We start from the raw sequence: 56055 nt of genomic DNA, 5'->3' as shown, positions 1-56055 counted from the left end.
CGCCGCGACAGCCCCTGGCGCCTGTTGGGCAGCATCGACGGGGTCTCGCAGGCACGCTTCGACCCGGCCGCGCAGCGCGTACTGTTCACCCGGCTGTCGGCCGGTGGGCTGTGGTCGGCCGATGCGTTGCTGGACCCCGGCAGCATCCGCCAGGTCAGCGAGGACCGGCCGTCGCGCTGGCGCTACCGGACCTGGACGGTGGCCCGCAATGGCAGCGTCGATTACCTGTCCAACCGTGCCGATTGCGCCACCTTGTTCTCACGCCTCACCCCCGGCGCGGTGCCTGCCGAGTACTGCCTGGATGCCGACCGCTTGAGTGCGGGCAATGGCTTCAGTGCGCAGCCCGACGGCGACGCGCTGTACCTGACGCTGGCGGTGGCCGACGGTGCCGACATCGGCGTGATGCCGCTGGCCCCGGCCCCGGCGCCGGTGTTCTCGGTCGCAGCCAAGGCGCTGTTTTTCAAGGGAAAGTAAGCGTCGTCTTTCCTTCGTACCGGCCTCGTGTCGAATTCGGAGGAATCTCGTAGGTAATTCCTGACCCGGCTCGCCCGATTTGGCAAAACGTTTGCCCAGCAACGGCAAACACACGGTGCAGTCATGCGTCAGCTCTCCCTGGCCGATCGCGGTCAATCGCTCTCCCTGAACAAGATCGTCGACGACGGTCCGCTGCCCACCTGCCTGGGCGTGGCCCGGCTCGGCAGCCTGCAGACCGCCGGCAGCACCTTCACCGTGTGGATGCAGCTGCGTGGCAGCGCCTGGGTGGAATCCAAGGAAGGCCGCTTCCGCCTGCGCCAGCGCGAATGGATCGCCTTCGAGAAGGAATCCAGGCCGATGATCCAGGCCGGCCGCGATGGCCTGTGCATCGGCCTGAGCCTGACCCCCGAAGCCCTGCGTGCGCTGGGCGAACTGGTCGACAGCAGCCTGTATGCCGGCCGCGGCAGCATGAGCCGCGGCGAAGCGCGGGTGGCGTTGCGGTTGTGGCGCGATGCCCTGGCCAGCGGCCAGCCGGCGCAGGCGCTGCGCCCGGTGCTGCTGCACCTGGCCTCGCTGCAGCACGGGATGGCCACCGGCGTGCAGCGTTGCCCGGGCCGTTCGCGGGTGCGCAAGCGCCAGGTGTTCGGCCGCATGCAGCGTGCGCGCCTGTACCTGGAAGGCAACAGCCACCGGGTGGTGCGCATCGGCGAACTGGCCGAACTGACCAACTTCTCCAGCTGGTACCTGTCCAAAACCTTCCAGAGCCTGTATGAAGAAAGCCCGCAGTCGTTGTCGGCGCGGCTGCGCCTGGAGCGTGCCGCCGACCTGCTGCGTGATACCGACATGATGATCGGCGAAGTGGCCGCTGCGAGTGGATTTGACAACTGCTGCAGCTTTGCACGGGCGTTTCGGGCCCGTTATGGGCAGTCTGCGTCAGGCTTCCGCCAGAGCGCTGGAACGCTCCCGCCAAACTCGGCAAAGCCTTCGGTGGCTTCCCGCAAATAATTAACTGCAACGCAATCGTAACTTTCCGAGGCGGTTTAACACGCTACTAACGTACCTCGGAGAGATAAATGAATTTTCGTACTCCTGCCGTGCGGCTGGGCCTCCTGCCCGCCGGCATCGCCCTGGCGCTGGCGCCGAGCTTTGTCTCGGCGCAGGAAGCTGCCTCTGGCACCACTGACCTGGATCGCATCTCGGTCACCGGCTCGCGTATCCGCGGCGCCAACATGGAAACCCAGCAGCCGATCCTGACGATGACCCGCGAAGCCCTGGAAAAGCAGGGTTTCTCGAACGTCGCTGACGTGCTGAACAACCTCACCTCGGCCGGCTCCCCGGCCATTTCGCGTTCGGATTCGCTGTCCTCCGGCGAGAACGTGGGCGGCTACTACGTCGACATCCGCAACCTGGGCGCCCAGCGCACCCTGGTGCTGATGAACGGCAAGCGCCTGGGTGCTTCCACCTCCGGCCTGCAGGATCTGAGCCAGATCCCGATGTCGGCTGTCGAGCGCATCGAGATCCTGAAGGACGGCGCGTCCTCGATCTACGGTTCGGACGCCATCGCCGGCGTGGTCAACGTGATCACCCGCAAGAATGTCGACGGCGGCGAAGCCAGCGTCCGCATTGGCCAGTTCGGCAACGGCGACGGTGACGAGCAGCAGTACTCGATGACCCTCGGTGCCAAGGGCGAGCGCGGCAGCCTGACCCTGTCGGCCGAATACTCCAAGCAGGATCCGGTGTGGGCCAAGGACCGCTGGTACAGCCGTGACGGCTCGCTGGGCCCGAACTCGACCCCGGCCGACTGGAGCTCGATCAGCCAGAACAGCACCTGGTGCGACCCGCGCCTGTTCGGCAAGTGCGACGACGACGAGGCGGTGTGGCAGACCCTGAACAAGGGCGGCAACCCGAACAACCCGAATGACTACCACCCGCTGACCGAAGGCGAGTACGCCAACGCCAACCAGCAGATGACCCTGCTGACCGGTGTCGAGCGCAAGTCGGTCTACATCAATGGTACGTACGACTTCACCGACCGCATCAGCCTGAACTCCGACCTGCTCTACAACGAGCGTCAGACCTTCCAGCAGATCGCCGGCTACCCGTACCAGTCGCAGGCCTTCGGCACCCCGCTGTCGGCCGACAGCGCATTCAACCCGATCGGCCAGGACATCGAGTTCCGCCGCCGTCTGTGGGAAGTGCCGCGCACCACCGAAAGCCAGCTGAAGACCCTGCGCTTTGCGCCGACCATCAGCGGCTTCTTCGAAGTGGCCGACAAGACCTTCGATTGGGACGTTGGCGCACTGTGGAACCGCAACGAGTCGATCAAGACCAACCGCGGTGACATGAGCCTGATCGGTTCGTCGCAGGCGCTCGGCCCGTCGTTCATCGATGCCGGTGGCGTTGCCCGCTGCGGCACCGCCGCCAAGCCGATCCTGGGCGACTGCCGTCCGTGGAACCCGCTGCTGCCCAACGGCGTGGCAGGCCAGGGCTCGCTGGACAACCCGGAGCTGCAGGACTTCCTGTTCCCGACCTTCACCACCCGCGGCCTGACCAAGACCACCAGCTTCACCGCCAACCTGTCGGGTTCGATCGTGACCCTGCCGGCCGGTGACCTGGGCTTTGCCATGGGCGTTGAGCACCGCAAGGAAGAAGGCAGCTACACGCCGGACGCCTTCGCGCAGTCCGGTCAGTCGACCGGCCTGGGCCAGAAGCCGACCCGCGGCGAGTACGATCTGAACGAGGTCTACCTCGAACTGAACGTGCCGCTGCTGGCCGACATGGCGTTCGCCAAGGAACTGACCCTGAATGTTGCCAGCCGTTATTCGGACTACAGCAACTTCGGTGGCACCACCAACAGCAAGTTCGGCCTGACCTGGCGTCCGCTGGACGAGCTGCTGGTCCGCGGCACCTACGCCGAGGGCTTCCGCGCTCCGACCATCGCCGACCTGTACGGTGGCCTGAGCTCGAGCTTCGAGCGCTACATCGACCCGTGCGGCGTTGGTGCGCCGGGCAGCGTCGCTGGCAGCGCAGCCTGCCTGGCAGGCGGTGCTCCGGCCAACTACGTGCAGCTGGGCCAGGGCAACCTGCCGTGCTCGACCCTGCCGTGCCAGTCCGGTGACCAGTTCGTCTCCGGTGCCAACCCGAACCTGAAGCCGGAAACCTCCACCAGCAAGACCGTCGGTCTGGTGTGGAGCCCGCGTTGGGTGCAGGGCCTGGATATCTCGCTGGATTGGTACCGCTACGAGATCAATGACATGATCATCGAAGACAGCGTGAACCGTATCCTGCGCGACTGCTACGTGCTGGGCAACAGCGCACGTTGCGACGGTGTCGTGCGTGCGGCCGACGGCCATGTCAGCGCGATCACCTACGGCACCGCCAACCTCGGCAAGATGGTCACCGAAGGCTACGACCTGGGCGTCAAGTACCGCCTGCCGGAACTGGCCATCGGTCAGTTCAGCATCGACTGGCAGACCAGCTACCTGTCCAAGTACGACGAAGCCAACCAGAACAGCAAGGGCGACAACATCATGGTCGGCATGGTCGGCCAGTCGGGCGACACCACGCTGTTCCGCGTGCGTTCGAACCTGGGCGTCAACTGGGCGATGGGTGACTTCGGTGTCAACTACACCGCGCGTTACTACTCGGGCCTGAGCGAATCGTGCATCTCCATCGGCTGCACCGACCCGGATCGTTACGCCAATGGCGAAGCGGCTCCGCTGCGCAAGACCGGCTCCAACACCTTCCATGACCTGCAGGTCAGCTGGCAGGCGCCGTGGGATGCCACCATCGCCCTGGGCGCGAACAATGTGTTCGACCACAAGGGTCCGCTGATGTACTCGGCACCGAACTCGAGCTTCGCCTACTACGGCGGCTTCGATATCGGTCGCTTCCTGTACATGAAGTACACCCAGCGCTTCTGATCGATCGAAGTGTTGCAGCAACACCAAGGAGGGCGGACCGCAAGGTCCGCCCTCTTTCTTTATGGCATTTCGTCGCTAGCCGGGCCACATCGGATCAAAGCCCGCGTGCGCGCGCCAGCCGGTAGTGCCGGCCGCTGGCCGGATGCTTCTGCCTTCGCCTTTGCCACGGCCATTCACGTATGCCGGGCTCTGCCCGGCTGCTGTTGCACGGTAATCCCCGCAGGGGGGGGGGGGCAGCGCAGGCATGGCAACCGGCATCGCAACGCAGAACGCCCGGTGCGATGCACCGGGCGTTCTGGCCGCCTGCGCGGAACATGACCGCTGCCATCGCGGTGGCGATGGCAGCGCGCAACGGCTTACCAGGCCATGCGTACCCCGGCGCGGCCGGAGATCGAGTGCTCGCGGTTGCCGTCGAGCGAGAACTCGTAGTCGGCCGAGAAGAACAAGGTCGCATCCTTGCCCATGCGCGTACTCATGCCCAACCCGGCCTGACCCCAGCGACGGCCCAGGTCGGTACGGAAGCTTTCCGGTGCCGTGCCACTCGGCCCGGCCACGGTGGTCAGCGAGGCGGTGTTGAAGGTGTGCCAGGCGTTCAGGCGCATCCAGGCCTCACCCGGCTGGGTACCGTCGGTGCCATACAGCTTGCGCAGACGGGCACCCAGGCGCGCGGTGGTGACATCGGTGCTGTGGTAGTCGACCTCGGCACTGTAGTCGCGCGACTTGTCCAGGGCGGTGTGGCTGTGGAAGAGCTGGGCCTGCGGCTCGATCTTCCAGTTGTTGCCCAGGTCCCACGGCTTGCCTACTTCGATCGAGGCCAGCGACCCCAGGCCGCTGGTGCCGAGGTTGGAGCCGCGCTTCACGTACGGCGAGTCCACTTCCACATCGTGGTACCAGGTGCCCAGCAGCACCGCATCGATGTAGGCACCGGTCGGGGCCAAGCGGCTCCACTGCAGGCCGACCGAGTAGGCACTCAGCTTGCTGCTGCCGGCCGGCAGGTCATCGTTGCCCTGGATCGCGTGGCTCTTCGCGCGCAGGTAGCCCAGGCGCAGGCCGGCATGGCTCTGGCCACCGTTGCCCCATTCCTTGTAGTAGGGGTCCAGCCCGACCTGCATGCCTTCGATGCTGTAGTCGTAGTTGCGCTGGCCTTCGTCCAGCGCCTGCGAACGCACGCTGGAACCGCCGGTGCGGCCGAACACGCGGACCCAGCTGCGGGCGTCGTCGTCGATCTTGTTGAGCTTGTCACCGACACGCTCGTGCATGGTTTCCAGCAGCGCGCGGTCGGCCTGGGAAACCAGCGAGTTCAGCGACAGGTAGGCGCTCAGGTCCGGGCGCCAGCCCTCGTTGCGCAGGTACCAGTTGCCGTCCTCGATGATGTTGCCGTCCTCGTCGCGGCCATGCTGCTGCAGCGCGTAGTTCCAGGCGCCGCCGACCACCGGGCTTTCCAGCTCGAACGCACCGGCTGCCGACGCGGCGCTGCCGCCGTTGACGTGCACGATCTCGATGCCGCTGCCCTGGGTCGGGGCGCCGCCGCCGGTACCGTCGACGTTGAGCAGGGTCGGGCCGCCGGCGCCGACCAGTATGTTGTCGGCGACCAGCAGGTCGGTCGGCGCGCCGTCACCGCCAAGGTAGGTGTTGAGGTACCAGCGCCCGCCATTGCTGACGTAGTCGCTGACCTGCAGGGTCTTGTACAGGCCGGCATTGTCGTTGAGGCGGGTGTCCAGGCCCAACTGGGTCGAGAACAGGGTTCCGGCATTGTCCAGCGTGCCGGTGAAGGCCGAGCTGTCGGTCATCGTCCACAGACCACCGGCCTGCAGGTTAAGGTCCAGTCCGCCGGTGCGGATCAGGCCCTTCAGCGAACTTTCGCTCAGGTCGACCACCAGCGAACCGCCCTGGTTGTCGATCAGGCTGGCCGCCGGGTCAAGGCTTTCGCCGTGGCTGCCCTTGCTCAGCAGCAGGTGCGTATCCCCGTTGCTGCTCAGCACGCCGGCACCACCCTGCAGCAGGCTGTGCTGGATTTCCAGATCACGATCGCCCTGCAGGTTCACCGCACTGGACTGCTGCGAGACCAGCTGGCTGTCGCGGACCGGCTGCAGGCTGCCGGCGCCGCTGATATTCAGCGCATGTGCACCGGCGCCGTGGGTCTCCACCTTGAGCAGACTCAGGGTGGCATCGGTGGCATCACCGCGCACGGCGACGCCGTGGGCAAAGTCGCCGCGGGTGGTGATATCCATCGCGTTGCCCAGCAGGGTCGCATCGTCCACCTGCAGACCGCTGGCACGGGCACCGCTGGTGCTGATCACCGCACCATCCAGCTGCAGGGTGCCGCCGTTGCGGGCATAGGCACCAATGGCATCATCGCCCAGGCTGTGGATATCCACCGCGGCGCTGGAGGTGATGCTGGCGCCGTCAGCCAGCAGGCCATGCGCCTGCTGACCAGCGGTATTGATCTGCGCGCCGTGCAGTTCCAGGCTGGCGTTGCCGCTGGCCAGCGCACCAATGGCGTTGCCGCCCGCGGTGCTGATCTGCAGCGCACTGCCGGTGGCCAGTTCGGCGTTGTCGGCATACAAACCATGCGCGTCGGCGCCGTGGGTCTGCACTGAGCCGCCCTGGATCAGCAGCTTGCCGCCGTTGCTGGCGTAAGCAGCGTGGGCACCTGCACCCTGGGTGCTGATATCGATGGCCGCATCGCTGCCGAGCACGGTGCCGTTACCGTCGGCGTACAGCGCATGCGCGCCATCACCGGCGGTGGCTACCGAACCACCGCCGATCAACAGCGTACCGGCATTGGTCGCTCGTGCACCGAAGGCCTGCTGGCCGCCGGTGCTGATGGTGGTGTTGCCGATCGCGCCGAGCGTACCGGCGTCGGCAAACAGGCCGTGGCTCCCATCGCCGCGGGTGGTGACCGAGCCGCCGCTGGTCAGTAGCGTGGCCTGGTCGACGACATGGGCGCCGTAGGCGTCCTGGCCGGTGGTGGTGATGTCGAAGGCGCCGCCACCGGCGTCGATCAGGCTGGTGTCCTGCGCGAACAGGCCATGTGCGTTGTCGCCGGCGGTGGTGATGCTGCCGCCGCCGTCAAGCACCAAGGTACTGTCGTTGCGCGCGTGCATGGCGATCGCATCTTCGCCCAGGGTTTCCACCTCGGTGCGGCCCAGGGCGCCGAGCAGCGAGTCGTGGTCGGCGAGCAGGGCAGTGGCGCCCTTGCCTTCGGTGCGCAGCTTGCCGCCCTTGAAGACCACGGTGGAGGCGTCGCTAGCATAGGCGCCGACCGCCTGCTCACCGAGGGTGGCGATGTCGAGCTGGCCCAGCTGTGCCTGCGAGCCCTGCACGAACAGCGCGTGGGTCTGCGCGCCGGTGGTGGAGATGCCGGTGTCCTGCGCGTCGAACTGGCTGCCCTCCATGATGTGGATGCCATAGGCAGTGTCGCCGGTGGTGGCGATCTGGATCGGCGCGCCGTCGATGATGCCCTTGCTGCCGCCATCGACCAGCAGGCCGTGTGCAGCGTCGCCGGCAGTGGTGATCGAACCGCCGCCGATCACCAGGGTGGAGCCGGCATGCGCCCAGGCACCGATCGAGCCGCTGCCTTGGGTGCTGATGTCGGTCACCCCGAGCGAGCCCAGCTGGGCGCCGTCGGCGAACAGGCCATGCGCCTGGTCGCCCACGGTCCGTACGCTGCCACCCTGGGTGACCAGCAGGCTGTCGGCGCCGGTGACGTAGGCACCGTGCGCGCGCGCGCCCTCGGTGGAGATCGCGGTCGGGTTGTCGGTGAAGGCGACGGTGCTGCCGCCGGTGGCGTACACGGCGTGGCGGTCATCGGCCTTGCTTGATACCGAGCCGCCGGCGATCTGGATCTGGCTGGCGCCTTCGGCGAACACACCGTAGGCACCGGTGCCCTCGGCGCTGATGTCGGTGGCGGCGTCGAGGATGGCGATGCTGCTGCCGCCGGTGGCATACAGCGCATGCGCGCTGCCGCCCTGGGCACTGATGCTGCCTCCGCCATTCAAGGCGATGTTGCTGGCATTGCGCGCGATGATCGCGTGCGCGTTGGCGCCGGTGGTCGATACCGAGGTGCCATGGTTGCCGCCGGGCAGTGACAGCGCCTGGATCGATGCGCCATTGTCGGCCACCAGGCCGAACGCATTGTTGCCGGTGGTCTGGATGTCGCCGCCGTTGATGGCGATCACACCGCGCCCGTCGGCGAACACCGCATGCGCACCGGTACCCACGGTCTTTACATCGGTGCCATTGGCGATGATGGTGCCGGCCACGCGGTTGGCACCGTTGGTGGCATACAGCGCATGCGCGTTGTTGGTGGTGGTGTCCACGGTGCTGTCATGCAGCTCGATGCGGCCTCCGGTGGCGTAGGCGGCATAGCCGGCGCCCCAGCCGCGGTGCACGCTGGAGTCGCGCACGACGATGGTGCCGCCGCCGCGGATCCAGGTATTGGTGTTGTCTGTGGAATCGCCATTGGCATACAGGGTATGCACGCCCTCACCGGTGGTGGAGAACGAGGAATCGTGGAAATCCATGTTGCCGGCATGTGCGCTGGCCGCATTGGAGCCGGAGCTGGTGACCTTGACCTTGCCCTCGATCAGCGCATCGGCGGTGGTGGTGCGCAGCGCGTCGTTGGTATGCGGGTGGCTGGTGGCGTGGGAGTTGGTCGCATTGATGACCGCGTCGTCGAGGATGATGTGGCTGCCATCACTGCGCACCGCATCGGCCATCACGCCGATCATGTTGCCGGCCAGATTGATGGTGGTGCCCGCGCCCAGGCGGATGGTGGAATCGGCGCTGCGGCCCCAGATCGCGTTGCGCTGCGCGCCGCTCAGGTTGATGTGCACATCATCCTTGGCCCAGATGTAGCCATCGCCGCTGACCTCCATGAACTGATAGTTCTTGTCGGGGCGGCTGGGTTCAACGTAGCCGGTATTGATCTTGATGTTCTGGCCGGGGTTGTAGATCGGCTCGATATCGCAGAACTCGGGGTTGCCTGGATTCAGGTCGCACGGATCCGGCGGCGGCGGCTCGCAGTCCGGATCGGCCGGATCGCATTCGTCTTCGAAGGTCTGCCCCATCCGCGGCAGCGCGCGCAGTGCCAGGGCCGGGGAGGTCGCGGCCGGCTGCTGGAAGCGCGCGGCCAGGGTCTGGCGCAACGCACCGGCTGCGTCCATGGCCGGCTCGGCGGCCTGCACGCCGGCCGAGGCCAGGGCGGTGGCGATGACGGTGGACAGCAGGGTGCGGCGGAGGGCGCGCCGCGCCGTTGGGGAGTGTTTGAGGGTCATATGCGAGCCGTTCAGGAGTGAAAGGATGCAAGGCCTGATACGACACCAAGCCCTGATTGGCGCGCAGTCTGTGGATTTCCGCTATCGCGGTGGATAGAGATCCTTGTAAAGATCCGGAAATACAATAAGTTGTACCCGATTGAATCTGGCGATCATCCGATCTGGCAGCGGCGCAACGCCTGCAGGGACAGGCGCTGCGGGCACAAATGGAGCGGCAGCGGCGGGCCGGGCACGGCCAGTCCAACCCTGTGCGCGTACCGCACCGGGGGTGAAATGCCGCGAAGGGCAGGTAAATGCGCGCACTGGCGTGCGCCTCACGGGCGGTCGCCATGGGCGCCACGCCGGTCAGGGCATGGGGAGGTGCGTCATCGTTGCGGCTTGCGCTCAGGCCTCGCTGGCGACCAGCCCCATCAGTGCATTGGCATGCTCGCGCCACTGCGGCAGCTTGTTGAGCACGCCGGCGCGTTGCAGGTACTCCTCGTCGACCGGGTCGCCGTTGATCAGCGCCAGCGCAACGTGCACCGCACCGGTCACCCAGAAGCTGCGCGTGTTGGACTTCTGCGGCTGCAGGTGGAAGGCCACCGCTTCGATGATCGGCATCGGCAGGCCCCACAGGCCCAGCAGGTAGGCGCCGGCCTCGGCGTGGCCGGGGCGGTCGTCGGCGGCATCGGCCGGCTCGCCACGTTCGTTGCGCACGCCCGGCAGCAGCAGGCCGATGTCGGCCAGCAGCGCGGCGGTGGCGCCCAGCTCGGCGCTGGAGTCGGGCAGCAGCTTGGCCGCCAGACGCGAGGCCAGCAATGCGCGCTGCTGCAGCGAGTTGCGCTCGGCACCGGACAGCGCCGAGGCGGAGAACACTTCGCTGGCCAGTACCAGGTCGCGCAGGGTCGACAGGCCCAGCCGGGTTACCGCGGTGCGCAGGTCGGAAATGGTCCGGCCGCTGTTGAAGAACGCCGAGTTGGACAGCTGCAGCACCTTGGCCGCAATGGCCGGGTCGGCCGACACCAGCTTGGAGACATCGGCGGTATTGGTGTCGTCGTCGTGTTCCAGGGCCTGGGTCAGGCTCAGGTACAGGTGCGGCGGCGAGGGCAGCTTCTCGATCCGGCCGATCGCGCTGCGCAGGCGCGCGCTGTCCAGCAGCTCACGCAGCTCTTCCAGGCTGGTCAGGGCTTCAAGCAGCACTTCCGGTGCCAGCGGCAGCGGCAGGAAGCGGTGCGCCACGCCGATCAGGCGCGCCGGCGGCGGGCGGTTGCCCTGCTCGGCGTCGACCAGCGCGATGCGGATGGTTTCCGGGCGCAGCGTACGGATCTGCCCCAGCAGGGTGGTGGCATTGAGATCGGGCAGGGCCGGGCAGGCGATGACCGCATCCACCGCGGTGCTCGCGACGATGCTCATGGCGGACTGCCCATCGGCAGCGGTCAGCGGTTGCCACTCTTCCCCAAGATCGGCAATGAAATCGATCAGCTCAGCCGAGAGGCTGGCCTGGTCCCCAACTAGCAGAATGCGCACGACACGGTCCCCTGTCTGACCACGGTGAAGCCCACCGTGGACGATGTGAAGACGCAATGTACCCAATTCGGCGCAAATAGTGATGTGCCGCCTTCAAAAAACGTGATGCACATCGCTCTGGCGCGGCTGCGCCAGGGCGATGTCGTTCAGTCTCAGGCGATGTTGCCGAGGTAACGCTGGTGGGCATCGACCAGAATCTGCTTGGCTTCGGCCGCGCCGCCCCAGCCGTCGAGCTTGACCCACTTGCCCTTTTCCAGATCCTTGTAGTGCTCGAAGAAGTGGCCGATGCGCTCCAGCCAGTGGCTGGACACCTGCCCGATGTCTTCGACGTGGGCGTAGCCGCTGAACACCTTGGAGATCGGCACGGCCAGGATCTTCTCGTCGCTGCCGGCCTCATCGCTCATCTTGAGCACGCCGACCGGACGGCAGCGCACCACCGAACCGGGCACCAGCGGCAGCGGCAGCACCACCAGCACGTCGGCCGGGTCGCCATCGCCGCACAGGGTGCTCGGCACGTAGCCGTAGTTGCAGGGGTAGCGCATCGGGGTGGACAGGATGCGGTCGACGAAGATCGCGCCGGTTTCCTTGTCCACTTCGTACTTCACCGGCTCCGAGTCCTTCGGGATCTCGATGATGACGTTGATTTCTTCCGGCGGATTCTTGCCCGGCGAAACGAGTTCCAGACCCATGGTGTGCTCCAGCTGAGGGGGATAAGGGGGCGCAAAGTCCGACATTTTATGCCTTTGCCGCGTGCCGTGCAGCGGCGGGGGCAGGAAAGGCTGCGCCGGGGCATCGGCGGTTGCCGGGCGGGGCGCCCGGGTCGGGGTTTGCCGACCCGCCGCCCAGGCTGCCGGCGACGGCCCGGGCCGCACTGGACCGACGGGCAGTTCCGGGATTGCCGATAGTGCATGGCCGGTGCGCGCGCGATGCTGGCCACAGCCCTTCTGGAGCATGGCGATGAACCCGATCCTGCGTGTACTGCCCACCCTGGCGTTGGCCCTGCTGCTGGCTGCCGCCGTTGCCCCGGCGCGCGCGGCGGCCTTCGTCGATCTGATCGATTTCCCCACCGATGAGGCCAACTGGGACCGTTTCTATGACCTGCAGGATCGGCTGATCGCCGATTTCGACGAGATTTGCCCCGACACTTACTGCGAAGGCGAGTACAGCAACCTGATCGCGCTGCAGTTCCGCTGTTCGGTACGCGCGGCCAGCGGCACGCTTCAGGGCTGCGTGCTGGTGGTGGGCGGCGGCAACCTGGACGTCGACCCGTCCAGCGGTGCCCTGCTGGACGACAACCGCACCTGGGCCTGCGCCGCACCGCTGGCGCTGGATACGCCGGTGGAGGTGTTCCATGCCGCGCTGGCCGGGCCACGGCCATTGCTGGCGCCGCTGCCCGGTTCGGGGCGGTCGATCCATGAAGCCCTGTCTGATTGCCTGCATTGAACCTGGCCGGTCATGAGGCCGGCTCCCGCTTGTTTCTTCCGCCAGGAGCGCACGCGCATGACTACCCTCCGTACTTCCCTCTCCTGCAGCGCTGCGCTGCTGCTTGTCCTGCTTGCCGTATCGAGCGCCATGGCGACCGCCCCCGCCCAGGTCGCGCCGGCCTATGCGGACGCCCGCGACTACCCCACGCCTGGCGAAGGCTGGGCGCGGTTCCGTGCGGTGGAAGCGCAACTGGTGCGCGGCTTCGACTACATCTGCGGGGACACCTTCTGCGAAGGGGAGTACAGCAACCTGCAGGCGCTGCGGTTCCGCTGCTCGGTGGCGGTGGCCACCGGGCGGGTGCAGGCCTGCGCCTGGACCTTTACCGGCAGCACTGCCTGGGTGGATACCGGCAGCGGCGGCATCGACGTGGACGCGCGCACCTGGACCTGCCCGACGCCGCTGGCGGCGGGAACTTCATTGGAACTGCTGCTGCATACCCTGGAGCAGGCGGGGGACAAGGCACTGCATGTGCCGCTGCCGGGAACCACCGTCAGCATCTATGACGGCTTGACCGATTGCCTGTAGCGGGCGCCGGCTGGCATCGCCAGCGGCCAGTCCACGGACCGTTGCGGGTGCTGCGGGGTCGTTGCAGTCCCAGGGACCGGCACGGCCGGTCCCTGGGGTTGGGGTCAGGCATGGGTCTGCCGAGCGACGGCGTCGGCATGCAGGGCCTCGCCCAGTTCATCTACGATGATGGTCCAGTCCGCATCGGATCTGAGCTGCTCGGCCAGGAACTAGCGCTGGCCATCATTCCAGTACGGCGCATCGACCAGGGCGACCTCGGTGGGCAGCTGGTGGCTGCCGATGAAGCCGGCGATGGCTGCTTCGGAGGCCTCCAGGCCCAGTTGCAGGAACAGATTGGTCATGCGTGGTTCGGTGGTGATCATCGTGGGGTGTCCGGACAGGTGTGGCGGCCATTATCGGTGCAGGCAGGTGAGGCCGTCATCGCCGGATCGGGGAGGGGCTGCGCGGTCCGGTGCCCGGCCGCTGGCCCGGCCGTTGGCCGGGGCACCACGGCCCCCGACGGTGCCGGCCCCGTCGGGGGCGCTTACAGCAATGGCACCAGCAGCAGTGCCACGATGTTGATGATCTTGATCAACGGGTTGATCGCCGGGCCGGCGGTGTCCTTGTAGGGATCGCCGACCGTATCGCCGGTCACCGCGGCCTTGTGCGCCTCGCTGCCCTTGCCGCCGAAGTGGCCGTCCTCGATGTACTTCTTGGCGTTGTCCCAGGCCCCGCCGCCGGTGGTCATCGAGATCGCCACGAACAGGCCGGTGACGATGGTGCCGATCAGCAGCCCACCGAGCGCGCGTGGCCCCAGCAGCAGGCCGACCACCACCGGCACGGCGACCGGCAGCAGCGACGGCACGATCATTTCGCGGATCGCCGAGCGGGTCAGCATGTCCACCGCGCGGTCGTACTGCGGCTTGCTGGTGCCCAGCATGATGCCGGGGATCTCGCGGAACTGGCGCCGCACTTCCTCGACCACCGCCCCGGCGGCGCGGCCGACGGCCTCCATCGCCATCGCGCCGAACAGGTAGGGGATCAAACCGCCGATCAGCAGGCCGATGATCACCGTGTGGTCGGACAGGTCGAAGGCGAAGGTCTGGCCGGGATTGGCCGCCTGCAGGTTGTGGGTGTAATCGGCGAACAGCACCAGCGCGGCCAGTGCCGCCGAGCCGATCGCATAGCCCTTGGTCACCGCCTTGGTGGTATTGCCCACCGCATCGAGCGGGTCGGTGATGGCACGGATGTCCGGGGGCAGTTCGGCCATCTCGGCGATGCCGCCGGCGTTGTCGGTGATCGGCCCGTAGGCATCCAGCGCCACGATCATGCCGGCCATCGACAGCATCGCGGTGGCCGCGATGGCAATCCCGTACAGGCCGCCGAAATAGTGCGCCAGCCAGATCGCCGCGCAAACCGCGATCACCGGCAGTGCGGTCGATTTCATCGACACGCCCAGCCCGGCGATGATGTTGGTGCCATGCCCGGTGGTGGAGGCCTGCGCCACGTGCTGCACCGGCTTGTACTGGGTGCCGGTGTAGTACTCGGTGATCCATACGATCAGCCCGGTCAGCACCAGCCCGATCAACGCGCAGAAATACAGGTTGAGCGCGCCATGCTGGTTGTCGGGCATCAACTGGGTGGTGATCGGGTAGAACGCGATCGCCGCCAGCACCGCCGAGACGATCACGCCCTTGTACAACGCGCCCATGATCGACCCGCCAGGCTTCACCTTGACGAACAGCGCGCCGATGATCGAGGCGATGATCGACACCCCGCCCAGCACCAGCGGGTAGAGGATGGCGTTGCGCCCGGCCTCGGCGAGCATCAGGCTGCCCAGCAGCATGGTGGCGATCACCGTCACCGCATAGGTCTCGAACAGGTCGGCGGCCATGCCGGCGCAGTCGCCCACATTGTCGCCGACGTTGTCGGCGATCACCGCCGGGTTGCGCGGGTCATCCTCGGGAATGCCGGCTTCGACCTTGCCGACCAGGTCGGCACCGACGTCGGCGCCCTTGGTGAAAATGCCGCCGCCCAAGCGGGCGAAGATCGAGATCAGCGACGAGCCGAACGCCAGCCCGACCAGGGCATGCAGGGCCTGCGCGGTGTCCAGCCCCAGGCGCAGCAGCACCGCGTAGTAACCGGCCACGCCGAGCAGGCCCAGCCCGACCACCAGCATGCCGGTGATCGCGCCGCCGCGGAAAGCCACGTCCATGGCCGCACCCAGGCCACGGCGGGCGGCCTCGGCGGTACGCACGTTGGCGCGCACCGAGACGTTCATGCCGATATAGCCGGCCGCGCCGGACAGCACCGCCCCGAGCGCAAAACCGATGGCGGTGTACCAGTTGAGGAAGATGCCGACCAGCACGAACAGCACGGCACCGGCGATGGCGATGGTCAGGTATTGACGGTTGAGATAGGCGCGCGCGCCTTCCTGGATGGCGGCGGCGATTTCCTGCATGCGGGCATTGCCGGCCGGCTGCCGGAGGATCCAGCGTGCCGACACGATGCCGTAGAGAATCGCGAGAATGGCGCAGAACAGCGCCAGAGAAAGCCCATAACGTTCCAGCATGTCCCCTCCCGGGTGATGGAATGGCATCCAGACGAACGGATGAACCTGTCCACGCGGGGGCACAACGGGCTGCAACCTTGAACCAACCCGTGCAGACCGTGCCCGGTCTTCAAGCGTGTGGCGGTGTTCAGCAATCCCTGGTGGCCGCAGTATGCGGGCACAGCCCGAATACCGGTAGTGCCGGCCGCTGGCCGGCAACCACGCAAGCCCATCCGCAGCCAGGTAGTGCCGGCCGCTGGCCGGCAACCACGGGGAAGCACCATCGCACTACACCCGCCTTCCCTTGGGGGCAATGTTGGACATCGCTCCTGCGATTGCCTTCACGCTGTCGCCCCATGCTTTGCTGCGCAAACCATGGGCCCCTCGTATCAGCCTCCAGACCCCCGCCGCTGTGCGGCCGCCCCCGACCCAGGGGGCTTGGCCAGCCGCTTTCAGATCCAGCCGCAGGTTGATGGGCTGTGGGCTTTGCCGTGCCGTTCAGCCATGGGCTGGCAGCCTCGGCCCATCCCCAGCATCGGAGTTCCGCCATGTCCGCTCGTCACCTGCTCTGGCTGGCCCTGTTGCCCGCCGTGGCCGCCAGCGCCGCTGAAACCCCCGAACTGAAACGTGCCGCCGGCGCACCGCAGGCGGTGGGTGCGGCGCATACGCTGCGCCAGATCCCCGAAGCCTGCGCGCGGCTGGAAGGCATGTTCACCGCCGATCCGGCGCAGCCATACAAGTTCGCCGTGGTGCGCACCAGCGAACAGTGCCAGGCGCGCGCGCGGTTCGTCGATTTCGACAAGGCCCAGCCCAGCACCGCCAAGGGCTGGAAGCTCAACGATGTGATCCGCGTGCCCAATGCCGGCTGCCCGGCGCAGCAGGCGGTGGTGCAGGTCTGGCGCATGCCGGTGGAGCAGAAGCCGGTGCTGGACGGCCAGGGCCAGTCGCGCATCTACCTGGAAGAGGCCAAGAAACAGGCCGCCGCCGGCAAGATCGCGCAGGTGCCGATGTTCGCCGCGCAGATGAAGGTGGAAGGCAAGCCCTGCCGGTAACCGAGGCAAGGCGCAATGGGCAGGTCCGGCCGCGGTCGGCCGCGACCGGACCACCATCGGTGGATTCGACCCATGGTCGGACTTCATTCCCGCGCCGCGTTCCGGCGCCGCGGTGTCCGAGCGTGGCTCGGACCTACCCCGGTATCAGCCCTCGAACGGCGGCAACTTCTTCTTTACCGCCACGTTCTTGAGCGTGACGTACTTGGGCAGGCCGTCGGCCCCGTACGGTAGCGGCGCCTCGCCCTTGATCAGCGGCGACAGGTAGGCGCGCGCCTTGGCGGTGATGCCGAACCCGTCCTTGCCGATGAAGCTGGCCGGCATCTTCTTTTCGTGGTTGGCCACCTTGTGCAGCGGCGCGGCCTCGATCTTCCAGCGGTAGGGCTTGTCGCTGGTGCGCACGATCACCGGCATCACCGCGTTGTGGCCCTTCAGCGCGAACTGCACTGCGGCCTTGCCCACCGCCTGGGCCTGTTCCCAGTCGGTCTTGGACGCGATGTGGCGGGCCGACCGCTGCAGGTAGTCGGGCATCGTCCAATGCACCTTGTAGCCGAGCGCATCCTTGACCCGCGCGGCCAGCTGCGAGGCCACGCCGCCCAGCTGGGTATGCCCGAACGAATCCTTGCCGCCGCCGGCATCGGCGATGAAACGGCCGTCGGCGGTCTGGATGCCTTCGGAGGCCACCACCACGCAATAGCCGACCCGCTCGACCACCTGCTTGACCCTGGCCAGGAACGCGGCCTCGTCATAGGCGCGCTCGGGCAGCAGGATGATATGCGGGGCATCGTCGGGGCCTTCCCCGGCCAGGCCGGCGGCCGCCGCCAGCCAACCGGCATGGCGGCCCATCGCCTCATAGACGAATACCTTGGTCGAGGTTTCGGCCATCGCCGCCACGTCCAGCGCCGCCTCGCGCACCGACACGGCGGTGTACTTGGCCGCCGAGCCGAAACCCGGGCAGGTGTCGGTCACCGCCAGGTCGTTGTCGATGGTCTTGGGTACGCCGATGCAGGTCAGGTCGTAGTCGAACGCCTTGGCCAGCTGGGAGACCTTCCAGGCGGTATCGGCCGAATCGTTGCCGCCGTTGTAGAGGAACCAGCGCACGTCGTGGGCGCGCAGCACCTCCAGCAGGCGCGCGTACTTGGCCCGGTCGGCGTCGATCGACTTGAGCTTGTAGCGGCACGAGCCGAACGCCCCGCCGGGGGTGTGGGCCAGCGCGGCGATCGCCGCAGCCGACTCCCGGGTGGTGTCGATCAGCTCCTCGCGCAGCGCGCCGAGGATGCCGTTGCGCGCGGCCAAGACCTTGATTCCCTTGGCCCGGGCGGTGCTGATCACGGCCGAGGCGGTGGCATTGATGGCGGCGGTGACGCCGCCTGACTGGGCGTACAGCAGGGTACCGTTGGACATGGTTTCACCGGAGGTGGGGGCGGGACATTGCAGAGACATTACCGGTATGGGGTAAAGTGCGCGTATTGCGGTGCAGCGTGATTGTGGACAATCCCGGGGCACGCGCCCTTCCTTTTTTACCAAGTTGGAGTCAGGTTGATGCGATTGGTTCTGTTGGGACCGCCCGGTTCGGGCAAGGGGACACAGGCAACGCGCCTGAAGGAACATCTGGCCATTGCGCACATTTCCACCGGCGACCTGCTGCGTGCCGAAGTGGCCGCCGGCAGTGAGCTGGGCAAGCAGGCCAAGGCGGTGATGGATGCCGGCAACCTGGTGTCCGACGACATCCTGCTGGGCATGCTGGAATCGCGCCTGGGCCAGGCCGACGTGGCCAATGGCTTCATCCTCGACGGTTACCCGCGCAACGTGGCCCAGGCCAATGCGCTGGGCAGCCTGCTGGCCAAGATCGGCCAGCCGCTCGATGCGGTAGTACAGCTGGACGTGCCGACCGAACTGCTGGTCGAGCGCATCGCCGGCCGTGCGGCCGAACAGGGCCGTGCCGACGACAACCCCGAATCGGTACGCCAGCGCCTGCAGGTCTACAACGAGCAGACCGCCCCGGTGGTGGATTTCTACGCCGGCCGCGGCACCCTGGCCCGCGTCGATGGCGTGGGCGACCTGGACGCGGTGGAAGCGCGCATCCGCGCGGCCATCCACGCCTGATCCGGCGCAAAGCACACACGCCCGGCCCCCGAAAGGGCCAGGCGTGCGGTTTGAAGGTGCCAGCGGAGGGGCTTGCTCAAGGCCCCGCAGCATGAGCTCCCCTGGGGACGGCCTCTTGGGGAGTAGGACCTACGGGGTACTGCGGCTGGCCAGCTGAATTGTGTCCGTCTTCACAGAACACCGCTATCGGGGATTCCCCGACACCCTCGGCTATTTCCCTACAGCGATCCAAGGAATTGTCCGATGACAATGTCCAAGACCGCAGGGGATCGGCGACAATCGAGCGCATGAGCAAGATTCATATCCTTGGTATTGCCGGCACCTTCATGGGCGGCGTGGCCGCGTTGGCGCGGGAATTGGGCCATACGGTCCATGGCAGCGACCAGGCGATTTATCCGCCGATGTCGACCCAGCTGGAACAGCTGGGCATCGCGCTGGACCCGGGCTACCGCGCCGACAGCGTCGCGGCCGACTGCGACGAGGTGATCGTCGGCAACGCCTTGTCGCGTGGCAACCCGGCCGTGGAAGCGGTGCTCGATGCCGGCCAGCGGTACATTTCCGGTGCGCAATGGCTGTCCGAGCAGGTGCTGCCGGGCCGCGACACGCTGGCCGTGGCCGGCACCCACGGCAAGACCACCACCACCACCATCCTGACCTGGTTGCTGCAGGCGGCCGGGCGCGAGCCGGGCTTCCTGATCGGCGGGGTGGCCGAGGACTTCGGCGTGTCGGCGCGGCGCGGCCAGGGCCGCGAGTTCGTGGTCGAGGCCGACGAGTACGACACCGCTTTCTTCGACAAGCGCAGCAAGTTCGTGCACTACCGGCCGCTGGTGGCCATCCTCAACAACCTGGAATACGACCACGCCGACATCTTCCCGGACGTGGCCGCGATCCAGCGCCAGTTCCATCACCTGATCCGCACCGTGCCCGCGCGCGGCCGGCTGATCGTCAACGGCGAAGACGCCCATCTGGCCGAGGTGCTGGCGATGGGCTGCTGGACCCCGGTGGAGCGCTTCGGCCTGGATCCGTCGCTGGAATGGCATGCCGAGCTGGTCAATGCCGATGGCAGTGCATTCGTGGTGCACCATCGCGGCACGCGCGTGGGTGAAGTGCACTGGCCGCTGCTGGGCCGCCACAACGTACTCAACGGCCTGGCCGCACTGGCCGCCGCGCATGCGGTGGGCGTGGAGCTGGCCACGGTGATCCCGGCGCTGGCGCAGTTCCGCAGCGTCAAGCGGCGCATGGAAGTGATCGGACGGAGCGGCGACATCACCGTCTTCGATGATTTCGCCCACCACCCCACTGCCATCGCCACCACGCTGGAAGGACTGCGCGCCAAGGTCGGTGCGGCCCGCATCGTGGTGGCGCTGGAGCCGCGCAGCAATTCGATGCGGCTGGGCGCGCATGCGCAGGCACTGCCACCGTCGCTGGCGCTGGCCGACGCGGTGGTGTTCCTGCACCGCCCGGAACTGGCCTGGGACGCGGCCGGGGCGATCGCCGCAGTGCGTGGCCAGGCCCATGCGGTGGCCGACACCGATGCGCTGCTGGCGCAGCTGGGCCGGATCGTGCGCCCGGGCGACCAGGTGGTGTTCATGTCCAATGGCGGTTTCGACGGCGCGCCGCGGCGCTTCCTGGCGCAGCTGCAGCAGGCCTGAGCCCGCGCCACCCGGTACGCCGCGCCGACGACAGGGCGCGGCAGGGCACTGCGGTAAGATTCAACGCAGCTTTCCGTTGATCGCGGCGCGTGCCGCAGGCCATGACCGATACCGCTTCACTGCCCCTGTTCCCGCTGCACGTGGTGCTGCTGCCCGGCGCCGCGCTGGGCCTGCGGGTGTTCGAACGCCGTTACCTGGACATGCTGCGCGAGTGCAGCCGCCAGGACAGCAGCTTTGGCGTCTGCCTGATCCTGGACGGCGATGAGGTCGGCCGCCCGGCATTGCCGGCCGCCTACGGGGTGGAGGCGCGCATCGAGGACTTCGACGTAGGCGCCGATGGCGTGCTGGTGCTGCGCCTGCGCGGCCAGCGCCGTTTCCACGTGCTGCATACCCGGGTCCGCGACAGCGGCCTGATACTGGCCGACGTGCAATGGAGCCCGCCCGACCACGACGACGAGCTGCGCCCGGAACATGCGCTGCTGGCCACCGTGCTGGGCCACATCATCGAACAGGCCGGCGCCGCGTTTGCACCCACCCACCCGGCGCAGCTGGACCAGGCCAGCTGGGTCGGCTGGCGGCTGGCCGAACTGCTGCCGCTGGACGAACCACAGCGGCTGCAGCTGCTGCAGCAGGACGACCCGCACCAGCGCCTGCAGGACCTGCTGGGCTGGATTCCGGCACTGTCGTAGAGCCGGGTTCTACCCGGCCGATTCCCCGATCCCCGGCCCAGCGGGGCAGAGCCCCGCTCTACGCCGCCCGGATTACCGCCCCGGCGTGCGCACCCGCAGCACCGGCATCTGCGTTTCCGGGTGGGTGTCCACCTGCTGCGGCAGGCCGTCGAGGGCTTCGCGCACCGCGTTCAACGACGGATCGATGCCGCGCAGCGGCCGCCACATGCCGATGAAGTACACATGCCGCTGGTAGTGCAGGGTCTGCGCACTGCCCAGCCACAACGGCTGCCGGCCGGGTTGCAGCCGTGCCGGCGCCGGCCACAGGCGCAGCGCGAAGAGCTCGTTGGGCGCATTGCCCGGGCGCAGCATCAGCAGCGATTCGACCTGGGTGTCCAGCGTGGCCGGCAGCACCGGTACCTGTTCCGGCGTGGCCGAGGTGTCCAGCATCAGCAGCGCCTGCTGCCAGCCGGCCTGCGGCTGCACGCGCCAGCCCTGGCTTTCCAGCCGCTGCTGCAACGGCGCCAACGGCCCGGCCACCTGCACGTCCAGCGGCCAGCGCTGGTCATCGTCGAACTCATTGCGGCGCGCCGGCAGCTGCTGCCAGCCGCTGTCCCACCAGGCCTGCGCGCCGATGTCGGCCGGCGCCGGCTGGGCCGGCTCGAAGCGGGCCAGCTTGAGTGGAATATGCCGCGGCGCGTACCACAGCGCGGCCAGCGCGAAGGTGCCGTAGAACAGCCAGGCCACCGGCTTGACCCAGAACGAGCGGTTGAAGCGGCGGCGGTAGGCGATGCCCAGCACCAGCAGCCAGAAGATGCCGAACAGCATCCCGCCGATCACATCGCTGAGCCAATGCGCACCCAGGTAGATGCGGGCAAAGCCGATCAGGCTGACGATGATGCCCGACAGCAGATACGGCCACACCCGCGTGCGGCCCGGCAGCTCACGAGCGATCAGCACCGCGAAGAAGCCGAAGGTGATGGTGGCCATGGTCACCGATACCGACGGGAAGCCGAACCCGCTGCTGGCATCGGGCGGGCGCACCACATCCACGGTGGCGCCCAGCAGTTTGCACAGCGCCAAACCGAAGGCCAGCGCCGCCAGCCAGTGCGCCGCGGCCATCCAGCGCCGCCGCCAGGCCAGGTAGCCCAGGCCCATCGCGGTGGCCGGCAGCAGCACCTGCCAGGCCCCCAGCGAGGCCAGCGCCGCCATCGGGTAGTCGGCCAGCGGGTTGCGCAGGGCCAGCATCGCGTGGTGCACGGCCAGGTCCAGGCGCAGCGGTTCGCCGTGGGCGACTACCGCCATCAACAGCGCGAACCAGCACCAGCCCAGCAACAGCAGCATCAGCGCCAGCATCGCCAGCGGTACCGATTCGCGCCGCTGCGGGTCGAACACCGCCACCGAGTAGCGGCCCAGGGTCGGGTGCCGGGTCGACCAGCGCAGCAGCGCGGCCAGCCAGTTGTCCATGCGCGCGGCCGACCAGCGGTAGCCGTACAGCACGATCGCCCAGACCACGCCCATCGACACCGCCAGCAGGCCCAGCACCATCACCAGCCGGCCGGCGACCGCGGCCACCGCGTCATAGGCCTCGCCCAGCACCCAGCCCGGGGCCAGGAACAGCACCGCCCAGGACACCCCGGCGATCGCGCTGGCCTGCATGTAGCGCGACAGCGGCATCTTCATCATGCCGGCGATGGCCGGCACGAACGGACGGATCGCGCCCACGTAGCGCGCCACCAGGATGCTCTTGAAGGCATTGCGGCGGAACATCGTTTCGCCGCGGTCGAGCAGCTGCGGGTATTTGCTGAAGGGCCAGAAGCCGCGCAACCGGTCGCCCCAGCGGCGCCCGATCCAGTAGCTGATGCCGTCGCCGGCGAACGCGCCCAGCGCCGCGCAGGCCACCGCATACGGGCCGGAAATCTGGCCCAGGCCGATGAACACGCCCACCGCGAACAGCAACGGCAGCGCAGGCACGATTGCGCCAAGCACGATCACCGCATCGCAGAAGGCGATGAGGAAGATGACCGCGCCGGCAAGTACCGGGTGAGCTGAGATCCACGCAAGCGTGGCATCGATCCATGACGAGTCCATCGGCCGATTATAGGGGGGCGAAAGTGACTGACTGCCGGCCAGGCGGGCGCAATGTGCGGCATCTACGGTGATCGCACGTGATCGCGCCCTAGAATGGCGCGATGAACCACCACTCCGATCCCGCCCCGAAGGCCCTCAAGGCCGACAGTTTTGGCTGCATCCTGCTGATCGAACAGGATGGCGTTCGCTTCGTGCGCCGCGATCTGGGCGCCACGCCGTGGTGGCTGCGGTTGCCGGCCTGGTGGCTGGCCCGGCGCGAGGCGCGCGCGCTGGCGCACCTGGGCGGCATGGCCGACACCCCGGCGCTGCTGGCCTGGAACGGACGCTGGCTGGACCGCAGCTTCATGGCCGGCGATGCGATGTACCAGCGCCCGCCGCGCGGCGACCTGGCCTATTTCCGCGCCGCCCGCCGCCTGCTGCAGCGCGTGCACCGGCACGGCATCGCGCACAACGACCTGGCCAAGGAAGCCAACTGGCTGGTACGCGAGGACGGCAGCCCGGCGTTGATCGACTTCCAGCTGGCGGTGATCGGCAACCCGCGCTCGCGATGGATGCGCCTGCTGGCCCGCGAAGACCTGCGCCACCTGCTCAAGCACAAGCGCATGTACTGCCGCGACCACCTCACCCCGGTCGAAAAACGCCTGCTCAAGCGTACCTCGTGGGTGCGCGACCTGTGGTTCCGCACCGGCAAGCCGGTATACCGCTTCGTCACCCGCAGGATCCTGCACTGGGAAGACAACGAGGGGCAGGGGCCCAAGGCGTGAGCGTGGCCAAGACTGCGGTCGTGCCGATCGGCGCCGGCAGCGTGCTGTTCGCGCAACTGCCCGATGCCGACTTCGCACACGCCTGCCAGGTGCCGGTGTCACGCGCCGGCCGATCGGCGCTGCAGGCCTATCGCGACCTGGCCGCCGCCGTGCCGGGCTGGTTTGATGGCTTGATGGCGGTACGCAACGGCGGCATGCGCCTGCTCGGCATGAAGGACCTCGGTTCGCTGCGCGCAGTGCAGGAAGCAGACGATCCACAGCCGGGGCAACGGCTGGGCATCTTCACCATGAAGCAGTGCACACCTGACGCAATCGTGCTGGAAGACGACGATCGCCATCTGCGCGTACAGCTGGCGCTGCAATGGCAGGGCGACCTGCTGCAGGTCGCCACGGTGGTGCATACCCACAACGCGTTTGGACGGCTGTACATGCTGCCGGTGGCACCGGTGCATCGGTTGATCGTGCCGTATCTGCTGCGGCGGCAGGTGCAGCGGTACGGGTAGCTGCACCACCTTTATGTCACACGCGATGGGTCGACTTTGCGGAACCTGCCGCGAAGGCGCCTGCAGTGGGCGCCAGCCAGGCAGTCCGCTGGCAGGGTCGCTCCCCGGACGACTGCCGGTACGGTGTCCCGGCCGATGGTGGGCATGATCGTTGCCGAGGAAGCGTTGCTTCGGCAGGCGTTGCTGCGTCACCGTGCTGATCGGCATGCTCGGCAGTCGTTTGGGAACCGACCCTACCGCGCAAGCGTTGCTTCGGCAGCCATGGCCGCGTCACCGCGACGGTCAGCCGGGCCTGCGGTTGGCTGGGCCCGGCCCTGCCGGACGCTGCGTTGCTGGGCATAATGCCGGTCTACAGTGATCGCAACGAGGACGTTCGCATGACCAGTCTGCAAGGCAAGACCCTGTTCATCACCGGCGCCTCGCGCGGCATCGGCCTGGCCATCGCGCTGCGCGCGGCGCGTGACGGCGCCAACGTGGCCATCGCGGCCAAGTCGGCGGTGCCCAACCCGAAGCTGCCCGGCACCATCCACAGCGCGGCCGAGGCGGTCAACGCGGTGGGCGGCCAGGGCCTGGCGCTGAAGTGCGATATCCGCGAGGAAGACCAGGTGCGCGCGGCGGTGGCCGCGACCGTGGACACCTTCGGCGGCATCGACATCCTGGTCAACAACGCCAGCGCGATCTGGCTGCGCGGCACCCTGGACACGCCGATGAAGCGCTTCGACCTGATGCAGCAGGTCAATTCGCGCGGCAGCTTCCTCTGCGCGCAGGCCTGCCTGCCGTACCTGCTGCAGGCCCCCAACCCGCACATCCTCACCCTGGCGCCGCCGCCCAGCCTGGACCCGAAGTGGTGGGGGCCGCACACCGGCTACACCCTGGCCAAGATGGGCATGAGCCTGGTTACCCTGGGCCTAGCCGCCGAGTTCGGGCCGCAGGGCGTGGCGGTCAATGCGCTGTGGCCGCGCACCATCATCGCCACCGATGCGATCAACATGATTCCCGGGGTGGACATCGCCGGTTGCCGCACCCCGCAGATCCTGGCCGACGCCGCGCACGCGGTGCTGACCCGCGAGGCGGCCGGCTTCAGCGGCCAGTTCCTGCTCGATGATGAAGTGCTCGCGCAGGCCGGCATCACCGATCTGAGCGGCTATGCGGTGGACCCGTCGCGGCCGCTGCTGCCGGACCTGTTCCTGGATTGAACCGGCGCACGCTTACGCGTTGAAGGTCTCGGGCAGTTTTTCGCCACAGCCACGGCAATGCCGCGCGTCTGCCTCGTGCCCTTCCAGCCCGCAGTGCGGGCAGCCGCGCGCATCCCGGCGCGCGGACCGTTCGGCATCGCGCATGGTGTTGGCCAGTTCGGCGGTGTAGATGCCGGTGGGCACGGCAATGATGCTGTAGCCGATCAGGATCAGCACCGAGGTGACGAAGCGGCCGAGCACGGTCTGCGGCACGATGTCGCCAAAGCCCACCGTGGCCATGGTCACCACTGCCCAGTACATGCTGCTGGGGATGCTGGTGAAGCCGTGGTTGGGGCCTTCGATCACGTACATCAGGGTGCCGGCGATGATGGTGATGGTGATCACCGTGAACAGGAACAGCAGGATCTTGCGCCGGCTGCGCCACAGCGATTCCATCAGGATGCCGCTTTCCTCGATGTAGCGGGTCAGCTTGAGGATGCGGAACACCCGCAGGATGCGCAGCGCGCGCACCACCAGCAGGCTCTGCGCGCCGGGAATGAACAGCGACAGGTAGCTGGGCAGGATGGAGGCCAGGTCGATCACGCCCCAGATGCTGAACGCATAGCGCAGCGGGCGTTTGACCACCACCAGGCGCAGCAGGTACTCGATGGTGAACAGGACGGTGAAGCCCCATTCGACCACGTACAGCGCGTCGGCGTAGGCGGCATGGAACTGCTGCACGCTGTCGAACATGACCACCGCTACGCTGGCGATGATGGCGTAGACCAGCAGCAGGTCGAAATTGCGCGACGGCCGGGTGTCGTGGCGGTAGATGATGTCGAACCAGGTCCGGCGCCAGCCGGTCTGGGTGGCGGGGTTGAGCTGGGGGGCGGTGAACGGGCGCATGGGCTGCATTGTGCCCCAGCCGGTGGAGGGGCGAGAATGGGCCTTTCCCGAACCGCTGACCGCCATGACCGCCGCTGCCACCGATCCGCTGTTGTCCCTGTCGCATTACTACCTGCCGGTGTACAAACCGCGCCAGGTGGTGCTCGAACGTGGCCAGGGCGCGCGCGTCTGGGACAACCAGGGCCGTGAATTCATCGACCTGGCCGCCGGCATCGCGGTATGCGGGCTGGGCCACAACGACCCGGACCTGACCGCGGCGCTGATCGAGCAGGCCGGCAAGCTGTGGCACACCAGCAACGTGTTCTACAGCGAACCGCCGCTGCGCCTGGCCGAAGAGCTGGTGACCTCCTCGCGCTTCGCCGAGCGGGTGTTCCTGTGCAATTCCGGTGCCGAAGCCAATGAAGTGGCGATCAAGCTGGTGCGCAAGTGGGCCGCTTCGCAAGGCCGCCCGGCCCACCAGCGGGTGATCGTGACCTTCCGCGGCAGCTTCCACGGCCGCACCCTGGCGACGGTGACCGCCACCGCCCAGCCCAAGTACCAGGAAGGCTACGAGCCGCTGCCCGGCGGCTTCCGCTACGTTGATTTCAACGATGAGACGCAGCTGGAAACGGCGATGGCCGCCGGCGACGTGGCGGCGGTGATGCTGGAGCCGATCCAGGGCGAGGGCGGGGTGATGCCGGCCAAGCCGGGCTTCATGCAGCGCATCCGTGAGCTGTGCGACCAGCATGACGCGCTGATGGTGCTCGATGAAATCCAGGTCGGCATGGGCCGCACCGGCACCCTGTTCGCGCACTGGCAGGACGGCATCACGCCGGACATCGTGACCCTGGCCAAGGCCCTGGGCGGCGGTTTCCCGATCGGCGCGATGCTGGCCGGGCCGAAGGTGGCCGAGGTGATGCAGTTCGGCGCGCACGGCACCACCTTCGGCGGCAATCCGCTGGCGGCGGCAGTGGCACGGGTGGCGCTGCGCAAGCTGTCCTCGCCGGAGATCGGGCACAACGTGGGCCGCCAGTCGCAGGCGTTGCGCGATGGCCTGGGCCGGATCAACGACGAGTTCAAGGTGTTCAGCCAGGTGCGCGGCCGCGGCCTGATGCTGGGCGCGGTGGTGGACCGGGACTTCGCCGGCCAGGCCGGCGCCATCCTCGACCATGCCGCCGAGCATGGCCTGCTGACCCTGCAGGCCGGCCCGGACGTGCTGCGCTTCGTGCCGGCGCTGAACATCAGCGATGAGGAAATCGCCGAGGGCCTGAAGCGCCTGCGTGCCGCGATCGCCTCGTTTATCGCTTCGCGATAAACCTCGCTTCTTCGCTGACGCGAAGAAGACCCGGATCTGCGCCGCAGATCCGGGTGCGTGGACATTGCATCCACAACCCCGCGGCTGTCGCCGCGCCCCCTTGACTCAAGGGGGCTCTTCATCAATGGGTTGTGCGGCCAAGCCGTAGCGTTTGAGCACCTTGTTGAAACCTCGGCTGTCGTTCGCGGTTTCAGCGTGTAGGCCGGCCAGGCGCGCACCGCGCACATTGACGAACAGGTCATCGATGAACAGCGTGCGCTCGGCGCGGACGCCGAGCCGGGCCAGCGCCTGCACGTACACCGCCGGGTCGGGTTTGCGTCCGCCCAGCGCGCCGCTGCACAGGATGCGGCCGTGCAGGGCGGTGGCCAGGGTGGGCAGGATCAGCGGGATGGTCTGGGCCATCAGCGCGCCGTTGTTGGTCAGGATGGCAATGGGCAGGCGGCGCGCGATGCGCTGGACGCGTTCGATCACGCCGGTCTGTGGCGGCGAGGCGGCGATGCGTGCGGCCTGCCAGTGCGCAACGCTGACCGAGGTGTGCAGCGCCACCCCGAGCTGTTGCAGGTAGTCGGTGCTGTCCAACCCGGCGTCGTGCTGTTGCTCCAGTCCGCTGTCGAACAGCGCGGCCTGGATCTGTGCGGCGCTGCAGCCCAGGCTCGCGGCCAGGTGGCGCGCGCGCAAGTGGCGCGCATGGCGCACCAGCACGCCGTCGAAATCCAGCAGCAGGCAATCCAGTACAGGGGGCATGGCAACATTCGGGCAAGTCCAACACCGACCGTACCCCAACCGGCGTACAAAAAGGGGACGGGTGTAATTAAGCCAGCAGGCTTAATTACACCCGTCCCCTTTTTGTGCTGCGACATCGGGTCGCATCACGCCGGCGGGCAGGCTGACTAGAATCGCCGGGACTGCCCGATGGAGACCGCCGTGAAATTGCTTGTTCCCGTTGTGCTTGCCGGCCTGGCATTGGCCCCGGCCGCGCACGCCCGCGTGTGCGCGGTCAGCATCGACAGCACCGACCAGATGCGTTTCAGCCAGGACCAGATCAAGATCGCCGCCGATTGCAGCCAGGTCAGGCTGACCCTGCGCCATACCGGCAAGCTGGCGGCCACGGCGATGGGCCATAACTGGGTGCTCACGCGCACGCCGGATTACCAGCCGGTGGCGATGGCCGGCATGCGCATGACCCTGGCCGACAGTTACCTGCCCAAGGCCGATGCGCGGGTGCTGGCGCATACCGCGGTGATCGGCGGCGGGCAGAGCACCAGCGTCACCTTCTCCACCGCCAGGCTGGCCAAGGGCGGGGACTACACGTTCTTCTGCTCGTTCCCGGGGCATTTTGCGATGATGAAAGGCCGTTTCGTTTTCGGTTGAAGACCGGAAACGAAACGGCCGGTAGCTACCGACCGTTGGTCGGTAGACGAGGTGACGACCAACGGTCGCCACCTACCGCGTGGCACCGCGTTTGCTCAGCCCTTGACCACCTTGAACGCCTCGCGCGCCGCCGCGATGGTCGCATCGATCACGCTGTCGTCGTGCGCGCTGGACATGAAGCCGGCCTCATAGGCCGACGGGGCCAGGAACACGCCGCGTTCCAGCATGGCGTGGAAGAAGGTGTTGAACGCGGCGATGTCGCAGGACGTGGCCTGGGCGTAGGTTTCCACCTTCTGGTCGGTGAAGAACAGCCCGAACATCCCGCCGACCTGGTTGGTGGTCACCGCCACGCCGGCCTCGGCCGCGGCCGCTTCCAGCCCGGCGCAAAGGCGCGCGCTGGCCGCGCCCAGGCGGTCATGGAACCCCGGTTCCTGTACCAGCTGCAGCATCGCCAGGCCCGCCGCCATCGCCACCGGGTTGCCGCTGAGGGTGCCGGCCTGGTAGATCGGGCCGGCCGGGGCGATCTGCGCCATCAGATCGGCGCGGCCGCCATAGGCGCCCACCGGCATGCCGCCGCCGATGATCTTGCCGAAGGTGGTCAGGTCCGGGGTGATGCCGTAGTAGGCCTGCGCGCCACCCAGCGCGACCCGGAAGCCGGTCATCACTTCATCGAAGATCAGCAGCGCGCCGTACTGCGTGCACAGTGCGCGCAGGTGCTGCAGGTAGCCGGCGCGCGGTGGAATGCAGTTGGCGTTGCCGACCACCGGCTCGATGATCAGCCCGGCGATGTGTTCGCCCTGTTCGGCGAACAGCGCGGTGGCCGCATCGACATCGTTGTAGGGCAGGGTCAGGGTCAGTTCGCTCAGGCTGGCCGGCACGCCCGGCGAGGTCGGCACGCCCAGGGTCAGCATGCCGCTGCCGGCCTTGACCAGGAACGAGTCGCCATGGCCGTGGTAGCAGCCTTCGAACTTGACGATGCGGTTGCGGCCGGTGGCGCCGCGCGCCAGCCGGATCGCCGACAGCGTGGCTTCGGTGCCGGAGTTGACCATGCGCACCATCTGGCACGACGGGACCAGGCCGGTGAGGGTCTCGGCCATGGTCACCTCGGCCTCGCACGGGGCGCCGAACGACAGCCCGTTGCCGAGCGCCTGCTTGACCGCCTGGCGCACGCTGGGGTGGTTGTGGCCGACGATCATCGGGCCCCACGAACCGACATAGTCGATGTAGCGGTTGCCGTCGACGTCGTACAGGTACGGGCCATCGGCGCTCTTGACGAAGAACGGCTCGCCGCCGACCGACTTGAACGCGCGCACCGGCGAGTTGACGCCGCCCGGCAGCAGCGTCTGGGCGCGGGTGAACAGGGCGTGGGACTGGTCGTGGTTCATGCGGTCGGATCCTGGAAGCAAGCGAGATAGGCGTGCAGCGTGGCGACCGGGTCGGGCGCGGCGTACACGCTGCTGATGACGGCCACCAGGTCGGCGCCGGCATCGATGATGGGACCGACATTGTCCGGGCTCAGCCCGCCGATCGCCACCCGCGGCACCCCCAGTGCGGCGCTTTGCCGCAGCAGCGCCGGGGTGGCGCGGCTGCGGGTGACCTTGGTGGTGGTCGGGTAGAACGCGCCGAAGGCCACGTAGCTGGCCCCGGCCGCCACGGCGCGCTCGGCATTGGCCAGCTGGTCGTAGCAGGATGCGCCGATGATGGCGTCCGCGCCGAGCAGGGCACGGGCCGGGCCGATGTCGCCATCGGTGCCGCCCAGGTGCACGCCGGCCGCGCCCACCGCATGCGCCAGCGCCGGGTCGTCATTGATGATCAGCGGCACCGCGTGCCGGGCGCACAGTGCCTGCAGGGCGCTGGCCTGCTGCCGCTGCAGCGCGGCATCGGCGCGCTTGTTGCGGTACTGCAGCCAGGTCACGCCGGTGGCCAGCAGCGGCGCGGTGCGCGCCAGCAGGCGGGCGGTGTCGGCCTCGTCGGGGGTGATCAGGTAGACGCCGCGGGGGCGTGCGGTGGAGGCTGAAGCAGGGGTCATCGGTAGCTACCGGTAGCACGGCGGGAGTGGGACAATGGCCTTCGCCCGTTCTTGTCCAGCCGTGATTATCCAATGACCGATGCCACCGCCACCACTTTCCGCACCTGGATGTGCGTTGTCTGCGGCTTCCTGTACAGGGAAGAAGACGGCCTGCCCGAAGAGGGCATCGCGCCGGGCACGCGCTGGGAAGACATCCCCGATACCTGGACCTGCCCGGATTGCGGCGTGACCAAGGACGATTTCGAGATGGTCGAGGTCGATTGACCGGTAGGTATCGACCGTTGGTCGATACGCAGGCTTGGGCCACGGGTCGATACGGCCCCACCTAGTGCAAGCGCGGTGCCCGCCCGCCCAGTTCCACCAGCTTCTCGCGCACCCACTGGGTATCGGTGGCCTGGGCATTGCGCTGCAGGTACTGGCCCAGGTCGCGGTGGGCACCGGCCTGGTAGCCCAGCTGCAGGTAGGCCAGGCCGCGGTCGCGCAGGGCATCGTCCTGCTCGGGGGCCAGTTTCAGCAGGCGGTCGGCGCTGCGTGCGGCACGGTCCCATTCGCCGCGTTCCACGTACACGCCATGCAGGTTGCGCAGCATCCGCATCAGGATCGCGCGCGCCGGGGCGGCGTCCAGGATCTGTGCCAGCACGTGGTCGTCGGGGGTTTCCCCGCCCAGATGCGAACGGGCGCGCTCGCGCAGTTCCTCCACGTCCAGCGGGCGGCCGCCGTTGAACGGGTCCATCACCAGCATGCCGTCATCGACCGGCAGCCGCACCAGGAAGTGCCCGGGGAAGGACACCCCGTCCAGCGGGATGCCGAGCCGGCGCGCGACTTCCATCTGCACCAGGGCCAGTGAGATCGGGTTGCCCAGGCGGCGTTCGAACACCTGGTTGAGGTAGCTGTTGCGCGGGTCGTAGTACTCGCCGTGGTCGCCGCCGTAGCCCAGCTCGTCGAACAGGTGGCGGTTGACCGCGGCGATCTTCAGCGGCCAATGCTCGATGGTGTCCACCTCGGTGCGCAGGTGGTCGGCATGGCTCTGCACCAGCGCGTCGTAGACCCCGGGGTCCAGGTCGGGGTACTCGTCCTGGGCGATCAGCAGCGCAGTCGGCAACAAGGGCAGCGCCTCGTCGTCCAGTTCGGCCAGGGAATCCCACGCCGGCAATGTGATCTGCGCCTGCATGGCTACAGACTGGCGACAAACGCGGCCGGTTTCAAGCTGCCCGGTGTGAAAAAACCGGGCGCGCATGTCCATCCCCGGCAGCCCCCAGTGGATGACACGCCGGCACGCTGGCGCTCATGCGGCGCTGTGCGGATCTAGCGGTCGGCGATGCCCGGGCCGAAGACGATCTCGGTACCGTCCTTCAGGCCCAGCTTCTCGGCCTGGCCGGCGTTGAGCTCCAGCACATAGCGGGCCGGGCCGCTGCTGGGGTAGGGCGGGCAGCGGTCGCCGGCCGAGCACGGCGGCACGTCGCGCTGCTGGCTGACCAGCCGGCGCTGTTCGTCGAAGTACAGGATGTCCAGCGCAATCTTGGTGTTCTTCATCCAGTACGCCTGCAGTTCCTGGCGTTCGTGCAGGAACAGCATGCCGTGGTCTTCGGGCATCTGGTCGCGGAACATCAGCCCGCGTGCGCGGCTGGCGTCGTCGGCGGCCAGTTCGACCTGGTAGCGGGCACCGCCCAGTTCCACCCAATGGCGGGCACCGCTGCTGGCGCAGCCGGTCAGGGTCAGCAGGAGCAGCAGGGGCAACAGGCGCAGCATGGACATCGGGGCTACCTCGAAAAGGAAGGGCCGGTCGCATGGGCCGGCCCGGGAATCAGAGTACCTGCGGCGGCTGCCCGCCGATGATCACCACATCGGCCGGCCGCCGCGCGAACAGGCCCACGCTGACCACGCCCGGCAGCTGGTTGAGCTCGCGCTCCAGCGCGACCGGGTCGGTGATCTGCAGGTGGTGGATGTCCAGGATCGCATTGCCGTTGTCGGTGACCACCCCTTCACGCCAGGCCGGCTGGCCGCCGGTCATGTCCATGATGCGGCGCGCGATCAGGCTGCGCGCCATCGGGATCACTTCCACCGGCAGCGGGAAGCGGCCCAGCACCGGCACCTGCTTGCTCGGGTCGATGATGCAGACGAAGCGCTCGCTGGCCTCGGCGATGATCTTCTCGCGGGTCAGCGCGGCGCCGCCACCCTTGATCAGGCACTTGTTGCCGTCGCACTCGTCGGCGCCATCCACGTACAGCGACAGGTTGCCGGTGTGGTTGAGTTCCATCACCTCGATGCCGTGCCCGCGCAGGCGCGCGGTGCTTTGCTCGGAGCTGGACACGGTGCCCTTGATGCGGTGCTGGATACGGGCCAGGCCGTCGATGAAATAGGCAACGGTGGAACCGGTGCCGACCCCGACGATCATGCCGTCTTCGACGTATTCCAGGGCTTTTTCGGCAGCCAGGCGCTTGGCTTCGGACATGGCGGGAAACTCTTGGGGGAAAGGGGAATCAGCGTTTTTCCAGCGACAGCAGCGTTTTCCACTGCGCCGCGGTGACCGGCAGGATCGACAGCCGGTTGCCGCGCGCGATGAGCGGGAAGCCCTCGCCCAGCGCATCGGCATGCAGCTTGATCTCATCCAGCGAAATGGTGTCGCGCAGTTTGCGCTCGAAGGCCACGTCGACCAGCATCCAGCGCGGTTCTTCGCGGCTTGCCTTGGGGTCGTAGTAGTCTGATTTCGGATCGAACTGGGTGTCGTCCGGATAGGCCTCGCTGGCCACCGTGGCGAGGCCGACGATGCCGGGCACCTTGGTATTGGAGTGGTAGAACAGCACCCCGTCGCCGACTTTCATGCCATCGCGCATGAAATTGCGCGCCTGGTAGTTGCGCACGCCGTTCCAGGGCTCGCGGCCGACGCGCTGCAGGTCGTCGATGGAAAAGGCGTCCGGTTCGGACTTCATCAGCCAGTAGCGTTTGCGTGCGGTCATGCGTCTTTTCTATCGCGGTAGGTGCCGACCGTCGGTCGGTACAGGAACAAGGGTGGAAACCTCGGTGCAGATCGCATCCACCGCGACGTCCCAGGGCTGCACCGGCAGGTCGTCGACCTGCTGCACCGAGAAGCCGACGCCGACCAGCCACGGCGGGGCCGGGCGCTGCTGGCGGAATGCGAAGCTGCGATCATACCAGCCGCCTCCCATACCCAGGCGCCGGCCCAGCGGGTCGAAACCGACCAGCGGCGCGACCACCAGGGCCAGCTGTTCCGGGGCGAGGGCGTCGTCGATGGACAGGTCCGGTTCGGGGATGCCGTAGCGGTTGGCGGTCAAGGCCTGGCCCGGGCGCCACGGCGCGAAGCGCAGGGTGTCGCCGGCCAGCATCGGCAGGCAGTACTGCACGCCGGGCGGCAACTGCATCTGCCAGCGGTGCAGGGCGATCTCGCCATCCATCGCCCAGTAACCGGCGACCAGCCCCCGGGTGGGCGCGAACGGCAGCTGGAGCAGGGCATCGGCGAGCTGTTCGGCCGCGGCCAGGCGTTGCACGGCGGGAATTTCGCGGCGGCGTTGGCGCAACTGCTGGCGCAGTGCGGAGCGCGGGTCGGTCATGCCTGGGTCCGGGGCGTGGTGCGGGCGCGGATAAAACAAGAGCGACGTCCCGGTAGGGGCGTCGCTCTTGCAGGAATACTGCATTCTCCGCGGTGACGATGCGTGCGAAACGACCTTGAACCCGGGGTTCAAGTGGGTACGCTGGGGTTCCTTCGGGCTTCCCGCTACAAGGCGGACTTGCACTCCCGGCGCCGTCGCGCACCCGTGGTCGTAATTAAGGGACAAGGCGAATGTTTGCACACGCCGTCGTTCACAGCAGAGAACGCACGGCCATTATAGCCAAGCGCGCGCCGAGCGACAGGCCGTTCGTCGGTCGAATTACACGCCAATTCAGATCGATGAGGGTCACGCGATGGCCGGGTGCGATGGAACCTGGCGTGGAACATCGTGGCACCGGCCGCAGGCGGGATGGTCACGCAACGCCTGGCAACCCGTCGACGCCGGCTCAGGCGCCGTCAATTGCCCGATCCAGCCGTCGGTTCAGATCGGCCAGGGTCTGCTGCAGGGCGATTCCCTGGCGGGCGTGCTCGTCGCGCAGCTGCTGCAGCTCATGGGCCAGGTTCAGCGCGGCCAGTACGGCCACCCGGTCCACCGCGGCCATCCGGTTGCTACCGCGGATCTCGCGCATCTTGGCGTCCAGCAGCCGCGCCGCGGCGGTCAGGCTCTCGCGCTCTTCGGCGCCCACGCCCACCGTGTATTCACGGTCCAGGATGCGGACACTGACCGGTTCGGTCTGGCTCATGTGTGCTGCTCCAGGGACTTGAGGCGGGTGATCATCGCTTCGACCCGGGAGCGGGCCTGTTCGTTCTTGGCCAGCAGCTGCGAGCGTTCGGCCACCAGTTGTTCCTGCTGGTGGCGCAGGCTGCGGTTTTCCTCGGCCAGGCGCTGGTTGCGTTCCAGCAATGCCTCCACCCGGGCGGCGAAGGCCTGCAGTTGGGCGATGGCGTCGGAGGGTTCCATGTCCGGCACGATAGGCAAGGGCGGTGGAGGCGGTCAAGTGAATTAATGAAGGCACGCGCCGCGGCGGCGCGCCCGGCCCGGCTGGCGCCCCCGGCCGGGGCGATGGCGGCCCGGAGCGCATGGGCGGATTGCTACACTGTGAAGCTCGCCAACCGTAGTGATCGGCTGCGGTGACACCTTTTTCTGATCGAGCCCCAAGATGACCGAACTTCCGAGTGTCGATGACGTAAACCAGGCCAGCCAGGCCTTGGGCCTGGGCGCCAATGCGGCCGAGCTGCATGGCGGCCTGTGCGGCTGGCTGTCCGCCGGCGGTGCGCCGGTGCGTGAATGGCCGGCGCGGGTGCTGGCCGACGACAGCCTGCCGGTACCGGCCGAGGGCGATGCGCTGGCCCGCCTGCTCAGCGCCAGCGTGGCCCAGTTGGAAGACCGCGATTTCGCCTTCGAGCTGCTGCTCAGTGACGCCAGCGACACCGCCGTGCAGGCCGATGCGCTGTTCACCTGGGCGCGCGCGTTCCTGGGCGGTTTCGGGCTGGGCGCGGGCAGCCAGCGTCCGCCGCTGTCCGAAGAGGGCGAGGAAGCCCTGACCGATATGGCCAAGCTGGCCCAGGCCTCCAGCGAAGACTTCGAAAGCGGCAATGACGACGACGAAGACGCCCTGGCCGAGATCGAGGAGTTCATCCGGGTGGCGGTGCTGCTGCTGCACGGCGACTGCGTGATGGCCGCGCGCCACCGGCAGCGTCTGAACTGAGCATGGATATCCGGCAGCTGACCGGCATTTCCGCCGCCGAATACACCCGTCGCCGCCAGCAGTTGATGGAAATGGCCGGCGACGATGCAATCCTGGTGCTGCCGGCCGCCGCCGAGCGGGTGCGCAGCCTGGATACCCACTACCCGTTCCGGCAGGATTCGGATTTCTGGTACCTGTGCGGCTTCCCGGAGCCGGATGCGGTGCTGGTGCTGATTCCCGGCCGCCGCCATGGCGAGGTGATCCTGTTCTGCCGCGAGCGCGATGCCGAGCGCGAAGCCTGGGATGGCGCGCGCGCCGGCCAGGAGGGGGCGGTGTCGCAGTACGGCATGGACGATGCGTACCCGATCGACGATCTGGACGACATCCTGCCCGGGCTGCTGGAAGGCCGCTCGCGGGTGTACTACCACTTCGGCCGCGATGCCGAGTTCGACCTCAAGCTGATCGGCTGGGTCAACCGGGTTCGTTCGCAGGTGCGCCATGGCGCGCAGCCGCCGCATGAGTTCCTCGAGCTGGGCCACCTGCTGCACGAGCAGCGGCTGTTCAAGTCGCCGGCGGAAATCGCGCTGATGCAGCGCGCCGCCGACATCAGCGTGCAGGCGCACCGGGTGGCCATGCAGGTTGCCCGGCCGGGCATCTGCGAATACGAACTGCAGGCCGACCTGGAACGCCAGTTCCGCGCCAACGACGCCTGCGCGGCCTACAGCAGCATCGTCGGCGCCGGCGCCAACGGCTGCATCCTGCACTACCGCGACAACGCCGCGCGTTCGCGCGATGGCGAGCTGGTGTTGATCGATGCCGGCGCCGAATACCGCGGCTATGCCAGCGACATCACCCGGACCTTCCCGGTCAACGGCCGTTTCAGCGCCGAGCAGCGCGCGCTGCACGACTTGGTCGGCGCGGCGCAGGCGGCGGCGCTGGCCCAGGCGCGGCCGGGCAACGCCTATGAAGCCGGCCACCTGGCCGCAGTGGAAACGCTGACCGAGGGCCTGCTGCGCCTGGGCCTGCTCAAGGGCAACCTGGAGGAGAACATCGCCGAGGGCCACTACCAACGGTTCTACCGCCACAAGACCGGGCATTGGCTGGGCCTGGACGTGCACGATGTGGGCGACTACCGCCTGGCCGGCGAGTCGCGGATGCTGGAGCCGGGCATGGTGTTCACCATCGAGCCGGGCCTGTACGTGTCGCCGGACGACCGCAGCGTGGAACCACGCTGGCGTGGCATCGGCATCCGCACCGAAGACGACGTGCTGGTTACCGAGGACGGCCACCGGGTATTGACCGCCGCATTGGCGCGCAGCGCCGATGAGATCGAAGCGGAAATGGCGACGCGCTGATCCGCTGCGATGGCAGGGCCACCCCACGGGTGGCTGCGCGGTGCATCACACCGGTAGTGCCGGCCGCTGGCCGGCTCCCCATGGAATCCAGGCATCGTGCGGAGCCGGCCAGCGGCCGGCACTACCGCGATGTCAGGAATGTCGGGTAGATACCGACCGTAGGTCAGTACCCGCATTTCCCCTCAGTTGGCCGACGCGAACACCGGACGGGTCAGGTTGTCGGCATCGCCATCGGTGCACAGCACCTCGTCCTCGATGCGGATGCCGCCATACGGGCGGAAGAAATCGACCCGGTTCCAGTCGATGCTGGCGCCGTTGCCGGCCTGCTTCACTTCGTCCAGCAGCATGTCGATGAAGTACACGCCCGGTTCGATGGTGACCACCATGCCCGGCTCCAGCACGCGGGTCAGGCGCAGGTAGGCGTGGCCCTGCGGGCGCTCGATGCGGCCGCCGCGGTCGCTGGCGGCGAAGCCGGCCACGTCGTGCACCTGCAGGCCGATCAGATGGCCCAGGCCATGCGGGAAGAACGCCGCGCTGACGCCGGTGGCCAGCGCCGCTTCCGGCGAGACCTTGAGCACGCCGAAGTCCTTCAGGATGCCCATCAACGCCAGGTGCGCATCCACGTGCAGCTGCTTGTAGTCGACCCCGGCACGCACGCCGGCGGCCATCTGCTGCTGGGCGGCGTCGACCGCATCGATCATCGCCTGGAATTCATCGTGGCCGCTGGCCGCATAGGTGCGGGTGATGTCGCTGGCGTAGCCGTGCGCGCTGGCACCGGCATCGATCAGGAAGCTGCGCAGCGGACTCGGCGCGCTGCGGTCCAGGTCGGTGTAGTGCAGCACCGCGGCATGTTCGTTGAGGCCGATGATGTTGCCGTAGGGCAGTTCATTGGCATCCTGGCCGACCGCACTGCAGTAGGCCATGTGGATCTGGAATTCGCTGGCGCCGGCGCGGAACGCCGCCTCGGCGGCGCGGTGGCCGCGCACGCCCAGGCGCTGGGCCTGGCGCATCAGCGCGATCTCGTAGGGCGTCTTGCAGCCGCGCTGCCAATCCAGGTAATCGATCACCGGCGCCGGGTTGTTGGGCACGAACGCACCGAGCGCGCTCTGCGGCTCGCCGAGGATCGCGCAGCGCGCCGCCGCCTTGGGCAGCAGGGCCAGGGCGTCGTCCGGCGTGCGGATGATCTCGATGTCGACATGCTCCACCCACCAGCCGTTGGGCGCATCGGGTACCACGTGCCAGTAGTCGAACGGCTGGTGGAACAGCACCATCGGCCGCTGGCCGGGGGTGTAGACCAGCCAGCTGTTGGGCAGCTTGGTCAGCGGCAGCCAGGCCTTGAAGTTCGGGTTGACCGCATACGGGTAATCGCGGTCGTCGAAGGCCTGGTAGTGCGCGGTGCCGCTGGGAATCACCAGGTGGTCAAAGCCGCCGCGCGCCAGGGCCTCATCGGCGCGCTGGCACAGCACGGCGATGTGATGGGAATACAGGGCGGCGAGGTCTGGCTGGTTCATCGCGGGGGCTCGTTGGACAATGCGGAGTGCAGCCCTTGATTCTGCCGCAATCGCGCCGGCCGCGCTGTGCCGGAACCGGCACTCAGGCCGCCGAAGTTTCCTGTGCGATCCACGCGCGCAGCTGTTCGCGATGCTCCCGGCCCAGGGTCAGGAAGCGGAACCCCACCCAGGCCTGGCCGGGGGCGTGGGTCTGCTCGCACCACAGCAGGTGGGCGCCCACGTCCAGCGCCAGCGGCTGGCCATGCGGGCCGGGAATGGCGAACTGCAACTGGTACAGCGCGTCTTCCTGCAGCGGTACCGAAGCCAGCATCAGCATGCCGGTTTCGGACACGTTGCCGAGCCGGCCGATCACGGCCTCGGCCATCATGTCGGTGACCGGCACCAGGTCGGCGACCTGGCGGCGCGGCGCGCGGCGGGTATCGGTCTCGGTACTCATTGCGCGCTCTCCACGGCGGGGCTGTTGCCGGCCAGCGAACGCAGGGTGCGCAGGGTGGCCTGCCAGGCACGGTCGATCAGCCGGCTCTTGTCTTCGCTGACGATGCGTACCTGGCCGCTGGCCATCAGCCGCGCCAGTGCGTCCAGCGAATGCTCGCCGACCTTCTGCCCGCGCGGGTTGACGAACAGCGCGTTGTCGGTGAGCAGGCTGTACCAGGACAGGCGCTGGCGGCGCAGGTCGCCCTGCTGGTTGGTGGTGAACTCGAACCAGGTGCCGAACGGCAGCGTGCGCAGCTGGCGGTAGCGGTCTTCCTCGGCCGGGCTGCGCGCCAGCGGCGTGGCCTTGTGCGCCTCGCTGCCTTCGGCCTGTTCGCCCAGCCGGGTGCGGGCGCGGATGCGCGCGGTCAGTTCGGTGCGCGAGCTGCTGTCGTCCTCGCCACCGGGCGTGGACAGCCGGCGCGCGATCGCGGCGGCTTCGTCCTGGTGGTAACCGACCTGCAGCAGCGCGGTTTCGACCTGCCCACCGAGCTCGGTATCGCTCGGTGCCGAGCCGGGCGGCAGGCAGGTGACCTCGGCGATGCGCGCGGTTTCCTGCTGGCGCTGCTGCCATTGTTCGGAGCCTTCGCCACTGCGCAGCAGGGTCAGGGTCAGTACGTCCGACCAGGCCTGTTTGAGCAGTGATTGCACAAAGCGCGGCGGTTCGGCCTGCACGCACAGTTGTTCGATGCTGGTCGCGGCCTGCTGTTTGGCCGTTTCCAGGCGTTCCTTGCCGCGCGCGGCTTCGACGTGGCGGCGCTCGGCCAGCTCGGCCTTGTGCGCCAGCGCGCGGAAGTGCTGCTGGATGTCTTCGTTGGCGGTCTCGAACACCGCCGCATCGTCCTGGTAGTCGCTGACCACCTGGTCCACGGCCCGGCCCAGCTTGTGCACCAGCTGCGGGTCGATGTCTTCCTCGCCCAGCCAGTTGGCGCCGGCTTCGGCCACGGCATTGAGCAGTTCGCGTGCCGGATGCTGGTCGCGCACGAAGAACGCCGGGTCGGACAGCGCCGCGCGCGCCACCGGCACCTGCAGCCGGGTCAGCAGGTCGGCGGCCACCGCGTTGGGGCGCACTTCGTGCTGGATCTGCCCGTACAGCATGTCCAGCAGGTCGAAGGTGTCGTTGTCCTTGACCGTCAGGGCGGCCTGCGGGCCGTGGTCGGCGCGCATCTGCGCGAGCAGGGCGTTGTGCAGGTCGGCCATGCTGCGCCGCGCCCCGCCGATCGCGGCGGTCTGCGCCTGCAGCCTGGCCAGGGTGGCGTGCACGGCTTCATTGGCCACCGGCACCGCTGCCGGGGCGGCCGCGGTGCTGCCCTCGCCGCCCTGCGCCGGCACGCTGGCCGACGCGGCCGCCGCCTGCCCGGCAGGACCGGTCGGCGCGTCCGCCGCCGTGTCGGCCACTGCACTGCCGTGGGCAGCGGCATGGGCCTGGCGTGCGGCACCGAGCAGCTGGTGCAGGGCCGACATCGCCGGGGCGGCCAGGTCCGGCGCCGTGCCGTTGCCCGGCGCCGCCTGGACGGGATTGGAGAGGGCGGCCTGCAGCGAGGCCGGCAGGCTGGCGATCGCCTCGCTGGTCATCGCTGCCCAGCCGCTGCCGCCACCCGAGCCGCTCCAGCCGGTCAGCGGGCGCGGCGCGCCGCCTTCGCGGGGCGGGTTGCCGGCGCTGCCGCGTTCGTTGCCGGTGACGATCCGGCGGGTGGTCGCCGAACGGGCCAGGTAGGGCGTATACACCAGCCCGGGCAGCACGCCTTCATGGGCCAGCAGGATATTGGCGCGTTCCAGCAGCTCGCCCAGGCGTTCGATCAACTGGCGGTCGAACACGCGGTACAGCGCCAGCTGGGTTTCCAGCCCGAGCGCGAACTGTTCGCCGAGCTCGCGCAGGATCCGGCACAGCACATGCGGGCCGAACGGCAGGTCTTCGGCTTCGAACTCCGGGCCGGCGGCCAGCACCGCAAAGCGCTGGCCCAGCAGCTGCAGGGCGCTGGCCGAACGCTGCGCCTCGCGGCGGACGATCTCCACCAGCACGATGTCGCGGTCGATATCGGTATCGGTGACCAGGGTCAGGGTGCTGGCCGACATCGGGGTGGCGGCCGCGGCGGGCAGGTGGCGCTCGCGCGGCTCGCGCAGGCCGGCCAGGGCGTCGGCCAGGGCGTCCAGGAAGCGCGGGGCGAACTGTGCGTTCACCTCGTGCAGGCGCCGGGTCTGGGCGTAGATGTCGGCCTGGATCTGGCTGTTGCGCGCGCGCTCGGCGTCGCGGAACAGCTCGCGTTCCAGTTCGACGATGGTCAGCTTGAGCGGGTTGCTCAGGGTCTGCACGGCCAGCGCATGCAGGGCGGCCAGCAGCCGGCGCACGCGTGGCGGGGCGGCGACGTTGGCGAACCGGGCCGGGTCGGGCTGGGACGATGACGGTGCGGACGCAGACATCCGTGAGTGGTTCCGGCTCCCCTTGGAACAGGGAATCTAACGTTTTCGCCCTGTTCCCGCCAGAAGGGATGTCCTGGCAGGGGCTTGTCCTGCCTTAAGGAAGGAAAAGCTCGACCACGTCGTTGGTGAAGCGCCGGCCCAGCTCGGTGGGCTGGAAGTGGTCGCCGTCGCGGGTCAGCCAGCCGCGGGCGAGCGCGGCCTGCAGCGGCACCGCGATCCGCGCCGGGTCCAGCCCGGTGCGCGAAGTGAAATCCTTCAGGCCGAAACCCTCATGCAGGCGCAGCAGGTTGAGCATGTACTCGAACGGCAGCCGGTCCGCACCGATCACCTCATCGCCGCCGATGCCCGCGGCCGTGCCGGCATGGTCCATGAAGGTCTGCGGGTGCTTGTGCTTCCAGCGGCGCAGCACGTGCTGATCGGCACCGCTGCTGATCTTGCCGTGCGCGCCGGCGCCGATGCCCAGGTAATCGCCGAAGCGCCAGTAATTGAGGTTGTGCTGGCTCTGCCGGCCCGGCCTGGCGTAGGCGCTGACTTCGTACTGCGCGTAGCCGGCGTCGGCAAGCAGGCGCTGGCAGTACTCCTGGATGTCCCAGGCCGAATCCTCGTCGGGGATGCCCTGCGGCGGCCGCGCGAAGAACACGGTGTTCGGCTCCAGGGTGAGCTGGTAGTGCGACATGTGCGTGGGCTGCAGCGCGAAGGCGCGTTCCAGGTCGTGCTCGGCCTCGGCCAGGGTCTGCTGCGGCAAGGCGTACATCAGGTCGATGTTGAAATTGTCGTAGCCGGCGTCCTGGGCCAGCTTGACCGCACGCTCGGCCTCGTTGCTGTCATGGATGCGGCCCAGGCGCTGCAGCGCCTGGTCGTTGAAGGTCTGGATGCCGAAGCTGATCCGGTTCACCCCGGCCGCGCGGTAGCGGTCGAAACGGCCGTGCTCGGCGGTGCCCGGGTTGGTCTCCAGGGTCACTTCCAGGTTGGGCGCAAAACGCAGCCGCGCCGAGGCCGCCTGCAGGAAGCGGTCGATCGCCTCGGGCGGGAACAGGCTGGGGGTACCGCCGCCGAAGAACACGCTGCTCACCACCCGGCCCCAGACCAGCGGCAAGTCCTGGTCCAGGTCGCGGATCAGGGCATCGATGTAGGCCTCGAACGGCAGTTCGCCCTTGGCCGCATGCGAGTTGAAATCGCAGTACGGGCATTTGCGCACGCACCACGGCAGGTGCACGTACAGCGCTAACGGCGGCGGCACCAGCGGCGGTGCGTGGTCGTGGTCGCCGGCGCAGTGTTCGCCGGGCAGGTGGTGGCAGTGATCGTGTGGCTGGGCCATGGCATTCAAGGGTGGGGCCGGCCGCTGGCCGGCTGTCCAGGGATCATCCGGGCAGGCATCAGAGCAGGGCAGGCAGCTTCTGCTTGAGCAGCTGCAGGGCGAGGGCGCGATGGCTGATGACGTTTTTCTGCGCCGGCGGCATCTCCGCGGCGGTCAGGCCGCGCGCCGGGTCCAGGAACAGCGGGTTGTAGCCGAAACCATGGCTGCCCCGCAATTCGTCCAGGATCACCCCTTCCCAGCTGCCTTCGCAGATCAGCGGCTGCGGGTCGCTGGCGTGGCGCAGCAGCACGATCACCGCGAAGAAGCGCGCCGTGCGGCGCTCGGCCGGCACATCGCGCATTGCCTCGAGCAGCTTGGCGTTGTTGGCCGCATCGTTGGTCGGGCTGCCGGCATAGCGCGCGCTGTACAGGCCCGGTGCGCCGTCCAGGGCGTCCACGATCAGGCCCGAGTCGTCGGCCAGTGCGGGCAGGCCGGTGCTCTGGCAGGCATGGCGGGCCTTGATCAGCGCGTTCTCGACGAAGGTCAGCCCGGTTTCCGGGACCTCGCTCACGCCCAGTTCGCCCTGCGCCACGATCTGCAGCGGCAGGTCGGCCAGCATGGCCTGCAGTTCCTTCAGTTTGCCGGCGTTGCCGCTGGCCAGTACCAGTTTCATTGCTTGGGCTCCAACAGGTCCCAGGTGTTGCCGTACAGATCGGCGAAGACCGCGACCGTGGCGTACGCCTCTTCGCGCGGGGTTTCGCGGAACTCCACGCCGCGCGCGGTCATCGCCGCGTGGTCGCGCCAGAAATCGTCGGTGTTGAGGAAGAAGCCGACCCGGCCACCGGTCTGGTTGCCGATCCGGCTGCGCTGCTCATCGGTGCTGGCGCGCGCCAGCAGCAGCGCTGCGGCACTGTCGTCGCCCGGGCCGACCACGACCCAGCGTTTGTCGCCCTGGTCGATGTCCTGGAGCAGCTGGAAGCCGAGCTTGCCGGTGTACCAGGCGATCGCCTGGTCGTAGTCGTCCACGACCAGGGTGGTCAGCGCGATGCGGCGGTTCATGTCGATGCCAGGGCGGCCTGCTGTGCCGCGAACAGTTCGCCGATGCCCTTTTCGGCCAGGACCAGCAGGGCGTCCAGTTCGTCGCGGCGGAATGCATGGCCTTCGGCGGTGCCCTGCAGCTCGATGAAGCCGCCGCCGTCGTTCATGACCACGTTCATGTCGGTATCGCAGTCGCTGTCTTCGGCGTAGTCCAGGTCCAGCACCGGGGTGCCGCGGTAGACGCCGACCGACACCGCTGCGACCGCGCCGAAGATCGGGTTGCGCTTGATGTCGCCGCGCTTGATCAGGAAGTTGACCGCATCCACCAGCGCCACGTAGGCACCGGTGATGGCCGCGGTACGGGTGCCGCCATCGGCCTGCAGCACATCGCAGTCCAGGGTGATGGTGCGCTCGCCGAGCGCGCCGCGGTCGACGCAGGCGCGCAGGGTGCGGCCGATCAGGCGCTGGATCTCCAGGGTGCGGCCACCCTGCTTGCCGCGCGCGGCCTCACGGTCGTTGCGGGTGTGGGTCGAGCGCGGCAGCATGCCGTATTCGGCCGTCACCCAGCCTTCGCCCTTGCCGCGCAGGAAGCCCGGTACGCGGTTTTCCACGCTGGCGGTGCACAGCACGCGGGTCTGCCCGAAGCTGATCAGCACCGACCCTTCGGCATGGCGGGTGAAGGCGCGTTCGATGCGCACTTCGCGCAGCTGGTCGGCCTGGCGGCCGCTGGGACGGGGATCGGACATGCTGTGGGGTTCCGTGAAGGCTGGGGAAACGCGACCACGCCCGCACCCCGGGGGATGGCAGGCAGGGAGGCTCGAATGAGACCGCTAGGGTACCATTCCCCCTTTGGGAACATCGGAAAACCCACCATGATTCGAAGCATGACCGCCTATGCCGGCGGCGAGCGCGCCACCGCCTGGGGCACGCTGGCCTGTGAGCTGCGCTCGGTCAACCACCGGTTCCTGGAGGTGGGCGTGCGCCTGCCCGAGGAACTGCGTGCGTTGGAACCGCAGCTGCGCGAGCGCGTCGCTTCCCGCTGCAGCCGCGGCAAGATCGACCTGGTGCTGCGCCTGCGCGCGCCGGAGGTGACCGGTGCGCTGGTGGTCAACGAGGCGCTGCTGGGCCAGCTCGGCGAACTGGCCACGCGGCTGTCGGCGGGTTTTCCCGGCCTGCAGGTCAGCTTCACCGAGCTGCTGCAGGTGCCTGGGGTGATGCAGGGCGAGGCGGTCGACGCCGCCGCGCTGCAGGCCGAGGCCCTGGCCCTGCTGGACACCGCCCTGGACGGGTTCGTGGCCGCGCGCGAGCGTGAAGGCGACAAACTGGCCGCGGCGATCCAGGAGCGGGTGGACAGCATCGAGCGCATCGCCGCCGAGGTCACCACCTTGATTCCGCTGATCCGCGAGGGCCAGCGCGCCAAGTTGGCCGCGCGCCTGGCCGACCTGCCGCACCCGGTCGACCCCGGCCGGGCCGAGCAGGAACTGGTGATGTGGCTGCAGAAGCTGGACGTGGATGAAGAGCTGGACCGCCTGGGCAGCCATATCGTGGAGATCCGCCGGGTGTTCACCCAGCGCGAGCCGGTCGGCCGGCGCCTGGACTTCCTGCTGCAGGAGTTCAACCGCGAAGCCAATACGCTGGGCTCCAAGTCGGTGGACAGCCGCACCTCCAACGCGGCGGTGGAGCTGAAGGTGTTGATCGACCAGATCCGCGAACAGGTGCAGAACATCGAATGAGCAGCCAGCCCACCCTGAACGCCGAGCCGGCGCGCGGCACCCTGTACATCGTGGCCGCACCCTCCGGGGCCGGCAAGAGCAGCATCGTCAACGCCACCCTGGCGCGCGACCCGCAGATCGCGTTGTCGATCTCGTTCACCTCGCGCGCCACCCGCCCCGGCGAAATCAACGGCGAGCATTACCACTTCGTCAGTGCCGCCGAGTTCGAGCGGATGATCGCCGCCGGCGATTTCTTCGAGCACGCCTGGGTGCATGGCGACTGGAAGGGGACCGCGCGGCAGTCGGTGGAACCGCAGCTGGCTGCCGGCCAGGACGTGCTGCTGGAGATCGACTGGCAGGGCGCCCAGCAGGTGCGCCAGCTGGTGCCGGGCACGGTGACGGTGTTCATCCTGCCGCCGTCGCGCCAGGCGCTGCAGGACCGCATGCGCAAGCGCGGGCAGGACAGCGAGGCGGTGATTGCCCAGCGCCTGGCCGCCGCGCGCGAGGAAATGCTGCATTTCAACGACTTCGACTACGTGATCGTCAACGAAGTGTTCGACACCGCGGTGGACGAACTGTGCGCGATCTTCACCGCCAGCCGGCTGCGCCGGGAGGCCCAGAAGGTGCGCCACGCCGGGCTGATCCAGGCCCTGTTGACCCAGGAATCGGGCCCAACTGACTGATTTGCAACGCGGTGGTAGCCGGTCGGCTTGATTTTGTCCAGCCCTGGCCGGTACAATCTCTCCCCTTTCCCTCATTCGATTGCGCAGCCCTCACCGGCTGCCGGGAGCCCGCATGGCCCGCATCACCGTAGAAGATTGTCTGGAAGTCGTGAACAACCGTTTCGAGCTGGTCATGATGGCGTCCAAGCGCGCCCGTCAGCTGGCCAATGGCGTCCAGGCCACCCTGGACAACAGCGAAACCGACGACAAGCCGACCGTGCTGGCGCTGCGCGAAATCGCCGCCCGCAAGATCGACAACGCCCTGATCGATGAAGTCGAGAAGGCCGAACGCGAGCGCGCCGAGCGTGAAGCACTGGAATGGGCCGCGGCCGAAGTCGTCGCCGACGAAGACATGTCCAAGAACGACGACTGATCGCTTCGGCGTTCACCCCGTTGTTGCCCGAACAGCCCGCCCTTGGCGGGCTGTTCTGCGTTGCGGGCATCGCGCCGGGCGGCCACGACGTGCCGGGGCGTAGGACATGGCTCGCTGCCTGTTCAGGGGTTTGCCGTTATCCCGCCGCTGGCATAGTCTTCAGCCATGAACCCAGGCCCCACTGCCAAGGTCGCCGCTGCTCCCGGTGCGGCCGTACCCGACTATGTCCTCCAGCTCGAACGCGCGGCGCACTACCTGCCGCCCGAGCAGCTGCCGTTGCTACGCCGTGCCTGGGAAGTGGGCGCCGCCGCGCATGCCGGCCAGACCCGCAAATCGGGCGAGCCCTACATCACCCATCCGGTCGCGGTGGCGCAGGTGCTGGCCGAGCTGGGCCTGGACATGGAGGCGTTGATCGCCGCGATCCTGCACGACACCATCGAAGACACCCCGCTGACCCGTGAGGAGCTGGCCGCCGAGTTCGGCGAAGCGGTGGCCGAACTGGTCGACGGGGTCACCAAGCTGGACAAGCTGAAGTTCCGCGACCGCCAGGAAGCGGCCGCCGAGAGCTTCCGCAAGATGCTGCTGGCGATGTCGCGCGACCTGCGCGTGATCATGATCAAGCTGGCCGACCGCCTGCACAACATGCGCACGCTGGGCGCGCAGAGCCGCGAAGCGCGCGGCCGCATCGCGCGTGAAACGCTGGAGATCTACGCCCCGATCGCCCAGCGCCTGGGCATGAGCCTGGTCAAGAGCGAGCTGCAGAACCTGGGTTTCAAGGCGCTGTACCCGTGGCGCCACGCCATCCTGGAAAAGCACATCCGCAGCCAGCCGGTGGTGCGCCGCGAGGCGATGGCCCAGGTGGAGGTGCAGTTGAGCCAGCGCCTGGCCAAGGAAGGGCTGGAGCACCGCCTGGTCAGCCGGATCAAGACCCCATGGAGCATCTACAACAAGATGCACGACGAGAACAAATCCTTCGACCAGGTGATGGATGTGTTCGGCTTCCGCCTGGTCGTGCGCAGCGTGCCCAACGCCTACCACGCGCTGGGCGCGGTGCATGCCACCTTCAAGCCGCTGGACGGGCGCTTCCGCGATTTCATCGCCATCCCCAAGGCCAACGGTTACCAGTCGCTGCACACGGTGCTGTTCGGCCCGTACGGTTCGCCGATCGAAGTACAGATCCGCACCGAGGAAATGGACCTGATCGCCGAGCGTGGCGTGGCCGCGCACTGGACCTACAAGTTTGGCGGCGATTCGCCCAACAGCGCGCAGAGCCGCGCCCATGCCTGGATCGTGGAGCTGATCGATTCGCAGCGCGCGGCCGGTTCGTCGCTGGAATTCCTGGACAACGTCAAGGTCGACCTGTTCCCGGACGAGGTCTACCTGTTCACCCCGAAGGGCAAGATCCTGGCACTGCCGCGCAACTCCACCGCGCTGGACTTCGCCTACGCGGTGCATACCGACGTGGGCAACATGGCGGTGGCCTCGCGGGTGGACAAGAAGCTGGTGCCGCTGCGCACCAAGCTGGTCAGCGGGCAGACGGTGGAAGTGATCACCGCGCGCTCGGCCACGCCCAAGCCGCAGTGGCTGGAGTTCGTGGTCAGTTCCAAGGCGCGCACCGCGATCCGCCACCAGCTCAAGCAACTCGAACACGAAGATGCCGTGCAGCTGGGCCACCGCATGCTCGACCGCGCGCTGGAGGCAATGGACAGCTCGCTCGAACGCCTGCCCAAGGGGCGTTTGGACGCCTTCCTGGCCGAGCATCGCTACCCGCGCCTGGAGGCCCTGCTGGCCGAAGTGGCGCTGGGCAACTGGATGCCCAACCAGGCCGCGCAGGCATTGATGGCCTACGCCGAACTGCGCGGCGGCGTGCATTCCAGGCATTCGCAGGAAAAGATCCTGATCAACGGCAGCGAACGCGGCGTGGTCACCTTCGCCAACTGCTGTCAGCCCATTCCCGGCGACGAGATCATGGGCTACCACACCGCCGGCAAGGGCATCGTGGTGCATCGGCTGGATTGCCCGAACCTGGCCGAGCTGCGCAAGTCGCCCGAACGCTGGGTGCCGATCGGCTGGGACACCACCGTGTCCGGCGACTACGACACCGCGCTGGTGGTGGAAGTGGAGAATGGCACCGGCGTGCTGGCCCAGCTGGCCGCGGCGATCGCGCAGAGCCATTCCAACATCGAACGGGTGGATTACCTGGACCGCGATTTCAACGCGGCGGTGCTGGCCTTCAACATCCAGGTGCGCGACCGCAACCACCTGGCCGAAGTGATGCGCCGCCTGCGGCGCTTGTCGGTGGTGCAAGCGGTCAGGCGGCAGTAGATCCGACCCATGGTCGGATGCTTCGGGCCCCGGCACCGCGATGCCCGGGCATGGCCCGGACCTACCGTCGGTTTTGCATGGGACCGGACGCGTTGCCGATAGATCCGACCCATGGTCGGATGCTTCGGCCCCGGCACCGCGATGCCCGGGCATGGCCCGCCCTACGGTTGGCGTTGCATCGGCGCGATACAATCACGCTCCCCCCTTCAACATCGTGGAGCTTCCATGTCCCGCCAGATCATCACCAGCGACAAGGCGCCGGCCGCGATCGGCCCGTACTCGCAGGCCGTGCGCGCCGGCAACACCGTGTACTTCTCCGGCCAGATCCCGCTGGACCCGGCCACCGGCGACATCGTCGGCGTTGGCGACATCCAGGCCCAGGCCCGTCGCGCCTTCGACAACCTCAAGGCCGTGGCCGAGCAGGCCGGCGGTTCGCTGGACCAGATCGTCCGCCTGGGCCTGTACCTGACCGACCTGGCCGAGTTCGCCAAGGTCAACGCGGTCATGCAGGACTACTTCACCGCACCGTTCCCGGCCCGCTCCACGATCGAAGTGTCCGGCCTGCCCAAGGGCGCCAACTTCGAAGTCGATGCGGTGATGGTGCTCGACCAGGCCTGACGTGGCCAGGTCACGGGCTCCTGCACCGGCACTGGCCGCGGCCGGGGAGGCATCGCTTGCGATGCTTCCCGGGATCGGCCCGGCGGTGGCCACCAAGCTGGAGGCCCGTGGCCTGACGTCGCTGCAGGACCTGTGGCTGCACCTGCCGCTGCGCTATGAAGACCGCACCCGGCTGACCACCATCGCCCAATTGCAGCCGGGCATGGCCGCCCAGGTGGAAGGGCGGGTCAGTGCGGTCGAGCGCGGTTTCCGTGGCCGACCGGTGCTCAAGGTCGCGATCGAAGACGATTCCTACGGCACCCTGGTGCTGCGCTTTTTCCACTTCCGTGCCCAGCAGGTGGCGCAGTTCGCCATCGGCGCGCGGATCCGCTGCTACGGCAGCGCCAAGCCCGGCCACAACGGGCTGGAGATCGTCCACCCCAGTTACCGGGTGATGGGCGGCCAGGACGATGACGAACTCGGCGACAGCCTCGACCCGGTTTACCCGGCGGTCGAGGGCGTCGGCCCGGCCACGCTGCGCAAGTTCATCGGGCTGGCCCTGGACCGCCTGCCGGAAGAGTCCACGTTGGAGCTGCTGCCCTCGGGGTGGCTGTCCGGCCTGGGCCTGCCGTCGCTGCGCAGCGCGCTGCTGACCGTGCACCGGCCGCCACCGGATGCCGACCTGGCCGCGTTGGCCGCCGGCCGGCACCCGGCGCAACGGCGCCTGGCGATCGAAGAATTGCTGGCCCACCACCTCAGCCTGCGCCGCCAGCGCATGGCCCTGCAGGCCCATCACGCACCGTCGCTGCGCGGGCAGGGCGCGCTGGCCAGGCAGCTGCGCGACAGCCTGCCGTTCCAGCTCACCGGTGCGCAGCAGCGCGTGTTCGAGCAGATCCGCAAGGACCTGTTCAAGGCCCATCCGATGCTGCGCCTGGTCCAGGGCGACGTCGGCTCGGGCAAGACCGTGGTGGCCGCATTGGCGGCGATGCTGGCGGTGGAGCGCGGCAAGCAGGTGGCGCTGGCCGCCCCGACCGAACTGCTGGCCGAGCAGCATCTGAACAATCTGCGCGCCTGGCTGGAACCGCTGGGCGTGCGCACCGCGTGGCTGGCCGGCAAGGTCACCGGCAAGGCGCGCAGCAAGGTGCTGGCCGAGGTCGCCTCGGGCCAGGCGCAGGTGGTGGTCGGCACGCATGCGCTGATGCAGGACAGCGTGGTGTTCAAGGACCTGGCCTTGGCCATCGTCGATGAGCAGCACCGCTTCGGCGTGCACCAGCGGCTGGCGCTGCGCGACAAGGGGGCCGACGGGCGCAGCGTGCCGCACCAGTTGGTGATGACCGCCACCCCGATTCCGCGCACCCTGGCGATGTCCGAATACGCCGACCTGGATGTCTCGGCAATCGATGAACTGCCGCCCGGGCGCACCCCGGTGCAGACCGTGGCACTCAACAACGACCGCCGCCCGGAGCTGATCGAACGCATCGCGGTGGCTTGCCGCGAAGGCCAGCAGGTGTACTGGGTGTGCACGCTGATCGAGGAAAGCGAAGAACTGGACGCCACCCCGGCGCAGGCCACGTTCGACTCGCTGCAGGCGCTGTTGCCCGGGGTGCGGGTGGGGCTGGTGCACGGGCGGCTGAAGGCCAGCGAGAAGCTGGCCACGATGGTGGCGTTCAAGGCCTGCCAGATCGACCTGCTGGTGGCCACCACCGTGATCGAAGTGGGCGTGGACGTGCCCAATGCCTCGTTGATGGTCATCGAAAACGCCGAGCGCCTCGGCCTGGCCCAGCTGCACCAGCTGCGCGGGCGGGTAGGGCGCGGCTCGGCGGTGTCGCGCTGCGTGCTGCTGTACCAGGCGCCCTTGTCGGCCATGGCCCGCGAGCGGCTGGAAACCATGCGCCAGACCAATGATGGCTTCCTGATCGCCGAGAAGGACCTGGAGCTGCGCGGGCCCGGCGAACTGCTGGGCACGCGCCAGACCGGGCTGGCGGCGTTCCGCATGGCCGACCTGGCCCGCGATGCGGACCTGCTGCCGGGCGTGCACGACCTGGCCGAGCGCCTGCTGGCCGAAGCGCCGGAGGTGGCCGACAGGGTGGTGCGGCGGTGGATCGGCACGGCGGTGCGGTATGCGTCGGCGTAAGGCGTCGCCGCATGGCGCCAATGCCTGGGTTGACGTGCTCCGTTCCGTAAGCCGAGCCGCTGCGGGGCCGGTAGGCCTTTCGGCAAAGTAAAGGAGGAGATAGCCGCCGCCAGACGGATACCGGGGAACATTTGCAGAAAGGCCTACCGGCCCCGAAGCGGCCCATCCGGTCGCCGGTGAACCAGGCGAAGCGGCAGCCTCGGGCTTTGTTCTAGCGCGTACCGACCAACGGTCGGTACCTACCCATCCGTGCGGCGCACGTATGGGCGCCGGTCGGCGGCCGGCGCCTTTCGCACCTCCGATTGCCCCGCCTTGTATTTGTCATGGCAGGGTGCGAAAGTCCCTCGCCGACTATCAAGACGGCAACGATGACCAAGAAGATTCCGCTGTTGATCGATACCGACCCGGGTGTCGATGATGCCCTGGCCCTGTTGATGGCCTTTGCCGATGAGCGCCACGATATCGTTGGCCTGACCATCGCCGCCGGCAACGTTGGCCTGGACCATACCGTCCGTAATGCCCTGAAGCTGTGCGAAGTGGCTGGCCGCGACGATGTGCCGGTCTACGCCGGCACCGCCGATCCGCTGCTGCACCCCTCCGTCGATGCCGCCCACGTGCACGGCGCCGATGGCTTTGGCGATGTCAACCTGCCGGCCGCCAAGCGCCAGGCCGAGGCCGAGCACGCCGCGCTGGCGATCCTGCGCCTGTCGCACGAATATGCCGGCGAGCTGTTCCTGGTCGCGCTCGGCCCGCTGACCAACCTGGCCCTGGCCCTGAAGCTGGACCCGACCCTGCCGCAGCGCGTGAAGCGCTTCCTGGTGATGGGCGGGGCGGTGACCTGCCACGGCAACATCACCCCGGCGGCCGAGTTCAACATCGCCTTCGACCCGGAGGCGGCGCACATCGTGTTCAGCGGCTTCCCGCATATCGAAGTGGCCGACTGGGAAGCCACCGTCGCCCACGGCCTGCTGCACAAGGATGTCGAGCAGTGGCTGGGCGCCGACAGCGACAAGGCGCGCTTCTATGAACTGATCTCGCGCCAGACCCGGCTGTGGTCCGAAGACAGCCGCGGCGAACGCTGGTACGCCGCCGACGCCCTGGCCATGGCCTGGGCGCTGCAGCCCGAAGGCGCGCTGCGGGTGGAATCGCGCCCGCTGAACGTGGAGCTGGCCGGGGTCCACAGCCGGGGTGCTACCATTGTCGACTGGAACCGCCAGACCGGGCAGCCGGACAACACCCGGCTGCTGATGGCCTATGACCAGGGGCGCTTTGAAGCCCAGGTCCGGGCTGCGCTCGGCTTCGTCTGATGCCGCCATGGCGGCCCTTTCGCACGGTTGATGGTCCCGGCTTGCCCTTGGCGGCAAGCGGGGCTATAATGCCGCTCTTGACCACCAGCCCTTATTACGGTGCGCGCCCATGAAGGCCGATATTCATCCTGTTTACCGCGACGTGGTTTTCCACGACGTTACCTCTGATTTCAAGATCCTGACTCGTTCGACCATGTCCACCAAGGACACGGTCAAGTGGGAAGACGGCAACGAGTACCCGCTCGTCAAGGTGGAAATCTCCTCGGCTTCCCATCCGTTCTACACGGGCAAGCACAAGGTGATCGACACCAGCGGCCGTATCGACAAGTTCCAGAAGCGTTTCGGCAAGCCGGCGCCGACCGCAGCCTGATCTGTCGACGCAGCTGTCCAAAAACAACGGTCGCCCTGGCGGCCGTTGTTTTTTCGTGCGCGCGGCAAAAATGAACGCCGGTTAATGCCGTATCGGCCGCCGGCGGAACGCTGTGTGCCCGGGGCCGTGGCGCGGCCGTCTTGCCCTGTCCGGCAGTGCGTTGGCCCTGCCTTCTACGACTTCCGTCCTAGGGCGTCGAAAATGTTGCTGTGCGATAATGGCCGGATCCACGATAACGATCGTGGACTTCCTTCACGTGCCTGCCCCATGCGCTTGGGCGGGCGCCTTCCCTCGAGGAGCGCACACAGTGTCCGATCTTGATCAGGTCACGCTCAACGCCGGCGACACGTCGGTTGTTCTGCCCGTCATCAAACCTACGCTCGGCAACGATTGCGTCGACATCTCGAAGCTGACCAAGGAAACCGGTCTCTTCACCTACGACTCCGGCTACACCGCCACGGCCAGCTGCAAGTCCGCCATCACCTATATCGACGGTGACAAGGGCGTGCTGCTGTACCGCGGTTACCCGATCGAACAGCTCTCGGAAAAGTCGAGCTACGTCGAAGTGGCCTACCTGCTGATCCATGGCGAGCGTCCGAGCGCCGAACAGCTGAAGGCCTTCACCGATGAGCTGGCTGCCGAGGCCAATGTCGATGCATCGGTCAACGCACTGATCGCCAGCTTCGCCACCGACGCCCACCCGATGGCCATCCTGGCCGCTGCCATCGCGCAGCTGTCGGCCCAGTACCACGCCGCGCTGGACCTGTCCGATGCCGGGCAGCGCCGCCAGGCCGCGGTGCGCCTGATCGCCAAGGTGCCGACCCTGTCGGCGCTGATCTACCGCCACGGCAAGGGCCTGCCGGCCAATACCCCGGACACCTCGCTGGATTACGTCAGCCGCTTCCTGAAGCAGACCTTCGAGTCGGCCGATGGCCAGTACGAGCTGAACCAGGACGTGGTCAAGGCGCTGGACCTGCTGTTCATCCTGCACGCCGACCACGAGCAGAACGCCTCGACCTCGACCGTGCGCCTGGTCGGTTCGACCGGTGCCAACCCGTACGCCTCGGTCGCCGCCGGCGTCACCGCGCTGTGGGGCCCGGCCCACGGCGGTGCCAACGAAGCGGTGCTGAAGATGCTCGAAGAGATCGGTTCGGCCGACAACGTGGAGTCGGCCGTGCTCAAGGCCAAGGACAAGACCTCCGGCTTCCGCCTGATGGGCTTCGGCCACCGCGTGTACAAGAACTTCGACCCGCGCGCCAAGGTGATCGGCGAGATGACCGGCAAGGTGCTCAAGCAGCTGGGCGTGCAGGATCCGCTGCTGGACGTGGCGGTGAAGCTGGAGCAGGCCGCGCTGCAGGACGACTACTTCGTCGCCCGCAAGCTGTACCCGAACGTGGATTTCTACAGCGGCATCATCTACAAGGCGCTGCAGATCCCGACCGAGATGTTCACCGTCATGTTCGCCCTGGGCCGTACCTCCGGCTGGGTGGCGCATTGGCTGGAGCAGCAGGTCGACCCGGAAATGAAGATCGGCCGCCCGCGCCAGGTCTACACCGGCCACGACGTGCGCGACTACCAGGGCTGATCCCCGGCTGCCGCTGCAATCAGAACGCCTCCGCAAGGAGGCGTTTTTTTTGGTTCTTCGCCCGTCTCCGGGGCTACAGCCCATCAAATGCTGTGGCATTGCGAAGGACACGCCACCGGGGTAGGGCCGGCCGTTGTCCGGTTTTTGCCGCTGCTGTTTTCCGCTTCGCGGATGACTTCAAAAGCGTTTCGTGCCCCTTCGGGGCGCGAGTCACTTTCTGATGGCGCACATCCCTGTGCGCCACCCTACGG

51 protein-coding genes and 1 other RNA gene (1 of these 52 only partly in view) are annotated in these 56055 nt (G+C 68.1%); 26 read left to right on the top strand and 26 right to left on the bottom strand.

The window, feature by feature from the left end; translation table 11 throughout:
• The 3 genes from IC535_RS14890 to IC535_RS14880 all read left to right on the top strand — a co-directional run.
• Window positions 1-474, top strand: the end of a protein-coding gene (locus IC535_RS14890) for a winged helix-turn-helix domain-containing protein (RefSeq protein ID WP_228887309.1). The gene continues 1818 nt to the left of window position 1, outside the view; only the last 474 of its 2292 coding nucleotides appear in the window; its start codon lies off the left edge, out of view; its stop codon occupies window positions 472-474.
• A 123-nt stretch (window positions 475-597) separates the two neighbouring features.
• A complete protein-coding gene (locus IC535_RS14885; protein WP_228887308.1) occupies window positions 598-1479 on the top strand; it encodes a helix-turn-helix transcriptional regulator in 882 nt (293 codons plus the stop codon).
• Between the two features lie 68 nt (window positions 1480-1547).
• On the top strand, window positions 1548-4397 hold the full coding sequence (locus tag IC535_RS14880; RefSeq protein WP_228887307.1) for a TonB-dependent receptor plug domain-containing protein: 2850 nt from the start codon (window positions 1548-1550) through the stop codon (window positions 4395-4397).
• 356 nt (window positions 4398-4753) lie between these two features.
• On the opposite strand, the gene IC535_RS14875 is transcribed toward IC535_RS14880, so the two are convergent.
• From IC535_RS14875 to ppa, 3 genes are all read right to left on the bottom strand, one after another.
• Window positions 4754-9676 carry an autotransporter domain-containing protein gene (locus IC535_RS14875; protein ID WP_228887306.1) on the bottom strand — a complete coding sequence of 1641 codons (4923 nt, stop codon included), beginning with the start codon at window positions 9674-9676 and terminating at the stop codon, window positions 4754-4756.
• Window positions 9677-10060: 384 nt separating this feature from the next.
• Window positions 10061-11182, bottom strand: a complete 1122-nt coding sequence (locus IC535_RS14870; RefSeq protein ID WP_228887305.1) for an HDOD domain-containing protein — start codon at window positions 11180-11182, stop codon at window positions 10061-10063.
• Window positions 11183-11334: 152 nt separating this feature from the next.
• Window positions 11335-11871, bottom strand: a complete 537-nt coding sequence (gene ppa / locus IC535_RS14865) for an inorganic diphosphatase (protein ID WP_228887304.1) — start codon at window positions 11869-11871, stop codon at window positions 11335-11337.
• Between the two features lie 268 nt (window positions 11872-12139).
• On the opposite strand from ppa, the gene IC535_RS14860 reads away from it, so the two are divergent.
• Window positions 12140-12625, top strand: a complete 486-nt coding sequence (locus IC535_RS14860) for a hypothetical protein (protein ID WP_228887303.1) — start codon at window positions 12140-12142, stop codon at window positions 12623-12625.
• Between the two features lie 57 nt (window positions 12626-12682).
• The gene (locus IC535_RS14855; RefSeq protein ID WP_228887302.1) at window positions 12683-13192 is read left to right on the top strand and encodes a hypothetical protein; all 510 of its coding nucleotides are present in this window, start codon (window positions 12683-12685) and stop codon (window positions 13190-13192) included.
• 209 nt (window positions 13193-13401) lie between these two features.
• Here IC535_RS14855 and IC535_RS18900 read toward each other — a convergent pair whose 3' ends face one another.
• Together IC535_RS18900 and IC535_RS14845 are read right to left on the bottom strand one after the other, a co-directional pair.
• Window positions 13402-13554 carry a DUF2789 family protein gene (locus IC535_RS18900; protein ID WP_228887301.1) on the bottom strand — a complete coding sequence of 51 codons (153 nt, stop codon included), beginning with the start codon at window positions 13552-13554 and terminating at the stop codon, window positions 13402-13404.
• A 161-nt stretch (window positions 13555-13715) separates the two neighbouring features.
• On the bottom strand, window positions 13716-15743 hold the full coding sequence (locus tag IC535_RS14845) for a sodium-translocating pyrophosphatase (RefSeq protein ID WP_228887300.1): 2028 nt from the start codon (window positions 15741-15743) through the stop codon (window positions 13716-13718).
• 527 nt (window positions 15744-16270) lie between these two features.
• Here IC535_RS14845 and IC535_RS14840 point away from each other — a divergent pair.
• A complete protein-coding gene (locus IC535_RS14840) occupies window positions 16271-16774 on the top strand; it encodes a hypothetical protein (protein WP_228887299.1) in 504 nt (167 codons plus the stop codon).
• Between the two features lie 144 nt (window positions 16775-16918).
• Here IC535_RS14840 and IC535_RS14835 read toward each other — a convergent pair whose 3' ends face one another.
• A complete protein-coding gene (locus IC535_RS14835; RefSeq protein WP_228887298.1) occupies window positions 16919-18175 on the bottom strand; it encodes a 6-phosphofructokinase in 1257 nt (418 codons plus the stop codon).
• A 138-nt stretch (window positions 18176-18313) separates the two neighbouring features.
• On the opposite strand from IC535_RS14835, the gene IC535_RS14830 reads away from it, so the two are divergent.
• The 3 genes from IC535_RS14830 to IC535_RS14820 all read left to right on the top strand — a co-directional run bounded on the left by IC535_RS14830 (window position 18314) and on the right by IC535_RS14820 (window position 21218).
• Window positions 18314-18877: an adenylate kinase gene (locus IC535_RS14830; protein ID WP_228887297.1), complete on the top strand. Its 564-nt coding sequence runs from the start codon at window positions 18314-18316 to the stop codon at window positions 18875-18877.
• Window positions 18878-19164: 287 nt separating this feature from the next.
• On the top strand, window positions 19165-20529 hold the full coding sequence (gene mpl / locus IC535_RS14825) for a UDP-N-acetylmuramate:L-alanyl-gamma-D-glutamyl-meso-diaminopimelate ligase (protein WP_228887296.1): 1365 nt from the start codon (window positions 19165-19167) through the stop codon (window positions 20527-20529).
• 101 nt (window positions 20530-20630) lie between these two features.
• Entirely contained in the window at window positions 20631-21218 is a 588-nt protein-coding gene (locus tag IC535_RS14820) for an LON peptidase substrate-binding domain-containing protein (protein WP_228887295.1), read from the top strand.
• 72 nt (window positions 21219-21290) lie between these two features.
• Here the strand turns inward: IC535_RS14820 and IC535_RS14815 are convergent, their stop codons facing one another.
• Window positions 21291-23288 carry a bifunctional DedA family/phosphatase PAP2 family protein gene (locus IC535_RS14815; protein WP_228887294.1) on the bottom strand — a complete coding sequence of 666 codons (1998 nt, stop codon included), beginning with the start codon at window positions 23286-23288 and terminating at the stop codon, window positions 21291-21293.
• A 101-nt stretch (window positions 23289-23389) separates the two neighbouring features.
• Between IC535_RS14815 and IC535_RS14810 the strand changes: the two genes are divergently transcribed.
• The 3 genes from IC535_RS14810 to IC535_RS14800 all read left to right on the top strand — a co-directional run bounded on the left by IC535_RS14810 (window position 23390) and on the right by IC535_RS14800 (window position 25751).
• Window positions 23390-24052 carry a serine/threonine protein kinase gene (locus IC535_RS14810; RefSeq protein ID WP_228887293.1) on the top strand — a complete coding sequence of 221 codons (663 nt, stop codon included), beginning with the start codon at window positions 23390-23392 and terminating at the stop codon, window positions 24050-24052.
• A gap of 2 nt (window positions 24053-24054) precedes the next feature.
• Window positions 24055-24555: a DUF2867 domain-containing protein gene (locus IC535_RS14805; RefSeq protein ID WP_228887292.1), complete on the top strand. Its 501-nt coding sequence runs from the start codon at window positions 24055-24057 to the stop codon at window positions 24553-24555.
• A gap of 377 nt (window positions 24556-24932) precedes the next feature.
• The gene (locus tag IC535_RS14800; protein WP_228887291.1) at window positions 24933-25751 is read left to right on the top strand and encodes an SDR family oxidoreductase; all 819 of its coding nucleotides are present in this window, start codon (window positions 24933-24935) and stop codon (window positions 25749-25751) included.
• A 12-nt stretch (window positions 25752-25763) separates the two neighbouring features.
• On the opposite strand, the gene IC535_RS14795 is transcribed toward IC535_RS14800, so the two are convergent.
• The gene (locus IC535_RS14795; protein WP_228887290.1) at window positions 25764-26636 is read right to left on the bottom strand and encodes an ion transporter; all 873 of its coding nucleotides are present in this window, start codon (window positions 26634-26636) and stop codon (window positions 25764-25766) included.
• 64 nt (window positions 26637-26700) lie between these two features.
• Here IC535_RS14795 and IC535_RS14790 point away from each other — a divergent pair, with 64 nt between their 5' ends.
• Window positions 26701-27930: an acetylornithine transaminase gene (locus IC535_RS14790; protein ID WP_228887289.1), complete on the top strand. Its 1230-nt coding sequence runs from the start codon at window positions 26701-26703 to the stop codon at window positions 27928-27930.
• Window positions 27931-28035: 105 nt separating this feature from the next.
• On the opposite strand, the gene IC535_RS14785 is transcribed toward IC535_RS14790, so the two are convergent.
• A complete protein-coding gene (locus IC535_RS14785; RefSeq protein WP_228887288.1) occupies window positions 28036-28674 on the bottom strand; it encodes an HAD-IA family hydrolase in 639 nt (212 codons plus the stop codon).
• A gap of 168 nt (window positions 28675-28842) precedes the next feature.
• Here IC535_RS14785 and azu point away from each other — a divergent pair, with 168 nt between their 5' ends.
• On the top strand, window positions 28843-29301 hold the full coding sequence (azu, locus tag IC535_RS14780) for an azurin (RefSeq protein ID WP_228887287.1): 459 nt from the start codon (window positions 28843-28845) through the stop codon (window positions 29299-29301).
• A 95-nt stretch (window positions 29302-29396) separates the two neighbouring features.
• Here azu and hemL read toward each other — a convergent pair whose 3' ends face one another.
• Window positions 29397-30686: a glutamate-1-semialdehyde 2,1-aminomutase gene (hemL, locus tag IC535_RS14775; RefSeq protein ID WP_228887286.1), complete on the bottom strand. Its 1290-nt coding sequence runs from the start codon at window positions 30684-30686 to the stop codon at window positions 29397-29399.
• Window positions 30683-31330, bottom strand: coding sequence for a thiamine phosphate synthase (thiE, locus tag IC535_RS14770; RefSeq protein WP_228887285.1), 648 nt, complete (start codon window positions 31328-31330; stop codon window positions 30683-30685). The genes hemL and thiE overlap by 4 nt, the downstream gene beginning before the upstream one ends.
• A 72-nt stretch (window positions 31331-31402) precedes the next feature.
• On the opposite strand from thiE, the gene IC535_RS14765 reads away from it, so the two are divergent.
• The gene (locus IC535_RS14765; RefSeq protein ID WP_037553342.1) at window positions 31403-31594 is read left to right on the top strand and encodes a rubredoxin; all 192 of its coding nucleotides are present in this window, start codon (window positions 31403-31405) and stop codon (window positions 31592-31594) included.
• 61 nt (window positions 31595-31655) lie between these two features.
• Here IC535_RS14765 and IC535_RS14760 read toward each other — a convergent pair whose 3' ends face one another.
• The 8 genes from IC535_RS14760 to IC535_RS14725 form a co-directional block, all read right to left on the bottom strand.
• A complete protein-coding gene (locus IC535_RS14760) occupies window positions 31656-32501 on the bottom strand; it encodes a SirB1 family protein (RefSeq protein WP_228887284.1) in 846 nt (281 codons plus the stop codon).
• A 134-nt stretch (window positions 32502-32635) separates the two neighbouring features.
• Window positions 32636-33085 (bottom strand): DUF192 domain-containing protein, encoded by a 450-nt coding sequence (locus IC535_RS14755; protein WP_228887283.1) that lies wholly within the window; start codon window positions 33083-33085, stop codon window positions 32636-32638.
• 49 nt (window positions 33086-33134) lie between these two features.
• Window positions 33135-33782, bottom strand: a complete 648-nt coding sequence (gene rpiA, locus IC535_RS14750; RefSeq protein WP_228887282.1) for a ribose-5-phosphate isomerase RpiA — start codon at window positions 33780-33782, stop codon at window positions 33135-33137.
• Window positions 33783-33810: 28 nt separating this feature from the next.
• Window positions 33811-34287, bottom strand: a complete 477-nt coding sequence (locus tag IC535_RS14745) for an EVE domain-containing protein (RefSeq protein WP_228887281.1) — start codon at window positions 34285-34287, stop codon at window positions 33811-33813.
• Between the two features lie 9 nt (window positions 34288-34296).
• Entirely contained in the window at window positions 34297-34899 is a 603-nt protein-coding gene (locus IC535_RS14740) for a 5-formyltetrahydrofolate cyclo-ligase (RefSeq protein ID WP_228887280.1), read from the bottom strand.
• Between the two features lie 80 nt (window positions 34900-34979).
• Window positions 34980-35164: non-coding RNA, 6S RNA (gene ssrS / locus IC535_RS14735), on the bottom strand.
• A 180-nt stretch (window positions 35165-35344) separates the two neighbouring features.
• The gene (locus tag IC535_RS14730) at window positions 35345-35641 is read right to left on the bottom strand and encodes a cell division protein ZapA (protein WP_228887279.1); all 297 of its coding nucleotides are present in this window, start codon (window positions 35639-35641) and stop codon (window positions 35345-35347) included.
• Complete coding sequence (locus tag IC535_RS14725; protein ID WP_228887278.1) at window positions 35638-35859, bottom strand: TIGR02449 family protein; 222 nt, start codon at window positions 35857-35859, stop codon at window positions 35638-35640. Before IC535_RS14725 ends, IC535_RS14730 begins: the two co-directional genes overlap by 4 nt.
• 199 nt (window positions 35860-36058) lie before the next feature.
• Here IC535_RS14725 and IC535_RS14720 point away from each other — a divergent pair, with 199 nt between their 5' ends.
• Both IC535_RS14720 and IC535_RS14715 read left to right on the top strand, forming a co-directional pair.
• Window positions 36059-36607, top strand: a complete 549-nt coding sequence (locus tag IC535_RS14720; protein ID WP_228887277.1) for a UPF0149 family protein — start codon at window positions 36059-36061, stop codon at window positions 36605-36607.
• An 8-nt stretch (window positions 36608-36615) separates the two neighbouring features.
• On the top strand, window positions 36616-37941 hold the full coding sequence (locus tag IC535_RS14715; protein ID WP_228887327.1) for an aminopeptidase P N-terminal domain-containing protein: 1326 nt from the start codon (window positions 36616-36618) through the stop codon (window positions 37939-37941).
• A gap of 182 nt (window positions 37942-38123) precedes the next feature.
• Here the strand turns inward: IC535_RS14715 and pepQ are convergent, their stop codons facing one another.
• The 7 genes from pepQ to rph all read right to left on the bottom strand — a co-directional run bounded on the left by pepQ (window position 38124) and on the right by rph (window position 45425).
• Complete coding sequence (gene pepQ / locus IC535_RS14710) at window positions 38124-39452, bottom strand: Xaa-Pro dipeptidase (RefSeq protein ID WP_228887276.1); 1329 nt, start codon at window positions 39450-39452, stop codon at window positions 38124-38126.
• An 82-nt stretch (window positions 39453-39534) separates the two neighbouring features.
• Window positions 39535-39888 (bottom strand): PilZ domain-containing protein, encoded by a 354-nt coding sequence (locus IC535_RS14705; RefSeq protein WP_228887275.1) that lies wholly within the window; start codon window positions 39886-39888, stop codon window positions 39535-39537.
• Entirely contained in the window at window positions 39885-42344 is a 2460-nt protein-coding gene (locus IC535_RS14700; protein ID WP_228887274.1) for a DUF1631 domain-containing protein, read from the bottom strand. Before IC535_RS14700 ends, IC535_RS14705 begins: the two co-directional genes overlap by 4 nt.
• A gap of 94 nt (window positions 42345-42438) precedes the next feature.
• Complete coding sequence (gene hemW, locus IC535_RS14695; RefSeq protein ID WP_228887273.1) at window positions 42439-43662, bottom strand: radical SAM family heme chaperone HemW; 1224 nt, start codon at window positions 43660-43662, stop codon at window positions 42439-42441.
• 58 nt (window positions 43663-43720) lie between these two features.
• Window positions 43721-44314 carry an RdgB/HAM1 family non-canonical purine NTP pyrophosphatase gene (rdgB, locus tag IC535_RS14690; protein ID WP_228887272.1) on the bottom strand — a complete coding sequence of 198 codons (594 nt, stop codon included), beginning with the start codon at window positions 44312-44314 and terminating at the stop codon, window positions 43721-43723.
• Window positions 44311-44700, bottom strand: coding sequence for a VOC family protein (locus tag IC535_RS14685; protein ID WP_228887271.1), 390 nt, complete (start codon window positions 44698-44700; stop codon window positions 44311-44313). The genes rdgB and IC535_RS14685 overlap by 4 nt, the downstream gene beginning before the upstream one ends.
• Window positions 44697-45425, bottom strand: a complete 729-nt coding sequence (gene rph, locus IC535_RS14680) for a ribonuclease PH (RefSeq protein ID WP_228887270.1) — start codon at window positions 45423-45425, stop codon at window positions 44697-44699. The genes IC535_RS14685 and rph overlap by 4 nt, the downstream gene beginning before the upstream one ends.
• 126 nt (window positions 45426-45551) lie before the next feature.
• On the opposite strand from rph, the gene IC535_RS14675 reads away from it, so the two are divergent.
• The 9 genes from IC535_RS14675 to IC535_RS14635 all read left to right on the top strand — a co-directional run bounded on the left by IC535_RS14675 (window position 45552) and on the right by IC535_RS14635 (window position 55804).
• The gene (locus tag IC535_RS14675; RefSeq protein WP_228887269.1) at window positions 45552-46412 is read left to right on the top strand and encodes a YicC/YloC family endoribonuclease; all 861 of its coding nucleotides are present in this window, start codon (window positions 45552-45554) and stop codon (window positions 46410-46412) included.
• Complete coding sequence (gmk, locus tag IC535_RS14670) at window positions 46409-47074, top strand: guanylate kinase (protein ID WP_228887268.1); 666 nt, start codon at window positions 46409-46411, stop codon at window positions 47072-47074. The genes IC535_RS14675 and gmk overlap by 4 nt, the downstream gene beginning before the upstream one ends.
• 112 nt (window positions 47075-47186) lie before the next feature.
• A complete protein-coding gene (rpoZ, locus tag IC535_RS14665; protein ID WP_017357259.1) occupies window positions 47187-47486 on the top strand; it encodes a DNA-directed RNA polymerase subunit omega in 300 nt (99 codons plus the stop codon).
• 165 nt (window positions 47487-47651) lie between these two features.
• A complete protein-coding gene (locus tag IC535_RS14660; protein ID WP_228887267.1) occupies window positions 47652-49811 on the top strand; it encodes a RelA/SpoT family protein in 2160 nt (719 codons plus the stop codon).
• Window positions 49812-50036: 225 nt separating this feature from the next.
• A complete protein-coding gene (locus tag IC535_RS14655) occupies window positions 50037-50429 on the top strand; it encodes a RidA family protein (protein ID WP_228887266.1) in 393 nt (130 codons plus the stop codon).
• A gap of 1 nt (window position 50430) precedes the next feature.
• Window positions 50431-52542 carry an ATP-dependent DNA helicase RecG gene (gene recG / locus IC535_RS14650; RefSeq protein WP_228887265.1) on the top strand — a complete coding sequence of 704 codons (2112 nt, stop codon included), beginning with the start codon at window positions 50431-50433 and terminating at the stop codon, window positions 52540-52542.
• 368 nt (window positions 52543-52910) lie between these two features.
• Window positions 52911-53849 (top strand): nucleoside hydrolase, encoded by a 939-nt coding sequence (locus tag IC535_RS14645; protein WP_228887264.1) that lies wholly within the window; start codon window positions 52911-52913, stop codon window positions 53847-53849.
• A 109-nt stretch (window positions 53850-53958) separates the two neighbouring features.
• Complete coding sequence (locus IC535_RS14640; RefSeq protein WP_228887263.1) at window positions 53959-54219, top strand: type B 50S ribosomal protein L31; 261 nt, start codon at window positions 53959-53961, stop codon at window positions 54217-54219.
• 307 nt (window positions 54220-54526) lie between these two features.
• Window positions 54527-55804 carry a citrate synthase gene (locus tag IC535_RS14635; RefSeq protein WP_228887262.1) on the top strand — a complete coding sequence of 426 codons (1278 nt, stop codon included), beginning with the start codon at window positions 54527-54529 and terminating at the stop codon, window positions 55802-55804.
• Window positions 55805-56055: the final 251 nt, after the last annotated feature.

The organism is Stenotrophomonas rhizophila (genome assembly GCF_020857975.1).
Lineage (GTDB): Bacteria > Pseudomonadota > Gammaproteobacteria > Xanthomonadales > Xanthomonadaceae > Stenotrophomonas > Stenotrophomonas rhizophila_C.
The sequence above is the reverse complement of the archived record's forward strand: the minus strand, read 5'-3'. Positions and strand labels throughout refer to the sequence as shown.

Bases quoted from the DNA above. Each gene is read 5' to 3' on its own strand.
- IC535_RS14835 (WP_228887298.1), bottom strand. From the start codon at position 18,175: ATGTCCAACGGTACCCTGCTGTACGCCCAGTCAGGCGGCGTCACCGCC.
- IC535_RS14655 (WP_228887266.1), top strand. From the start codon at position 50,037: ATGTCCCGCCAGATCATCACCAGCGACAAGGCGCCGGCCGCGATCGGC.
- mpl (WP_228887296.1), top strand. From the start codon at position 19,165: ATGAGCAAGATTCATATCCTTGGTATTGCCGGCACCTTCATGGGCGGC.
- IC535_RS14830 (WP_228887297.1), top strand. From the start codon at position 18,314: ATGCGATTGGTTCTGTTGGGACCGCCCGGTTCGGGCAAGGGGACACAG.
- IC535_RS14745 (WP_228887281.1), bottom strand. From the start codon at position 34,287: ATGACCGCACGCAAACGCTACTGGCTGATGAAGTCCGAACCGGACGCC.
- ppa (WP_228887304.1), bottom strand. From the start codon at position 11,871: ATGGGTCTGGAACTCGTTTCGCCGGGCAAGAATCCGCCGGAAGAAATC.
- IC535_RS14725 (WP_228887278.1), bottom strand. From the start codon at position 35,859: ATGGAACCCTCCGACGCCATCGCCCAACTGCAGGCCTTCGCCGCCCGG.
- IC535_RS14875 (WP_228887306.1), bottom strand. From the start codon at position 9,676: ATGACCCTCAAACACTCCCCAACGGCGCGGCGCGCCCTCCGCCGCACC.
- IC535_RS14730 (WP_228887279.1), bottom strand. From the start codon at position 35,641: ATGAGCCAGACCGAACCGGTCAGTGTCCGCATCCTGGACCGTGAATAC.
- azu (WP_228887287.1), top strand. From the start codon at position 28,843: ATGGAGACCGCCGTGAAATTGCTTGTTCCCGTTGTGCTTGCCGGCCTG.
- IC535_RS14800 (WP_228887291.1), top strand. From the start codon at position 24,933: ATGACCAGTCTGCAAGGCAAGACCCTGTTCATCACCGGCGCCTCGCGC.
- IC535_RS14685 (WP_228887271.1), bottom strand. From the start codon at position 44,700: ATGAACCGCCGCATCGCGCTGACCACCCTGGTCGTGGACGACTACGAC.
- IC535_RS14720 (WP_228887277.1), top strand. From the start codon at position 36,059: ATGACCGAACTTCCGAGTGTCGATGACGTAAACCAGGCCAGCCAGGCC.
- rpiA (WP_228887282.1), bottom strand. From the start codon at position 33,782: ATGTCCGAAGCCAAGCGCCTGGCTGCCGAAAAAGCCCTGGAATACGTC.
- gmk (WP_228887268.1), top strand. From the start codon at position 46,409: ATGAGCAGCCAGCCCACCCTGAACGCCGAGCCGGCGCGCGGCACCCTG.
- IC535_RS14810 (WP_228887293.1), top strand. From the start codon at position 23,390: ATGAACCACCACTCCGATCCCGCCCCGAAGGCCCTCAAGGCCGACAGT.
- IC535_RS14675 (WP_228887269.1), top strand. From the start codon at position 45,552: ATGATTCGAAGCATGACCGCCTATGCCGGCGGCGAGCGCGCCACCGCC.
- IC535_RS14760 (WP_228887284.1), bottom strand. From the start codon at position 32,501: ATGCAGGCGCAGATCACATTGCCGGCGTGGGATTCCCTGGCCGAACTG.
- IC535_RS14705 (WP_228887275.1), bottom strand. From the start codon at position 39,888: ATGAGTACCGAGACCGATACCCGCCGCGCGCCGCGCCGCCAGGTCGCC.
- IC535_RS14765 (WP_037553342.1), top strand. From the start codon at position 31,403: ATGACCGATGCCACCGCCACCACTTTCCGCACCTGGATGTGCGTTGTC.
- IC535_RS14815 (WP_228887294.1), bottom strand. From the start codon at position 23,288: ATGGACTCGTCATGGATCGATGCCACGCTTGCGTGGATCTCAGCTCAC.
- IC535_RS14840 (WP_228887299.1), top strand. From the start codon at position 16,271: ATGTCCGCTCGTCACCTGCTCTGGCTGGCCCTGTTGCCCGCCGTGGCC.
- IC535_RS18900 (WP_228887301.1), bottom strand. From the start codon at position 13,554: ATGATCACCACCGAACCACGCATGACCAATCTGTTCCTGCAACTGGGC.
- IC535_RS14880 (WP_228887307.1), top strand. From the start codon at position 1,548: ATGAATTTTCGTACTCCTGCCGTGCGGCTGGGCCTCCTGCCCGCCGGC.
- IC535_RS14885 (WP_228887308.1), top strand. From the start codon at position 598: ATGCGTCAGCTCTCCCTGGCCGATCGCGGTCAATCGCTCTCCCTGAAC.
- IC535_RS14795 (WP_228887290.1), bottom strand. From the start codon at position 26,636: ATGCGCCCGTTCACCGCCCCCCAGCTCAACCCCGCCACCCAGACCGGC.
- IC535_RS14855 (WP_228887302.1), top strand. From the start codon at position 12,683: ATGACTACCCTCCGTACTTCCCTCTCCTGCAGCGCTGCGCTGCTGCTT.
- IC535_RS14790 (WP_228887289.1), top strand. From the start codon at position 26,701: ATGACCGCCGCTGCCACCGATCCGCTGTTGTCCCTGTCGCATTACTAC.
- IC535_RS14640 (WP_228887263.1), top strand. From the start codon at position 53,959: ATGAAGGCCGATATTCATCCTGTTTACCGCGACGTGGTTTTCCACGAC.
- rph (WP_228887270.1), bottom strand. From the start codon at position 45,425: ATGTCCGATCCCCGTCCCAGCGGCCGCCAGGCCGACCAGCTGCGCGAA.
- IC535_RS14860 (WP_228887303.1), top strand. From the start codon at position 12,140: ATGAACCCGATCCTGCGTGTACTGCCCACCCTGGCGTTGGCCCTGCTG.
- thiE (WP_228887285.1), bottom strand. From the start codon at position 31,330: ATGACCCCTGCTTCAGCCTCCACCGCACGCCCCCGCGGCGTCTACCTG.
- rdgB (WP_228887272.1), bottom strand. From the start codon at position 44,314: ATGAAACTGGTACTGGCCAGCGGCAACGCCGGCAAACTGAAGGAACTG.
- hemW (WP_228887273.1), bottom strand. From the start codon at position 43,662: ATGGCCCAGCCACACGATCACTGCCACCACCTGCCCGGCGAACACTGC.
- IC535_RS14845 (WP_228887300.1), bottom strand. From the start codon at position 15,743: ATGCTGGAACGTTATGGGCTTTCTCTGGCGCTGTTCTGCGCCATTCTC.
- rpoZ (WP_017357259.1), top strand. From the start codon at position 47,187: ATGGCCCGCATCACCGTAGAAGATTGTCTGGAAGTCGTGAACAACCGT.
- IC535_RS14645 (WP_228887264.1), top strand. From the start codon at position 52,911: ATGACCAAGAAGATTCCGCTGTTGATCGATACCGACCCGGGTGTCGAT.
- IC535_RS14740 (WP_228887280.1), bottom strand. From the start codon at position 34,899: ATGACCGACCCGCGCTCCGCACTGCGCCAGCAGTTGCGCCAACGCCGC.
- IC535_RS14660 (WP_228887267.1), top strand. From the start codon at position 47,652: ATGAACCCAGGCCCCACTGCCAAGGTCGCCGCTGCTCCCGGTGCGGCC.
- IC535_RS14700 (WP_228887274.1), bottom strand. From the start codon at position 42,344: ATGTCTGCGTCCGCACCGTCATCGTCCCAGCCCGACCCGGCCCGGTTC.
- IC535_RS14820 (WP_228887295.1), top strand. From the start codon at position 20,631: ATGACCGATACCGCTTCACTGCCCCTGTTCCCGCTGCACGTGGTGCTG.
- pepQ (WP_228887276.1), bottom strand. From the start codon at position 39,452: ATGAACCAGCCAGACCTCGCCGCCCTGTATTCCCATCACATCGCCGTG.
- IC535_RS14755 (WP_228887283.1), bottom strand. From the start codon at position 33,085: ATGTCCATGCTGCGCCTGTTGCCCCTGCTGCTCCTGCTGACCCTGACC.
- IC535_RS14785 (WP_228887288.1), bottom strand. From the start codon at position 28,674: ATGCCCCCTGTACTGGATTGCCTGCTGCTGGATTTCGACGGCGTGCTG.
- hemL (WP_228887286.1), bottom strand. From the start codon at position 30,686: ATGAACCACGACCAGTCCCACGCCCTGTTCACCCGCGCCCAGACGCTG.